The sequence below is a fragment of the Rhodococcus sp. P4_C10 genome (genome assembly GCF_056402135.1).
On sequence record NZ_JBFUHZ010000022.1, the window covers coordinates 1 to 52,023 of the forward strand.

A 52,023-nucleotide genomic window follows, 5' to 3' on the forward strand; every position below is an offset into this window, starting at 1 on the left:
ACGCTGATGCGCAGCGTGCTGCCGGTGAACACGATGGCCATCGCGATGGGCCTGCACCCGCGCTGCGGCAACGAGGACAACCTGTGGGCCCCGAACGGCGAGGTCAAGATCACCTCCGCCGAGCAGGTCCGCCAGCTGGTGCGCGTCGCAGGCGAGCTCGGTCGTGAGGTGGCCACCGCCAAGGAGGCCCGGGACATCTACCGCATCGGCGAGACCTACGCCGACGCCGACGAGACCCTGGCGAAGCTCGGTTACGCGCCGAACCGCAAGCCCGGCCAGACCGGATTCACGCAGCACGCATAAGGGCAGCTCCGCCCCGCGACACCCCCTGAAGTCTGCTCGAAACGAACCAAGGAATAGCAATGGTGCTGCAAGCTCAACCAATCGAGAGCCACGCCGAAGCCTCCACGCCCTCGCGTAAGCGACGGATCTACCCGTGGGTGGTCTTCGCCCTGGCATTCGGCCTGCTGCTCTCGGACTACATGTCCCGGCAGGTCCTCAGCGCGGTGTTCCCGATCCTCAAGGCCGAGTGGTCCCTGTCGGACTCCCACCTCGCCTCGCTGAGCAGCATCGTCGCGCTGATGGTCGGACTGCTGACCTTCCCCCTCTCGCTCCTTGCGGACCGCTGGGGCCGGGTCAAGAGCCTGATCCTGATGGCGGTGCTGTGGAGCGTCGCGACGTTGCTGTGCGCGATCGCCACCAGTTACGAGCAGATGCTCGGCGCCCGCTTCCTCGTCGGGGTCGGTGAGGCGGCCTACGGCAGCGTCGGTATCGCATTGGTGCTCAGCGTGTTTGCGCCCCGCGTCCATGCCGCACTGGCCGGCGCCTTCATGGCCGGCGGGTCGTTCGGGTCGGTGATCGGTGTCGCCATCGGCGGCTTCATCGCGGTCCAGTTCAGTTGGCGATGGTCGTTCGCGGCGATGGCGGTCTTCGGCCTCCTGCTGGTCGCGGTCTTCCGGGTGGTCGTCACCGAGGCGAGGTTGAAGCGGTACGCCGTCGAGGACGCCACTCCCGGTGCCGCACTCGAGGCCGACGGATTCCGAGCCCCCGTCTCGAGCCTGTTCACCAACCCCACGGTGTTGTTCGTCTACCTCGGTGGCGGACTGCAGATGTTCACCGCCGCGGTCCTGCTGGCCTGGATGCCGAGCTTCTTCAACCGGTACTACGGCCTGGCGCCGGACAAGGCCGGCGTGGCCGCCTCGGTGTTCGTCCTGCTGGTGGGTACGGGCATGATCGTGTGCGGCATGATCACCGACCGGGTGAGCCGCAACGACCCGGCCGCCAAGTGGACCTCGGCGATCGCCTACTGCCTGATCTCGCTGGTGTTCCTGACCGCGGGATTCAGCATCGGCACCGGCACCGCCCAGCTCGTCCTGCTCGGGATCGGCGCGTTCTTCTCCGCCGGGTGTTCCGGTCCGAGTGCCGCGATGGTCGCCAACCTCACGCACACCTCGATCCGAGCCTCCGCCATGGGAACCCTGACCGTGGCCAACAACCTCCTCGGACTGGCCCTCGGCCCCTTCGTCGTCGGGATCCTCGCCGATCACCTGGGCCTGCTCGACGCCATGCGGCTGGCACCGCTCGTCTACATCGCCGCGGCCGCGGCGCTGTTGCTGGGCAGGCGCTCCTACCCGGCCGGGTTGCGGCGGCTGGCGGAGTTGCGTGCGAACGCAGCCCCCGCCGCACCGGCCAACTGAGTCCGCTCGACCCTACGAAACACGGAGAGATCATGAGCGAGAACGAGAGCAGCTATCCCGTGGTGGACGCGATGAAGGCCGGTGGCGGCTGGAACTCGCTCTGGGACGAGTTGCACGAGATGGACCCGGAGTGGACCGAGCTGTACATGAAGATGGCGATGCAGCCGTACCAGAGCGGGGTGCTCTCGCCGAAGGTCATCCAGCTGCTGTGCATCGCCGTCGACGCCTCCGCCACCCACATGTACGCGCCCGGTACCCGGCGCCACATCCAGGCAGCCTTGGACATCGGGGTGACGCCCGAGGAGATCCTCGAGGTGCTCAAGCTCGCCACCGTCGTCGGCATCCACTCCTGCAACATGGGGGTGCCGATCCTCGTCGAGGAGATGGCGGCACACAAGGAACGGCAGGCGGCCGCCTAGGTACGGCTCCAACCCGATCGCGCCTGTGCGGCACCACGTTCTTCCGTGGTGCCGCACAGGGAGCGCGTACAGGCGTTCGTACTCTTCGGAGTCGGTGACATCGGTCGCCACAAATCCCTCGCCGCCGAAGTCGCATTCGGGGTGCGCGAGCAGGTTGCGATACCACTGCGGGTGTTTCGTTCCACCGAAATTCGAGGCGACCACGACCACGTCACGCCCATCGTGGAAGTAGGTGATCTGTACCGCACGGGGTAGACCCGACCTGGCGCCGGTGGTCTCGAGCGTCGCCGACGGAATCTGCCCCAACTCCCAGGTCAGGCGGCCGCCCGTAACCCGGTCCAGCCACGGGTCGCTGCGGACGACAACGCGGCGCGCGAAGGCCTGTCCTGCCCGCGTCCGCCCGAAACGCTCGAAGAGCCGGTACAGGCGCCCGTGGCTGTTCGTCGGATCGATGTAGCGCAACGGCACCCGGCGCACCGTGTGCCGTCGACGACCGCCCACCTCCACATCAGGCGCGTGGCGACGAGGGTCCGGCGCAGGAACGCGTGAAGACATGATCCAACGTTAGGAAGCCCGTCGTCCCGCCGCATCGGGCAATGGTTGTATCTTTCGCCGCAGGAACCGGCCGCAATGGGCAGTTCGACCCACCGGCGCCCGATCAGCGATGGTGTCACCGCTCGCCGCGTTCGGCCGGGCGACCTCTTGTGATCACGCGGCAGGCGGTGAAACGTCGTAGTCATGGTCGACGAACTCGCGCGCGGCCGTACCGCGTACCGAGAGCATGTCTGGGACGAGGCGTACGCCTCGCTGTGTCGCGCGGACGAGTCGGCGGCCCTGGATCCGGACGATCTCGAGGCGCTCGCCGAGTCTGCACACTTCACCGGCAGGACCGAGGAGAGCGTGCAGGCACACGGCCGGATCTACACCGACCGGCTGCGCGATGGCGACCACTGCGGCGCTGCGATGTGCGCGGTCCGGATCCACCTCGTGTTGATGCTGCGCGGTGACGTGCCTCCCGCCATGGGTTGGCTCGCCCGCGCACAGCGCCTCTTGCACGACGAGCCCGAGAGCGCGGTGCACGGCTACGTGTGCGTCGCCGAGGCCGAGGCAAATTTCCAGGGCGGAGACGTTGCGGGTTCGCTCGATCTGGCGCGCAACGCCACCCGGATCGGCACCCACTTCGCAGATCCCGACCTGGTGAACCTCGGCCTGCACCAGACGGGCCGGGCCCTCGTTGCGCTCGGTGACGTGTCGGGCGGAACGGCACTACTCGACGACGCGATGGTGGCGGTCACCACCCGGGAGGTGAATGCAACCAGCTCCTGGTGGATCTACTGCAGCTCGATCAACATGTGCGACTACATGTCGGACTTCGAGCGCGCCAGCGCGTGGACGTCCGCATTCGAGAAGTGGCTGCGCACGCAGCACGGCGGCACTGCATTCTCCGGCTCGTGCCGGATGCACCGATCCCGGATCATGCGCCTGCACGGAGCATGGTCGGACGCCGAACGCGAAGCGCGGCAGGCATGCACGGGGCAGAACGGCACCGTTGCCATGGACGCGGGACAGGCGTGGTACCAGATCGGCGAGATCCGACGGCTGACCGGTGACCTACCCGCCGCGGAGGTGGCGTTCGGGCGGGCCGGCAGCTACGGCTGGGACGTTCAGCCCGGGATGGCCCTGCTGCGGGCCGCGCAGGGCCGCGCCGACGCCGCCGCCGCCGGGCTCGCCCGCTCGCTGGCCGAACATCCCTCGGACCGCCTCGCCAGGGCGAAACTGCTCCCGGCGCAGGCAGAAATCGCGGCGGCCGCGGGGAACCTGGAACTCGCACGCGCGGCGGCCGACGAACTCGCCGCCATGGTCGACGCCCCGCCGGCCGTCCGGGCCTCAGCGGCACAGGTCGCCGGTGCCCTGCGTCTGACCGAAGGCGACCCGGCCGGTGCGTTGCCCGACCTACGAGCCGCCGCACGAACCTGGGCGGACCTCGACATGCCGTACGAGGCCGCGCGAAGCCACCAGCTGATCGGACTGGCCTGCCGTGCGATCGGCGACGAGGACACCGCGCGCCTCGAATGGGACACCTGTCGTGCGGTGTTCAGCCGCCTGGGCGCGTCACCCGACCTGACCCACATCGACGAACTACTCGGACGTGCACGGCAACCGATGCCACTCCCGGACGGGCTCAGCGTCCGGGAGGTCGAGGTGATGCGACTCGTCGCCGCCGGACTGACGAATCAGGAGGTCGCTGCGAGTCTGTCGCTGAGCAAGAAGACCGTCGCGCGGCATCTGAGCAACATCTTCGGCAAGATCGGCGTCACCACTCGCGCCGCAGCGACCGCCTATTCGTGCCGCCACGGCCTGGACTGATGCCGGTCGTCGTCCATGGTGGGTCGAAGTACCCACGAGAGCTGCTTCGGGCGGCGGGTGGATGCGACGACCGCCCGATGCGTCGACGACGACCGACGACCTACCGTCGGATCATGTCCATGGGACTCGAACCGCCACGCCGCCGCGGCGACCGAATGCCCGGCGTCCGAATGCCCGACGGCCGGATGCGAGTGGGACGTGAAACGAGTAGTCGACCGGGGGCCGTTGCGGTCCCACGCTCGTATCCCCTCCGCGCGGGCGAGGCGGCGAAATTCAACGATGTCACGGCGGGACGGGCCGAGCGCGAGCGCCTACGCGACCTGCTCTGCCGCCATGTCGGCCGCGATGTCGCCCACCGCGCACTCGAACACGACGCGCTGCCCGACCGCGACGGGTTGGCCGGCGGCGAGGTCACCCAGGCCGCGGTTCTCTTCATCGACATCGTCGGCTCCACGAACCTTGCGGCGACCCGGCCACCGGACGAGGTGGCGACCGTTCTCAACGCGTTCTTTCGGATCGTGGTCGCCACGGTCGAACGGCACCACGGTTTCGTCAACAAGTTCGAGGGCGATGCCGCCCTGGCGGTCTTCGGTGCCCCGCGGCCCGTCGCAGACCCAGCAGGATCCGCGCTCGCGACGGCCCGGGAACTGCGGCCCACTCTCCGCGCGCTGGACGCGATCGACTTCGGTGTAGGCGTCTCGTTCGGCGAGGTGTTCGCGGGGAACATCGGAGCCGAACAGCGGTACGAGTACACCGTCATCGGCGATCCCGTCAACGAGGCCGCCCGGCTCACCGAGGTCGCGAAGACCTGCGAGTGCCGCGCCCTCGCGTCGGGGCACGCCCTCACCGCCGCGGCCTGGGACGAATCGCAACGCTGGATGCCGGTCCGGAGCGTGACGCTGCGGGGGCGCACCGAGCCGACCCTCCTGGCCGAACCCGTACTCGAACTCGACCCTTCACGGAGTCGAGCTGCCGTGCGGGCGGCCGACTCGGGCTAGCCTCGACGGGCCTCGCGGGCAAGACCCCGCCCGGCGACGGGGTCACGCGGCGGGGAGGTTCGATGCGGCAGTGGTGGTCGGCGTTCTGGGACCGTCCTCCCGGTTGGGTGCTGCTGGCCGCCACGGTCGCGGTGTGCCTGGCAGGCCTGTGGGCGCTGAGCTACCCCACCCCCAACGGGTGGATCCTGGTGCTCGGGTGTTTCTGGCCGACCGTGGTGATCGCAGCCTGCTGGCTGACCCGGACCGCCGCGTTCCTGGTGCGGACCAAGACCTGGTCCGCCTGGCTGCTCGCGGTGCCGGCCGTCGCGGTGGTCAGCGCCGCACTGGCGGTGTTCGACGCGCCGCTGCAGGCGCGGTGGTCCCTCGCAGCGGGCGACTTCGCGGCCGCCGTCGACGAGGTCCGGGCCGGCACCGACTCCGGACGGGAGCGCCGGATCGGCAGCTACGACGTCGGTGGCGTACGCACGCACGGCGACAACTTCTACTTCGTCATCCCCGCCAGCGGCTTCCTGAACGACGACGGCGTGGCCTACCTGCCGAACGGGGAGCCCACCACGCCCGACCCGGTCGGCGAGGGCGTGCGGGTGTGGCACCTGCGCGGGCCCTGGTACTCCTTCAGCGCGGGCTGGTGACGCGGGCTGTTCACTCGCCGGCGAGGAACTCCGCGACCACGGCCTCGAACTGGTTCGGCCGGTCGCGGTGCACGCTGTGCCCCACCTCGATGGTCACCACCCGGCAGCTCGGGATGGCGGCGGCCGCCGCCGCCAGCCTGCCGGGATGCACCATGCCGGACGGTCCCCCGCAGACCACCAGCGTCGGCGCCGCGATCCGCGGCAGCCGGTCCCACCAGGTGGGGTTCGGCCGGTGGAACTGGGCCAGCGCGCTGCGGGTCATGGACCGGTCGAAGGCCAGCGCCGCCCGAGGATGACGCAGCAGGCTGGTGGTCGCGTGCCACAGTTCGACGGGTGTCGGCAGCCGGCCGGACATCGGCCCGACGGTCTCGCCCGGGCGCAGCGGCAGCGGCGTCTCCTCGAGCACCAGCCGCCGCACCAGCTCGGGACGCGACTGGGCGAGCAGGCTCGCGCAGTGCCCGCCGAGCGAGTGCCCGACCACGTCCACCTCGTCGAGTGCCAGGTGATCGCACAGCGTGAGCAGGTCGCCGCCGAACTCGTCGAACAGGTACGACGGCGCGTGCGCGCTGCGCCCGTGGCCGCGCAGGTCGACGGCGATCACGCGACGACCGCCCTGCGCCAGGGTCCTGGCGAACCGGTCCCAGGTGCGGCTGTCACCGCCCATGCCGTGCACCAGCAGCACCGGCACGGCGTCCGGGCCGCCGGAGTCCCGGTAGGAGATCTCGAGCCCGTCGACCATGGTGGCCACAGCCGTCGTCACCATCGGTTACCGCCCTTCGCGCCGTTCACTGGTCCTGCGGAGGCTACCGAGCGGGCGTGCCCAGGATCGCCTCGGGACGCAGGTCCAGCCGCCGGAGCAACTGGGCGTTGACCGCCACCACCACCGTCGACGCGGACATCAGCAGGGCACCGACCTCCATCGGGAGGGTGAAACCCCAGGGCGCCAGGACCCCCGCGGCGAGCGGCACCGCGATCACGTTGTATCCGGCCGCCCAGGTGAGGTTCTGGATCATCTTGCGGTAGGTGGCGCGGGAGAGTTCGATCACCGACAGCACCGAACGCGGGTCGTCGCTGGCCAGCACCACCCCGGCGGAGGCGATGGCCACGTCGGTGCCGGCGCCGATGGCGATCCCGACGTCCGCCTGGGCCAGCGCCGGGGCGTCGTTGACGCCGTCGCCGACCATGGCGACCTTGCGGCCGGCGGACTGCAACTCCTTGACCTTCGCGCCCTTGTCCTGCGGCAGCACCCCGGCGAACACCTCGTCCGCAACACTCCCCGTCGCTCCGCTCGCCACGATCCCCAACCGACGCGCCACCGACTGCGCCACCGCCTCGGCGTCGCCGGTGATCATCGCGACGTGCACGCCCCGCTGGTGCAGGGCATCGATGGCCTGCTCGGACTCCGGGCGGATCTCGTCGGCCAGCGCGACCGCCCCGACGACGACGCCGTCGCGGATCACGTGCAGCACCGTCGACCCCTGCGCCGCCCAGTCCCGGGTCTGGGGCAGTGCGTCCAGCCCGCGGTCGGCGAGCATCTTCGGTCCGCCGACGCCGACCTCCGCCCCGGCGACGGTGCCGGTGACGCCCACGCCGTTGTGCGCGCGGAACGCGTCGGCAACGGGCACGGTGAGTCCACGGTGTTCGGCGGCCGCCACGATGGCCCGGCCGAGCGGGTGCTCGCTGTCGCGCTCGACGGAGGCCGCCAGGGCGACCGCCTCGTCCTCGCCCACCGCGCCTGCACCGGCCGCGGCGACGAGGGCGGGGCTGCCCTTGGTGAGGGTGCCCGTCTTGTCGAAGAGCACCGCCTCGACGGTGCGCATCGACTCGAGCGCCCGACGGTCGGTGATCAGCACCCCGGCCCGGGCCGCCCGCTCGGTCGCGATGGACACCACCAGCGGGATGGCCAGCCCCAGCGCGTGCGGGCAGGCGATGACGAGGACCGTGATGGTGCGGGTGACCGCGTCCTCGGGGGCGCCGAGGATCAGCCAGACCGCCGCGGTGATCAGCGCGGCCCCGAGGGCGAACCAGAACAGCCAGGCCGCGGCGCGGTCGGCGAGCACCTGGGCGCGCGAGGAGGAGTTCTGGGCCTCGCTGACCAGGCGGCGGATGCCGGCGAGCGCGGTGTCGTCGCCGACCGCGGTGACGCGGACCCGCAGCGCCGAGTCGGTGCTGACGGTGCCGGCGACCACCCGGTCCCCCGCCTCGCGCCGCACCGCCAGCGACTCCCCCGTGATCATCGACTCGTCCACGTCGGCGGCGCCGTCGACGACGGTGCCGTCCGCGGGGATCCGGCCACCGGGCCGGACGACGACCAGGTCGCCCGCGGCCAGGTCCGCGGTCGACACGGTCACAGTCTCGTCGCCCTCGACCCGTTCGGCCTCGTCCGGCAGCAGGGCGGCGAGGGACTCGAGCGCGCTCGAGGCCTGGCCGAGGGATCGCATCTCGATCCAGTGCCCGAGCAGCATGATCACGATGAGAAGCGCGAGTTCCCACCAGAAGTCGAGGTCGTGGGCGAGCAGGCCGAGGCTGGCACCCCAGGAGGCGACGAACGCGACGGTGATGGCCAGCGCGATCAGCAGCATCATGCCGGGCTGGCGGGCCCGGATCTCGTCGACCGCGCCGGACAGGAACGGCCGGCCGCCCCACAGGTACATGACCGTGCCGAGCAGCGGCGAGACCCAGGTGATCGCCGAGCCGGCGGGCAGGGAGTAGCCGACCAGGTCCGCAAACATCGCGTTGGCCAGGACCACCGGCACCGCGAGCACCAGCATCACCCAGAACAGCCGCCGGAACTGGGCGACGTGGTCGCCGTGCCCGGCGCCGTGCTGGTCGTGACCGTCGTGTTGGTCGTGACCGGACGGGTGCACGCCGTGGTCCGTCCCCTCGGGGGCCTCGACGTCCGGGTGGTCCGTGTGCATCTCGCGCTCGGCGTCCATGCCCGCAAAGTTTACCCCCTAGGGGTATGGATCGCAGGGCGTGGAGCTGCGGGCGACGTCCTCACTCGTACACCCCCTCGACCGCCCAGCTCGCGCCGACGAAGATCAGCAGCAGCGCCTTCGGCTCGTCCAGCAGCACCTGCGCCCGGGCCGAGCGCCGCGACTGCGCCGGGTCCCACCACCGCTCGTCCAGCAGCCACGGGCCCGCCCAGCCCCGCAGCTGCCAGCTCCGCCTGCCCCACCGCAGCAACGTCGGCGACGCACTGAAGGCACCCCGCTCGGTGACCCACACCGCGTCGCCGGCCGCGTCCTCGAGCGTCACCGCCGGACTGCCCGCCAGCACCGCGGAGGGCGCGGGTTCGGGCAGCCGGCCGGGCCACGGCGCCGCGGGGTCCACCGCGGGCACCAGCTCGTCGCCCAGCGGCAGCAGGGTGACCCGTTCCCCCGGTCCCCGGCCGCCGCTGAGCACGCCCACCTGCACCGCGTCGCCGCCGAGCAGTCCCTGGACCCGGACCAGCGCGCGGCGGGCCCGCTCGTCCTGCGCACCGACCCCGCCCCACAACCCCAGCTGCAGCGCCCCGGCCTCCACCACCTCCACCGGCTCGAGCCGTAGCACCTCGATTCCCGCGGTCGGCCGGGACTCACTGCGGCCGGTGAGCCAGCCGTCCAGCTGCCAGCGCACGCGGTCCGCCGTGCCCTCCGGGGTCAGCGGCTCCGCGCAGCGCCAGGTTCGCGAAAGATGTTCTCCGTTACCGGTACTCGCGTGCACCAGCAGTCGGGTGCAGGCCACCCCCGCGGCGGCCAGCCGGGCGTGCAGCCGCTCCGCCAACGCCCGCGCCGCGAAGGCCGCCGCGTCCACCCGGTCGAGAGGTGGGTCCGGGCGGTGCTCGACCACGAGGTCCGGCGGCAGCGGCCGCGCCGAGGGCGGACGCTCCGGCTCCCCGCGGGCGCTGCGGTGGGCCAGCACGGCGTCGGCACCGAAACGGGACGCCACCGCCACCGGGGCCAGGGCCGCGAAGTCGCCGATGGTGCGCAGGCCCAGCCGGCGCAGCAGGTCCACCAGGTCCGCACGTTCGGGCGCGGACAGGGCGGGCTCGGCGGCCAACTCGGACACCGGCATCGGCGCCAGGAACCGGGCGCCGCCGCCGGGTGGGACCAGCACCGCCCGGCGGGCCGCGATCACGGCGGTGGAGAGCTCGTCCGCCACCCCCACCTGACACTCCACCCCGGCCGCCGCGGCCTCGTCGACCAGCCGTTCCGCGGCGGACTCCTCGGAACCGAAGTAGCGACTCACCCCGCGCGCGGCGAGCACCAGCAGCCCCGGGCGCAGCACCTCCACCCCGGGCGCCGCCGCGTCGACGGCCGCGGCCACCGGCTCGAACAGTCGGGCGKCGCGGCCGGGGTCCGCGGCGAACACGTGCAGCCGCGGGCAGCGCCCCTGCGCCTCGCGCCTGCGCAGCCCCCGTCGGACCCCCTCGGCGCGGGCCGGCGCCGAACACGCGATCACCCGGTTGCCCGACAGCACCGCGACCGGTTCGGTCGGAGCCAGGTCCGCCACCGCGGCGGCGGCGACCGCCGGCCAGTCCGGACACCACAACGCCAGCACCCGGGCCGGACTCGACACGATCCCGGCACTCATGCGACACCGCTTCCGAGTTCGCGCGGCCCTGTCCCGGCACGCGCCGCGACGGCGACCTCCTCTGGCACCCATTCCACCCGGCCGCGGACCGGACGCAGGTCCAGCCGGGCGGTGCGGGCCTGGAAGGCCCGGCCCTCCGCGGTGACCGCCAGCCGCAGCCCGTGCAGCCGCCCGCGACCCAACTCCCCCAGCCCCTGGTAGCCGCGCACCGCGGCCGCCAACCGCACCTCGGCGCCGCCCCAGTGCCCGTCCGTCACCACCAGCGTGGCGCCCTTGCTCCGGGCCCGGGCCACGATCGCCCGCGTCCGCGAGGGCGGCACCGCCAGCCCGCCGAGGCCCAGCACCACCAGGTCCATGCCGTCGAGGAGGACCGCCGCCACCTCGACCGGATCCGGCCCCGGGTCCGGGATCACCGCCAGCCGGCCCAGCTCGGCGCCCATCTCGACGGCGGACAGCAGGCCCAGCCGGGGCAGTCCGATCACCGCCGCATGCCCGCCCGACTCCGTCACCGCGGCCAGCAGGCCCGACAGCAGCGAACCCGCACCGGACACCGAGACCACCGAACCGCGCGCGAGCCCGCCGCCGGGCAACAGCCAGGCCAGCGCGGGCGGCACCGGCAGCACCGGTCGACCGCGGCCCTCGTCCGGCACGACCCGGGCATCGGATACGGCCCGGCCCGGTTGCCCGGCACCGCCCCAGGGCCGGGCCGGGCGGGCCACCGCCTCGCCACGTGCGGGCACCGCGGCGATCTGGCGTCGGAGCTGCTCGAGCCGCTCCGACCGGGACAGCCCCCCGACCGAGTCGACCCCAGCCGTCGGAACCGAATCCGTCGCAGCCAAATCCGTCGGCACCGAACCCGACAACACCGCGCCTGACTCCACCACCACAGCTCCCTCCGCCGACGTACGCCGGACGACACCCGCGGGGAAGACGCAGAAACCGAACACTCTTTCGATAAAACCCAGTAAAGCCCACTCCGTCCGTCGACGTCAAGGCAACCGAGCCGGTCCGCGTCGGCCACGAGACGCAGCTCACCGTTCGGACTGGCTGCACTGTCGGCAACGTCCACTACCCTCACGGTGTGGCGGAGCAGGAGCGGGAGCAGCGGATCGTCGGACCGGACTACCTGGTGGCCGGTCGGTACCGCCTGAGCGCCAAGCTCGGCGGCGGCGGGATGGGTTCGGTCTGGCTCGCCCGCGACACCCTGCTCGACCGCGAGGTCGCCATCAAGCAGGTCATCTCCACCGCCGGGCTCACCGAGGAAGCCGCCCGCGACGTCCGCGCCCGCGCCATGCGTGAGGGCCGGATCGCGGCCAGGCTCTCCCACGACCATTCCATCGCCATGTACGACGTGGCCCTCGAGGGCGGTGAGCCCTGGCTGGTCATGGAGTACCTGCCCTCGCGCAGCCTGGCGCAGGCCCTCAACGTGACCGAGGCCCTGCCGCCGCTGCAGGTCGCCCAGATCGGCGCCCAGGTGGCGGACGCGCTGTCCCAGGCCCACGCCGCCGGCATCGTGCACCGCGACATCAAGCCCGGCAACATCCTGATCGCCGACCGCGGCCGCGCCGCGGGCACCGTGAAGATCAGCGACTTCGGCATCTCCCGCGCGAAGGGCGACCCGCATGTGACCCAGACCGGGGTGATCACCGGCACCCCCGCCTACTTCGCACCGGAGGTCGCCCGCGGCGAGGACCCCACCGAGGCCTCCGACGTGTTCTCGCTCGGCGCCACGCTGTACACCGCCACCGAGGGGCAGCCCCCGTTCGGCATCGACGAGAACTCGATCGCCCTGCTGCACAAGGTCGCCAAGGCCGAGATCATGCGGCCGGTGCACAGCGGCGACCTCACCGACGCACTGCTGCTGATGCTCGAACCCGACCCGGCACGGCGCCCCACCATGGCGCAGACCCGGGACCTGTTGGCCCACATCGCCGCGGGCAGCGGCGGCAGCATCGGCTACGTCCTCGACGCGCCCCTGCTCGAACCGGACGGCACGGTGCCGTTCTGGGCGCGGCGGTCGGCGGCCAGCGGGCCGGTCCGGCGCGCGAACCGCCTGCCGTCGAGCACCGTCACCGGACTGCCCGCCGCGCACCAGAGCGTCCCGCTGGATCGGGTGCCCCGCCCCGGACCCCGGGTGCCCGAGGCCCCCGGCCACCTTCCGGTGGCGCCGGCCCCGGCGCCGGCCCACTCGGCCGTCCCGATGGCCGTCGCCATCGTGCTGCTGTGCGTCGCACTCGCCGTCGTCGCCGTGGTGATCCTCGCGCTGACCCGGATGTGACTCACCCCGGCACCACCTGGCGAATCGTCTTGGCCCGCCGCACCTGGTGAGGTCGCCGTCACTCGATCCGACGCCGGTGCGCCCACCGGGTGAGCGCATTCCGGTTGGACTGCTGGGTCTTTCGCAGCACGTTGGATGCGTGCGTCTCCACCGTCTTGATCGAGATCACCAGGGTCTCGGCGATCTCGCGGTAGGTGTAGCCACGCGCCAGCAGACGCAGCACCTCGAGTTCCCGCGGCGTGAGCGAGTCCAGTTCCGGGTCCAGCGGCGGCTCCGGCGCCGTCGACCGCCCGGTGAACGAGTCGAGTACGAAGCCGGCCAGCCTCGGGCCGAACACCGCGTCACCCCCGGCCACCCGGCGCACCCCGTCCGCGAGTTCCGCGCCCGAGATGGTCTTCGTGACGTACCCGCGCGCGCCCGCCCGGATCACCGCGATGACGTCCTCCGCGGCGTCGGACACGCTGAGCGCCAGGCACACCGGGCCCGGCGCGATCCCGCCGAGTACCGCGACCCCGCCGCCGTCCGGCATGTGCACGTCGAGGAGCACCACGTCCGGTGCGGACGCGTTGATCCCCGCGATCGCCTCCGCGACCGCGCCCGCCTCGCCGACCACCTCGATGTCCGACTCCGAGCCGAGTTCGGCGCGTACCCCGGACCGGAACACGGCATGGTCGTCGACAAGGAAGACGCGGTACACGGTTCCGGCGGATGTCACCTGGGCTGCTCCTCTGTGCTGGGGTGGGCGTGGACGGGATCGGCAGGGGGCCGCGTCGACTGTTGTGACCACTCTATGACGGTCGCGTCGTCCTCCTGGACCGGCTCTGCCGCGGCGCCCGTCCCGCTCCCGTTCCCGTTGCGGGGCATCCGAATCCGGATCTCCGTTCCGCGTCCGGGGGCCGAGTGCACCTCGACCTGCCCGCCCCGGCGCTCCACCCGTGCCCGGATCGACTTCGTCAAACCCTGTCGGTCCTCCGGCACCGCGGACGGGTCGAACCCGGTACCGCGGTCACGCACGAACACATTCACCTCGTCGGCCTCCGCCTCGGCGAACAGGTCGACATTGGTCTCGCCGGAGTGCTTGGCCGCGTTGACCAGCGCCTCGCGAGTGGCACCGAGCAGTGCGGTGAAACTCTCCTTGGACAGACCCGACTCGGCCTCGTCCACGTCGAGACGCACGTCCCCCACCGTCACCGGCCGCACCGTCATGCCGTGCTGGTCCTCGACCTCGCCCGCGATGGTGCGCAGCGCCTCGGCGAGGCTGGCGTGCGCGGCGTCCCCGCCGTCGAAGAGCCACTTGCGCAGCTCCCGTTCCTGACCGCGGGCCAACCGCATGACCTCCTGCGGCCGGTCCGCCTGCTTCTGGATCAACGCCAGTGTCTGCAGCACCGAGTCGTGCAGGTGCGAGGCGATCTCCTCGCGCTCCTCGTTCCGGATCCGGGCGCTGCGTTCCTCGCCCAGGGCCCGCCACATCCGCAGCCAGAGCGGCACGGTCAGCAGCCCGGCCCCGATCAACGTGACCACCACCGCCAGCAACGACGAGCGCAGCGACTCCAGGTCGACGCGCGCGAGCACCACCACGCCGAGCCCGAACACGATGAGGGTGGCGCCGCCGAGCACCCGCGCCCAGGTGAGCACCGTGGGCCGCTGCGGCAGCCCGATCGCCGACCGCGGCCCGTCGGAGTCGAACTCCCGCCACACGAACGCCGCGCCGATCGCGACCACGATCACCGGCGCGATCACCGAGGCGGCGGTGCCGCTCAGCAGCCAGGTCAGCCCCGCCGACAGGGCGAGGCCGATGACCGCCAGCCCCAACGCGCGCTGGCGCTCGGTGTGACTGGGCCGCTCGGTGTCCGTGCCCGCGGGGGTGAAGATCCACAGCAGTCCGTACGCGACGATGCCCGCACCGGCGAGCACACCCAGGAACACGAACGCCAGCCGAACCTTGAGGACGTCGACGCCGAGGTGGTCTGCGATCCCGCCCGCGACGCCGCCGACCACCCGGCCACCTGCCCGGCGCTCGAGCCGGGGAGTGAGGGCCGGGTCCGGTGGGTACGCACGGAAGAGGGGCTGCACACCGTCGATGGTGGCACGTGGCGACGCCCCGGCGCATCAGGGTGGACCCTGATCTCCCCCGGCCCTGTCGGCCCGCGGACGACGGCAAAGATCAGGGTTTGTCCCGATGCGCCGCCGGGCCCGGCCGGGCCACGATGGTCGCATGAGCAATCCGAGCTTCCCCGAACAACTGCAGGAGTTGTGGCGTACCCGGCCGGTGCGCCTGCCGAGCCGGGGCCCGATCGCCGGTGTCGCCGCCGGCATCGGCCACCGCTACGGAGTGGACCCGGTGCTGGTGCGGGTCGCGTTCGCGGTGTCCACGATCTTCGGCGGCGTCGGCATCGTCCTCTACCTCGCCTGCTGGCTGCTCCTGCCGCGGGCCGGCGACCAGGCCTCGGCCGCGGAGTCGCTGGTCGGCCGGGGTCACAGCTCGGAGTCCGGCACCCGGACGGTGGTGCTCGCGGTGGCACTGGTCATCGCGATGAGCACCCTCGGCCCGGTCGGCGTCGGCCTCGGCGGGTCCGGGCTGGTCAGCCTGGCGCTGATGCTCGGCGGGCTGTGGCTGCTGCACCAGCGCAGGCCGGTGCCGCCGCCGCTGCCGGCCGGGGTGGTCCCGGACGCCTTCGCGGCGCCGCCGGCCAGCGGCTACCCCGGCACCGGGTACCCGTCCTGGTTCGGCGGGTACACCGCCCCCGGGGCGTACGCGACGCTGCCCAAGACCTACGAGCCGACGCCCGGCTTCAAGGCCACGCCGCCCGCTCCGCCCGCGCCCGAGGCCGGCGCCCCTGCCGCGCCCGACCCCGCACCCCGCGTCGACGACGCGGCCGGGCACGGCGGCGCCGCGACGCCGGACGCGCCGTCCGCACCGGAGGCACCCTCCGCACCGCCGTCGCCGTTCGGTCCCGAACCGACGCCGCCGTCCTGGGACCCGCTCGGCGTCGCACCCTTCGCCTGGGACCTGCCCGAGCCGACGCCCCCACCGCCGCCGGCGGTACCGGCGCCGCCGAAGTCCCGGCTCACCTCCACCGTGCTCGGGATCGCCATCCTGGTCACCGTCGCCGCCTGGGCGGTCGGCGCCGCAACCGGCACCCAGTGGCTCTCCGCCGGCCAGCTCGGCGCGGTGGCGCTCGCGGTGATCGGTGTCGGCCTCGTCGTCGGCGCGTTCCTGCGCCGCGGCTACGGCCTGCTCGTGGTCACCGGGCCGTTGATCGGCTTCGTGGTGCTGGCATCGCTGATCGGCCCGGTCGACTGGAACAGCCAGAACGTGGGCACCCGGACGTGGCAGTTCACCTCCGCAGATCAGCTCGAGTCCCGGTACTCCGGACAGGTCGGCGACTTCACCCTCGACCTCGGCGGCGTCACCCTCACCGAGGACAGGACGGTCGACATCGACCTGGGCGTCGGCAGCTTCACCGTGCTGGTGCCCCCGAACATGGACGTCCGGAACCACTGCAGCATGGCGCTCGGGGACGTGATGTGCCTGCCCGAGGGCGTCGACGGCGGCGCCGACGGGATCGGCGGACCGGTACTGACCCTTAACCTGACCGGCAAGGTCGGAGATTTGACGGTGGATCGTGGCTGAGTACCAGAACGTAGACGACGACGCCCCCGAGGGCGGCAACACCAGGCAGGCGACCGGCCGACGCCCCGCCGCGGGACTGCTGCTCGCCGGACTGGTCGCGCTGCTGGTGAGCGCATGGTCGCTCATCGGGCCCGAGCACTTCCAGTCCCTCGGCGGCGCCCAGTTCCGCTGGATGATCGTGCTCGCGGCGGTCGCAGTCGGGCTGGTGCTGGTGTTCGCGCCGGGACGCCGGAAGAAGTAGTGCTCGCGATCCCCGACGGCTTCCGCACGAACCTGCGCAGCCACGCCGACGACGCCGACGACTGGCTGGGTCGCCTCCCGGGCCTCGCCGACCGCTACCTCGCCGCGTGGCGCCTGGTCAGGAACGGCAACCACGTCTGGCACGGTTACGTCGGGATCGTGATCCCGGTCCGCCTGCCCGACGGCACCGCCGCCGCGTTGAAGATCTCCTACCCGTCCCCCGAGTCGGCGCACGAGGCCGCGGCGCTGACCGTGTGGGCGGGCCGCGGCGCGGTAAGGGCGCTGCGGGCGGACCCGGCGCGCCAGGTGACCCTGCTCGAACGCCTGGACAACACCCGAACACTGCGGGAAGTGCCGGTCCCGCAGGCGATCCGGGGGTGGGGCGAGCTGGTCCGCGAGATGTCCGGTCCCGTATCCGCCGGACCGCATGCGTTCGACTCGCTGACCGAACTGGCGAGGCGCTGGCAGCGCGAGCTGCCCGAGCGGTGGGGCCGTCTCGGCCGGCCCGGCCCGTCCTGGCTGCTCGACGAGGCGCTGGCCGTGTGCCGGGAGGCGGCGTGCGGCGATCCTGTTTCAGCACAGAGCAACCCAGCTCTGATACACACCGACCTGCATTTCGAGAACATCCTCGCCACCCCCGACGGCACGCGGTGGCGGGCCATCGACCCCAAGCCCCTGCTCAGGGTCGCCGAGTTCGCGGTGGCGCCGATGCTCTGGAACCGCCTCGGCGAGCTGGGCGGCGGCGCCGAGTCGTTGCAGGCCCGCTGCGACGCGCTGTCCGAGGCGGCCGGGCTCGACCGGGACCTGGCCCGGCGCTGGTCGGTCGCGCGCGAGGTCGAGAACCACCTCGACTACCTCGAATCCGGCCTGCCCGGCGACGCGGCCCGCTCGCTGTGGGTGGCCACCGCACTCTGCGGGCGCGCGGATCCCGACGTCGACCCGGCCGGCCTGGCCACGCTCTGACCGGCACCCCGAGACCGCACCCTGAGACGCGGGCGGCAAAGATCCGGGTGCTTCCCGATGGCGCCGAGCGCCTCCCTGCGACGAGCATGGACGTCATGAGCGAGAACCAGATCCCCTTCACCGAATCCGGCCCCAGCAGCACGAAAAGCTCTTTCCTCCAGAATCTTCCGCAGCGGCTGCCCGCCGAGGGCATGGCCGCCGGCGTCTGCGCCGGCGTCGCCCGACGACTCGGTGTGGACGCGTGGGCGGTCCGGCTGGCGTCCCTCGCATCGCTGCTGCTCGCCGGCGCCGGCGTCCCGGTCTACCTGGCCGCCTGGCTGTTGATGCGAACCCCCGACGAGACCCGCTCGATGGGCGAGACCCTGCTCGGCGACGGCGCAGGCGGCGAGTCCAAGACCACCGCGCTAGTGCTGGCCACCGCGACCGTGATCACCGCGATCGCGTGTGCCGCACCGGTGGGCGCCGGACTGGTCGGCATGGCGCTGCTGGTCGGCGGCTACCTCTACCTCGACGGCCGCGGCCCCGCCGCGCACTGACCGTCACCGCGCGGCTCAACTGCCGAAGAGCCCGCCGAACGGCAGCGGCAAACCCTGGTTCCAGTTCCAGTTCTGATTCTGGTTGTTGTTCCAGTCCCGGTTCCAGCTGTTGTTCCAGTCACGGTTCCAACTGTTGTTCCAGTCACGGTTCCAACTGTTGTTCCAGTTGTTGTTCCAGTTCTGGTTGCCGTGCCCGTGCCCGTGCCCGTGCCCGTTCACCTGGACCACCGGCACCGGCGCGACCGGGGCCGCCGCGGCGGGGCCTGCCGCAGCCGTCATGGGGACCAGGACCATCACACCTGCGACCGCCAGGCCGGCGAGCAGCCGACGCGATCCACGCGTTCCGATCTTCTCGTTCATCGCCACACCCTTCTCGTGCGCTGCCGGGGAAGTGGCCGCGGGTGAGGAGTTTCGTCGTCTGCCTCGTGTACGAGGTGCGAGGTGCGGGGGCGAGCGCTCCGAGCCAGGGGTCACTTCACCGGCTTCGGCAATGTCTTTCGTCGCATGAACGGTCCGCGACGTTGTAATACCAGTCAACACCATTTTCGGCGTCGCCGACCTGGCAGTTGACTGTGAATCCGGGTTTCGGCCCCGGAAAGCCGGAAACCCGGCGGGCGCCTACGCGTCCCGCCGGGTCCCGAGGATCACTCCCACTCGATGGTTCCCGGCGGCTTGCTCGTCACGTCGAGCACGACGCGGTTGACGTCCGGTACCTCGTTGGTGATCCGGGTGGAGATGCGCTCGAGCACGTCGTAGGGCAGACGCGTCCAGTCCGCCGTCATGGCGTCCTCGCTGGAGACGGGACGCAGCACGATCGGGTGGCCGTAGGTGCGTCCGTCGCCCTGCACACCGACGCTGCGCACGTCGGCGAGCAGCACCACGGGGCACTGCCAGATCTGGCCGTCCAGGCCCGCCGCCGTGAGTTCCTCGCGGGCGATGGCGTCGGCCTGACGGAGCAGCGTGAGCCGCTCCTGGTTCACGCTGCCGACGATGCGGATCGCGAGACCCGGACCGGGGAACGGCTGACGCGACACGATCTCCTCGGGCAGTCCCAGCGCCCGGCCGACCGCGCGGACCTCGTCCTTGAACAGCAGGCGCAGCGGCTCGACCAGCTTGAACTGCAGGTCCTCCGGCAGGCCACCGACGTTGTGGTGGCTCTTGATGTTCGCGGTGCCGGTGCCGCCGCCGGACTCGACGACGTCCGGGTACAGGGTGCCCTGGACCAGGAAGTCGACGGTGTCGCCGTGCGCGGCGCTCTCGCCGAGCACCTCGGACACCGCGTCCTCGAAGCTGCGGATGAACTCGCGGCCGATGATCTTGCGCTTGGTCTCGGGGTCGGACACGCCGTCCAGCTCGCCGAGGAAGGTGTCGACCGCGTCGACGGTGATCAGCTTGGCGCCGGTGGCCGCGACGAAGTCCTGCTGGACCTGCTCGCGCTCACCCGCGCGCAGCAGCCCGTGGTCGACGAAAACGCAGGTGAGCTTGTCGCCGATCGCGCGCTGCACGAGGGCCGCGGCGACCGCGGAGTCGACGCCGCCGGACAGCCCGCAGATCGCCTGGCCGTCGCCGACCTGCTCGCGGACCCGCTCGATCAGGTCCTCGGCGATGTTGGCCGCGGTCCAGGTCGGTGCGATGCCCGCGATCTCGCGGAGGAAGCGGCTGAGCACGTGCTGCCCGTGCGGGGAGTGCAGCACCTCGGGGTGGTACTGGACGCCGGCCAGGCGCTTGGCCCGGTTCTCGAAGGCGGCGACGGGGGCGCCCGCGCTGGTCGCGGTCACCTCGAAGCCCTCCGGGGCGTCGGTCACGGCGTCGCCGTGGCTCATCCACACCGGCTGCAGCTCGGGCAGGCCCTCGTGGAGGAGGCCGCCGTCCACGCTCAGCTGGGTGCGGCCGTACTCACGGGTGCCGGTGTGGGTGACGGTGCCGCCGAGCGCACCGGCCATCGCCTGGAATCCGTAGCAGATGCCGAACACCGGGATGTCATGGTCAAACAGCCGGGCGTCGAGCTGCGGTGCGCCGTCGTCGTACACGCTGGACGGGCCGCCGGAAAGGATCACCGCCGCGGGACGACGGGCCACGATCTCCTCGACGGTCGCCGTATGCGGGACCACCTCCGAGTAGACGTTGGCCTCCCGTACCCGGCGAGCGATCAGCTGCGCGTACTGCGCCCCGAAATCGACGACGAGAACGGGATTCTGCTGGGAGGAGCCGGGGTGCTGGGTGTCTGCCACGCCGACCAGTCTAGTCAGCGCCCGGACTCCCCCGCCCACACCCCCGCGGAGCAGGCCCTCTGCCTCCCCGCGGCGGCCCCACTCAGGCCACGTCGGACGCCTTCGCGGCCTTGCCCGTGCGCACCTCGACGATCGGCAGCACCAGGGCCGCGGGTGAGGACGCGGGCACCACGGGGCTGTTCGGCGCCACCGGGCTGATCCGTCGGTAGGCCTCGCCCTGGGCGGGCCGGCTGTCCTGCTCGCCCTTGTTCGGCCACAGCGACGCGGCCCGCTCGGCCTGCGCGCTGATGGTCAGCGACGGGTTCACACCGAGGTTGGCCGACACCGAGGCCCCGTCCACCACGCTCAGCGTCGGGTAGCCGTACACCCGGTGGTACGGGTCGATGACGCCGCGGCTCGGGTCGGCACCGATCGCGCAGCCGCCGAGGAAGTGTGCGGTGAGCGGGATGTTGAAGATCTCGCCCCAGGTGCCGCCCGCGACGCCGTCGATCTTGTCCGCGATCCGCCGGGTGGCGTCGTTGCCGGCCGGGATCCACGTCGGGTTCGGCTCGCCGTGGCCCTGCCTGCTGGTGACCTTGCGCCCGAACACGCCGCGCTTGGTGTACGTGGTGATCGAGTTGTCCAGGTTCTGCATGACCAGGGCGATGATGGTGCGCTCGCTCCAGTTCCTCACCGTGAGCATGCGCAGCATCTGCATCGGGTTCTTCGCGACGACGCCGAGGAACTTCACCCAGCGCGGGGTGGTGCCGCCGCCGTCGGTCATCAGGGTCTGCAGCAGCCCCATCGCGTTGGAGCCCTTGCCGTAGCGGACCGGCTCGATGTGGGTGTCCGCGGTCGGGTGGAACGAGGAGGTGATCGCCACGCCCCGGGTCAGGTCCATGGCCGGGTCGACGTTGTGCCTGCCCGCGCCGACGATGGACTCGGAGTTGGTGCGGGTGAGTTCGCCGAGGTGGTCGGACAGCCTGGGCAGCGCACCGGTGTCCTTCATCTTGTGCAGCAGGTGCTGGGTGCCCCAGGTACCGGCGGCGACCACGACGTGCTGCGCGGTGTAGGTCTTGTTGTTCTTGCGCACCTTGGCGCCGGTGCGGCGGGTGGCCACGTCCCAGGTGCCGTCCGAGGCCTCGAACAGCCCGGTCACGGTGGTCATCGGGACGATCTGCGCGCCCGCCTTCTCGGCCAGGCCGAGGTAGTTCTTGAGCAGGGTGTTCTTGGCGCCGTGCCGGCAGCCGGTCATGCACTCGCCGCACTCGATGCAGCCGGTCCGCGCCGGGCCGACGCCGCCGAAGTACGGGTCCTCGACGGTCTTGCCGGGTTCGCCGAAGAACACGCCGACCGGGGTCTGGATGAACGTGTCGCCGACGCCCATGTCCTCGGCCACCGACTTGATCACCTCGTCCGCGGGCGTCATGTGCGGGTTGCGGACCACGCCGAGCATCTTCTGCGCCTGCTCGTAGTACGGGCTGAGCTCGTCGTGCCAGTCGGTGATGTCGCGCCACTGCGGGTCCTGGAAGAACGACGCGGGCGGCTTGTAGAGCGTGTTTGCGTAGTTCAGCGAGCCGCCGCCGACCCCCGCCCCGGCGAGGATCAGGACGTCGCGCAGCAGGTGCACGCGCTGGATTCCGTAGCAGCCCAGTGCCGGCGCCCACAGGAACCGCTTGAGATCCCAACTGGTCTTCGCGAAGTCGGCGTCGGCGTACCGCCGACCGGCCTCGAGGATGCCGACCCGGTACCCCTTCTCCACCAGCCGGAGCGCGGTGACACTGCCACCGAATCCGGAGCCGATGACCAGGACATCGAAGTCAGTCGCGCGCTTGCCCATGGAGACCTCCACCGTGAACCAAAGGTTGTTACTCGCCAGTATGCACCGACCCCCTGTGACCGGAGCCACAGGGGGTCGTCTAACTGTAACGCCAGGTATCGGTAACGGCCTGGAAAGCGCTCGGCGGAGCGGGTCAGGCGCGGACGGTCAGCCCGACCTTCTGGAACTCCTTGAGGTCGGAGTACCCGGACTTGGCCATCGAGCGACGCAGTCCGCCGACCAGGTTCAGCGACCCGTACGGGTCGTCGGACGGGCCGGTGAGCACCTGGTCCAGGCTGGGACGGTCGCCGAACGAGACCGGCAGCATGGCGCCGCGCGGCATCGAGGGGTGCGCGGCCGCGGACGGCCAGTACCAGCCGCCGCCCGGCGCCTCGGCGGCCACGGCCAGCGGCGCACCGAGCACCGCGGCGTCCGCGCCGCAGGCGATGGCCTTGGCCAGGTCCCCGGAGGTGCTGATGTCGCCGTCGGCGATCACGTGGACGTAGCGTCCGCCGGTCTCGTCGAGGTAGTCGCGGCGGGCGGCCGCGGCGTCGGCGATCGCCGTCGCCATCGGGACGCCGATGCCGAGCACCTCGCCGGTGGTGGTGGCGCCCGCGGTCGAGCCGTACCCGACGATGACGCCGGCCGCGCCGGTCCGCATCAGGTGCAGGGCGGTGCGGTGGTCGCTGACGCCGCCCGCGACAACCGGGACGTCCAGCTCGGCGATGAACGTCTTCAGGTTCAGCGGTTCGTCGCCGTTCGCGACGTGCTCGGCCGAGATGATCGTGCCGTGGATGACCAGCAGGTCGATGCCGGCCTTCACCAGTGCCGGGGTCAGCGCGCGCGCGTTCTGCGGGCTGACCCGGACCGCGACGGTCACGCCCGCGGCCCGCACCTGCGCGACCGCGGCGGCGAGCAGCTCCGGCTGGATCGGGGCGGCGTGCAGCTCCTGCAGCTTGGCGATCGGCGCGTCGGCATCGACGTCGGACTCGGCGATCTGCACCAGCTCGGCGATCTTGGCCTCGACGTCGGCGTGCCGACCCCACAGCCCCTCACCGTTGATCACGCCGAGGCCGCCGCGCTTGCCCAGCTCGATCGCGAACGCCGGCGAGACCAGCGCGTCGGTCGGGTGGGCGAGCACCGGGATGTCGAAGCGGTACGCGTCGAGCTGCCAGGCCGTCGACACCTCCTTGGACGAACGTGTCCGCCGGGAGGGGACGATGTCGATGTCGTCCAGCTCATAGGTGCGACGGGCCGTGCGGCCCATGCCGATCTCAACGAGGTCGCGCACGCGCGCCCCTTTCTTCGATGTGGCTGATGGTTGCCTGGATCAGGCGGGAACTTACGCGTCCGCGGTCAGCGCGCGACGTAGTTCGGCGCCTCGACCGTCATGGTGATGTCGTGCGGGTGGCTCTCCTTGAGTCCCGCCGCGGTGATCTGCACGAACTGCGCTTCCTGCAACTCCTCGATGGTGGACGCGCCGGCGTAACCCATGGCCGCACGCAGACCGCCGGTGAGCTGGTGGGTTACCTGCGACAGCGGGCCACGGAACGGCACCCGGCCCTCGATGCCCTCGGGCACCAGCTTGTCCTCGGAGAGCACGTCGTCCTGGAAGTAGCGGTCCTTGGAGTAGGACTTCGCCTGGCCGCGGCTCTGCATCGCGCCGACCGAGCCCATGCCGCGGTAGCTCTTGAACTGCTTGCCGCCGACCAGGATCAGCTCGCCCGGGGACTCCGCAGTACCCGCGAGCAGCGAGCCCAGCATGGCCGTCGACGCGCCGGCCGCGAGGGCCTTCGCGATGTCGCCGGAGAACTGCAGGCCACCGTCCGCGATGACCGGCACACCCAGCGGCTTGCACGCCGCGACGGCCTCGAGGATGGCGGTGATCTGCGGCGCACCGACACCGGCGATGACGCGGGTGGTGCAGATCGAGCCGGGCCCGACGCCCACCTTGACGGCGTCCGCGCCCGCCTCGACCAGCGCCAGAGCGCCGGCTCGGGTCGCGACGTTGCCGCCGATGAGCTGGACGCGATCGCCGATCTCGGCCTTGAGCTTCGCGATCATCTGCAGGATGTTGACCTGATGGCCGTGCGCGCTGTCGACGACAAGCACGTCGGCCCCGGCGTCGGTCAGCATCATCGCGCGGGTCCAGGAGTCGTCGCCGACGCCCACCGCCGCACCGACCAGCAGTCGGCCGTCGCGGTCCTTGGTGGCGTTCGGGTGCTGTTCGGTCTTGACGAAGTCCTTGACCGTGATCAGACCGGTCAGCTTGCCCTGGCCGTCGACGATCGGCAGCTTCTCGAGCTTGTGCCGGCGCAGCAGGCCGAGCGCGGCCTCCGCGGTGACGCCCTCGCGGGCGGTGATCAGGGGCGCCTTGGTCATGACCTCGGACACCGCGCGGTTCTGGTCCACCTCGAACCGCATGTCGCGGTTGGTGATGATGCCGACCAGCTGGCCGGCGTCGTCGGTGACCGGCAGTCCGGAGATCCGGAAGCGCGCGCACTGGGCGTCGACCTCGGCGATGGTGTCGGTCGGCTTGCAGGTGACCGGGTCGGTGATCATGCCCGCGTCGGAACGCTTGACCGTCTCGATCTGGCCGGCCTGGGCCTCGGCCGAGAGGTTGCGGTGCAGCACGCCCATGCCGCCGGCGCGCGCCATCGCGATCGCCATCCGGGCCTCGGTGACCGTGTCCATCGCGGAACTCACCAGCGGGACACGGAGGCGGATCTCGCGGGTCAGCTGGCTGGAGGTGTCGACCTGGCTCGGGATGACGTCCGACGCGGCGGGAAGCAGCAGCACGTCGTCGAACGTGAGGCCCAGCATCGCCACCTTGTCCGGGCGATCTCCGCCGGTGCGCACGTGTCCTCCGGATGTACTCATACGGCTCGGGACCTTTCCTGGAACTGTGGGGCGGCACCACATCGGGGGCTCGTGACCCTCGTGGGCGCGAATGCGGCGGGAGTGCTCGGACGAGGGGAAGAACGCTCGACTGGGGGCGGATTCTTCCCTCAGCCCGGACACCATGGTATCGGCTGCACTCACCTACGGGCGAACGTGGTGAGTGTGACGGGTGGCGCAGACCCACTCGGCCTGCGTACCGTGGTGCTGTGCGTGATCAACTGCCCCCCGGTCTGCCGCCGGATCCGTTTGCCGGTGACCCTGCAGACCCCTCCGCCGCGCTCGACGCGATCGAGCCCGGTCAGCCCCTCGACGCCCAGGAGCGACTGGCCGTCGAGGAGGACCTCGCCGACCTCGCCGTCTACGAGGCACTGCTCGGCCACCGCGGCATCCGCGGTCTGGTCGTGTGCTGCGACGACTGCCAGCAGGACCACTACCACGACTGGGACATGCTGCGAGCCAACCTGCTCCAGCTGCTGGTCGACGGCACGGTCCGCCCGCACGAGCCGGCCTACGACCCGGTCCCCGAGGCCTATGTCACCTGGGACTACTGCCGCGGCTACGCGGACGCGTCGATGAACGAGGCGCTGCACGGCGACGGCTTCGACCTCTAGACCGAACACAGACGAACGGCCCGACAAGTCATCTTGTCGGGCCGTTCGTCTGCGTTGAGCGCTGCCTGCGTTGAGTTGTGTCCGCGTTGAGTCGTGTCCGCGTTGAGTGCTGTCCGCGCCGGTGTTGCCGCGACCGCCGCCGGTGCGGCTAGCTGGTCGCGGGTGAAGTCAGATCCCTCGGCGTCTCGACCGTCGTCGAGGCGGGCGCCGGCGGGGTCGTCGTCGCGCTGGGCACCCCGGTCGGCGGTTCGCCCGGTCCCGGCTTGGGCGTCGGCGAGGGCGAAGGGGACGGCTGCGGGGACGGCGACGGGGACGGGGACGGCGCCGGTGTGGTCGGCTCCGACGTCACCGGCGGCACGCTCGGGACCACCGGCAGTTCGGTGGGTCCCGGCGGCACCGTGGTCGCCGGCCCGCCGGGCACCGTGGTGACGGGCGGAGCCGGCGCGGTGGTGGTGACGCCGGCCGCGGCACTCTCACCGGGAGTGGTGGTCACCGTGCTGGTCGGGGCGCCGCTCTTTGCGGCATCGGCCATCAGCTTGTCCATCCGGGCGGTCAGCGCGTCCCGCTTGTCGGACTCGTTGACATCCGTGACCCGCTTGCCCGCCGACTGCAGCAGTTGGACCGCCGCTGTCGAGTCGCCGGCCTTGATCAGCCGCTCGGCTTCCTCGAGATTCGTGGTGGTGTCGATGCTGGCGACGGTCGAGTTCGCGCGCTCGGTGAACACGACCTCCTTGACCTTCCACAGCGGATCACCGGGCACGGCGTTGTACGAGAAGACGGTGAGACCGGCCATCACGACGGCCACGGCGGCGGCCGCACCCGCGATCGGACGCAGCAACCGGAGGCCACGGCGACCGTGGCGACCCGCACCGGAGAGTTGGTCGTCGACTGCCGCGACCACCCGGCCGAGGGTCGGCTCGGCCGGCATCGCCGGCGCGAGGATCTCGGCCCGCCAGTCGGCCAGCAACGCCGCGAGCTCGCTCTCCTCGGGGCTGCCGGTGGCCACTGGTCGGCCGCCCGAGAGCGCGTCGAGCAGGGCGTCGTCGCGTTGGACTTCCGCCAGGTCGAACGGCGTCGATGCGTCGACGTCGGCCGGATCACCGGCGGTCGGCGTCGCGCCTCGGGCGAGATCGGCATCGGACGTGGAGTATTGATCCGCCCGCCGGTCGTCTTCGCCGTGCTTGCTCCCCCTAGCCATACATCTCACCCGCTTTCGCTACTTCGGTTTTGAGTTTCGTGAGCGCCCGGTGCTGGGCAACTCGGACGGCACCCGCGGTACTCCCCACCGCGGCGGCCGTTTCTTCGGCGGACAGCCCGACCACCAACCGGAGAATGATGATCTCCCGATGCTTCTCGGAGAGCGTCGCCAACAGCGTCTTCATCTGCCGGCCGGTCTCCGAGTCGAGCGCGAGCTTCTCCGGTCCTTCCTCGGTCGAGACGACGTCGGGCACCTCTGCCATCGACTCCGCCTTGTTACGTCCGGCGTTGCGATGCGCGTCGGCGACCTTGTGTGCGGCAATCCCGTACACGAAGGCCATGAAGGGCCTGCCCTGATCTCGGTACCGCGGAAGCGCGGTCATCACAGCCAGGCACACCTCCTGCGCCACGTCGTCCGCGGAAAGCTGTCCTCTTTCCGCGACTCCGACCCGTGACCGGCAGTAACGCACGACCATGGGTCGGACTGTCTCCAACACTCGAGCCAGGGCAACCCGGTCGCCCTGCGCTGCCGCAGCGACTGCCGAGTCCAATTCCTCGCTCGTAGTAGTCATCGTGAGAGATCGTCCTGGCGTTACAGGGACGCCCACACGGGGCGTTCCCACCTGGCGGTGGAATAGTCGAAGGATAGCGACAGACCCTCACGGGTTTCTGAATCGCCCACCCCAGTCACGGATCTGGCGTCGACACGCGTCCCGGACCGCGGCTGCCTCCGGACTCGGCTGCACGCCGTTGAGCAGCATCGCGGCCGCCCACCGCAGCGGAACCAGCCCGTGTTCGGCACAGCTGTCGACAATTTCCGCGGCGGGCGCGGCGGCCGCCGCGGGATCCGGCCCGGCGCTGACCGCGGCGGCCAGCAGCAGCTTCGACTTGACCTGGTGGCGCACCGAGTCCGTGTCCCGCGCCCGCTCGACGGCCAGCCCCGCGTGCCGGTGGCCGCGGTCGGGGTCACCGGACGCCAGGGACATCTCGGCGGTGACCCAGTTCAACCGGATCTGCTGGCGCCACAACCGCGGGTCACCGGCATCGAGGAGTTCGGCGCACCGCGCCAGCAACCGGAAACCGAGGTCCAACCGGCCGCAGCCGAGGGCGTCGGCTGCCAGTCCGGTCAGCGCGTCGGCGCGGGCCGCCCGGACGCGCACCCCGGCCGGGTCCGCGGCCGATCCGAGCACACCCAGCGCCCGGCCGTCGTACCCGGACGCGAGTCGGTGCCACCCCAGTTGACGCAGCAGCGACGCCTCGGTGCTCGATGCCAGCGACGACACCACGGGATCCGGCCGGCCGGCGGCAACCCGGTTCAGTTCGGTGTGCGCCGCGGCGTAACGACCCTGCCCGCCGAGGGCGACCGCCCGCAGCCAGTGCCCCTCGGCGGTCTCCGCCTGCGGCAGTTCCCGCGTCCCCGGCCTCGGGCCGAAGGCGACACCGGCCAGGAGGCCCACCGCCGGGTCGGCATCGGACTGGGTGACGTCGGACCGGTCGGCGTCGGACTGGTCGGCGAGGAGGGGAGGCACGGCGTAAGAGTAGGTCCCGCGGCCCGGTCCCCCACCACCCGCCGGCGGACAAGGCGTCCCGCGGCGGACGAGTAGGGCAATTCGCCGCCGCCGCTCTCACATACCCATTCACGCCGGACCTGTCTATAGTTTTCCTCTCATTTACATTCAGTACATTCAGCATACGGATTGCTGTTCAATGATCCGGATTCTCCGACCGCGGGGGCTGCGCCACGCCGTGCACGAATAGGACCTGACCACTATATTCACTTCCAGGCCCAGGCCGTCCGCGGCCAACCGTGGATCGAATCGCAGCCGCCTGAATCACAATTCGGTGTCGATGTCGATGAACGGAATGTTAATTTCGTGCTGCCGCGCTATGGAAATCGCCACTCACGAAAGTATTGACTCCATTTCCGTCACACCTCTAACGTTGCGAAGGGAATTGAATACGCGACCTTAGGAGATGACATGCCGCAGCCGAATCACCTCCCCGGCCCCAACGCCGATATCTGGGACTGGCAGATGCACGGACTCTGCCGCGGAGTCGACTCCTCGATGTTCTTCCACCCGGACGGGGAACGCGGCCGGGCCCGAGCGCAGCGCGAGACGCGAGCCAAGGAGATGTGCCACCGCTGCCCCGTGCTCGCGCAGTGCCGCAGCCACGCCCTCAGCGTCAGCGAGCCGTACGGGATCTGGGGCGGCATGTCGGAAGCCGAACGGGAGATGCACGCCCGTCGTGGCCGCCACCGCATCGCGGTGTGACGTGAGGACCGGCCGATGCGAAGGCCCCCGGACGAATTTCCGTCCGGGGGCCTTCGTGTGTGTCACGACAACGCGTGTGACGATCGAGCGTGCCTAGTGGCTGTGGCCGTGCCCGTGGTCCTCGACCGCGTCGACAGGCTTCTCCACGACGGCGCTCTCGGTGGTGAGCACCATCCGCGCGACGGAGACGGCGTTGACGACCGCGGAACGGGTCACCTTCACCGGGTCCACCACACCGTCGGCGAGCAGGTCGCCGTAGGTGAGGGTCGCGGCATTGAAGCCATGACCCTTGGGCGCCTCGGCGACCTTGCTGACCACGACGGACCCGTCGACGCCGGCGTTGGTGGCGATCCAGAACAGCGGCGTGCTCAGCGCGACCCGCAGGACCTCGACACCGGTCGCCTCGTCGCCGGTGAGCGACGCGGCAAGGGCGGTGAGGCCCTGACCGGCCTGCACCAGCGCGGAACCGCCGCCGGGGACGATGCCCTCCTCGACCGCGGCCTTGGCCGCGTTGACCGCGTCCTCGACCCGGAACTTGCGCTCCTTGAGGTCGGTCTCGGTGGCGGCGCCGACCTTGATCACCGCGACGCCGCCGGCCAGCTTGGCGAGGCGCTCCTCGAGCTTCTCGCGATCCCAGTCGGAGTCGGAGTTCTCGATCTCACGGCGCAGCTGGCCGACCCGGGTGGCGATGTCCGCCTCGGTGCCCGCACCGTCGACGATGGTGGTCTCGTCCTTGGTGACCACGACGCGGCGTGCGTTGCCCAGCAGCTCGAGGCCGGCTTCCTTGAGGGAAAGCCCGACGTCGGTGTTGATGACGGTGCCCGCGGTGACGACCGCGAGGTCGTCGAGGAACGCCTTGCGGCGGTCGCCGAAGAACGGCGCCTTGACCGCAACCGCCTTGATCGTCTTGCGGATGGCGTTGACCACCAGCGTGGAGAGCACCTCGCCCTCGACGTCCTCGGCGATGATCAGGAGCGGCTTGCCGGACTCGGCAACCTTCTCGAGCAGCGGCAGGACGTCGGGCAGGGAGCTGATCTTGTCGCGGACGAGCAGGATCAGCGCGTCCTCGAGGATCGCCTTCTGGGCGTCGACGTCGGTGACGAAGTAGGGCGAGAGGTAGCCCTTGTCGAACTGCACGCCCTCGGTGACGACGAGCTCGGTCTGCGTGGTCGAGGACTCCTCGATCGTGACGACGCCGTCGACGCCGACCCGGGTCATGGCCTCGCCGACCAGCTCGCCGATCTCCGCGTCACGCGAGGAGACGGTGGCGACCTGCGCGATGGCGGCCTTGCCCTCGACCGGGGTGGCGGCCGCGAGCAGTGCCTCGACGACCAGGTCGGCACCCTGGGCGATGCCCGCCCCGAGGGAGATCGGGTTGGCGCCTGCGGCGACGTTCTTCAGGCCGCCGCGGACCAGGCCCTGCGCGAGCACGGTGGCGGTGGTGGTGCCGTCGCCGGCGACGTCGTTGGTCTTGGTGGCGACGCTCTTGACGAGCTGGGCGCCGAGGTTCTCGAAGGGATCCTCGAGCTCGATCTCACGGGCGATGGAGACGCCGTCGTTGGTGACGGTCGGGCCGCCGAAGGCCTTGGCGAGGACGACGTGCCGGCCGCGGGGGCCGAGGGTCACCTTGACCGCGTCGGCCAGCTGGTCGACGCCGCGCTCGAGCGCACGACGCGCCTTCTCGTTGAACTCAATCTGCTTGGACATAGTACGTAGCTGCTCCTGGCTCGGGAGGGTCCGTCAACGCGATCCGCCCCGGGGTCACCGAGAAGAGGGGACACCGGGGCGGACTGCGAGTGGGCTTACTTGGAGATGACAGCCAGCACGTCGCGTGCCGACAGGATCAGGTACTCCTGACCGGCGTACTTGATCTCGGTTCCGCCGTACTTGCTGTAGATGACGGTGTCGCCTTCCTTGACATCGACCGGGATGCGGTTGCCCTTGTCGGTCACGCGGCCTTCGCCAACGGCGACGACGGTGCCCTCCTGGGGCTTCTCCTTGGCCGTGTCGGGGATGACCAGGCCTGAGGCAGTCGTCGTCTCGGCCTCGTTGGCCTGGACGAGGATCTTGTCCTCGAGCGGCTTGATGTTCACGCTCGCCACGATGAGCCCTCCACTTTCAGGGGTACTTGCGCCCGGGGCTGTTCCCCAGGCGTGTCGGTTTTGTTCTTCACGCAAGCGGCCCCTCACCGAGCCCCGTCGTCGCGGGTGCCGAGGCTGGGTCAGCGCCAACTAGCACTCTATACATGCGAGTGCCAGCGCTCAAGGGCAGGCGGCGCCACCGGACCGCAGCGCCACGATCAGCCAGTCACCCGTAGAAACCGTGGGTGACGAGAAGGTGACCTAGAGTCGTCGCCGTGGCAAACATCAGCAGACGTGGATTTCTCGGGCTCGCCGGGCTGGGCGCCGCAGGCGCCGTCGGCCTCGGAACGTTCGGCCGGGCGCCGTGGGGAACCTGGTACGCGGCCGCCGACGCGCTCCCCGAGTACCTGGCAGGCACGACCCTCGAGGCCGTGGCCACCCCGCTCGGCGGATCCGGCTACCGCGCCCTGACCGCGGGTCCGGGGTGGCCGATGATCGTGCGCGGCGAACTGGCCGGCGCACAGTCCGGACGCGAGGAGCGCCGCCGGGTGCTGGCCTCCTTCGTCCAGCTGACCGACCTGCACATCCTCGACGCCCAGTCGCCGATGCGGTTCGAGTACGTGCACCCGTTCACCGGGTCGGCGTTCCGCCCGCACGAGACGCTCACCACCCAGGGACTGGTGTCCCTGGTGTCCCGGATCAACTCCTTGCGGGGCGGCCCGCACACCGGGCGCCCGTTCGACGCGGTCGTGACCACCGGCGACAACACCGACAACAAGGAGCACGCCGAACTCGGCTGGCTGCTCACCGCGCTCAACGGCGGCACCTTCATCCCCAACACCGGTGCCGCGGACCGTTACGAGGGCGTGCAGAACTCCGGCGCGGACCTGTACTGGAACCCCGAGTCGCCGATCCAGGACATGTACAAGAAGGCCGGATTCCCGGAGATGCCCGGACTGCTCGGCGCGGCCCTGCGACCGGTCACCAGCCCGGGCCTGCGCACCCCCTGGTACAGCGTGTTCGGGAACCACGACGACGCGATCTCCGGCACCCTCCCCAACGGGATTCCGCTGCTCGAGAACATGTACACGGGGTCCCTCAAGATCGAGGCACCGAACTCCGAGCAGGCTCGTGCCATCGGCAGTGCCGCCAGTTCCGATCCGTCCGCCATCCCGGCCCTGCTCAGCGCGCTCACCACCCCGCCCCGCGTGGTCACCCCGGACGCCAGCCGCGCGCCGTTCACGCCCCGGCAGTACATCGCGGCCCACCTCGACCCGGCCAACACCGGCCCCGGCCCGGTCGGCCACGGCTTCGCCCCCGACGCCGGCGAGTCCGGCATCGGCTACTACTCCTTCGAGATCGCGCCCGGCGTCGTCGGCATCAGCATGGACTCCACCAACCACGCCGGAGCCGTCGACGGCTCGCTCGGCGAGGCCCAGTTCCGCTGGATCGAACAGACCCTGCAGGCAGGCAGCAGCCGCTACTTCGACGACGGCGGCCGGCCGGTCACCCAGTCCCGCACGGACACCTACTTCCTGCTCTTCAGCCACCACACCAGCGACACGATGGACGACGTCACGCCCGACCCGGAGAACCCGGGCGAGCGCCGGTACAAGGGCGCCCAGGTGGTCGAGCTGCTCAACCGCTTCCCGAACGTGCTGGCCTGGGTCAACGGCCACACCCACGAGAACCGGATCCACCCGCGACCCGGTCTGACGCCGGCGCAGGGCTTCTGGGAGATCAACACCGCCTCGCACATCGACTTCCCGCAGCACGCCCGGATCATCGAGGTGGTCGACAACGGCGACGGGACCGTCTCGCTGCTCACCACGCTGATCGAGTCGGACGCCCCGTACTCGGTCCCGCACGGCGACTTCTCGGCAACCGGGCTGGCGTCGCTCTACCGTGAGCTGTCCTTCAACGACATCCACATGGAGCCGGAGGAGATGGGCGTCTCGGGCGACCACAACACCGAACTGGTGCTGCCGTCACCGCGCGCCTGACCAGTACAGACGCCGAAATGCCCGCCGATTGCGCGGGTATTTCGCGTTCGGTACGGTCGGTGCCGTGCAGCTGACGCGATTCACCGATCTCGGGCTGCGAGTCGTGATGCGGCTCGCCGTCGCCCCCGGCGGCGGCGGGCTGACCACCAGCCAGGTGGCGGACGAACTGTCCATCCCCTACACCCACACCGCGAAAGTGGTCGCGCGGCTGAGCGAACTCGGCATGGTCGAGGCCCGCCGCGGTCGCGGCGGCGGACTGTCCATCACCGACGCCGCCCGTCGCACCTCGGTCGGCTGGCTGACCCGGGCGCTCGAGGGCGACGGCGAGGTCGTCACCTGTGAGGGCGACACCCCCTGCCCGCTGCGGAACGCGTGCCGCCTGCGTACCGCGCTGCGGCGCGCCCAGGACGCGTTCTACGACTCGCTCGACGGCATCACCGTCGCGGAGCTGACGTCGCCGCCGACGTCACAGACCCTGCTCACCCTCTCCCCGACCGTGGTGGCGGGGCCGGTGGCAACCTAGCCGCCCGCCTGCCGACGGCGGCGTCAGTCGCTCCCCTGCTGCAAGCGGGCCTGACCGCGGCGGACCGCGGCGGTGAGGATGCGGACACCGACCGCGATCAGGATCAGGTTTCCCACGATCTGCACCGACACGACGGCCCGGGCGACCTCACTCTTGGCGGCGATGTCCCCGAAGCCCACGGTCGAGAAGCACACCAGCGTGAAGTACAGCGAGTCGATCCTCGACAACGGTTCGTTGAAGTCGCCGGGCGCCTGCACCGACATCAGGTGGTACAGCGTGGCGAAGGACAGCAGGTACACGGGCAGGGTCAGCGCGAGGGCCTCGACGCCCTGCAGGGCGGGATACTGCGCCCGCACGATCTTCCGGATCTGCCAGACGCACAGCACCGTCACCGCCGTCAGACCGAACACCAGTCCGGCGAAAGCCGACGCCGACTGCAGGTCTGTCATCGGCACCGCGAAGTACGCCACCAACAGCAACACCGCGGTGCCCGCCGGACGCACGACCGCCCGGCGGATCAGCCTGCGGCGCTCCGCCTTCGACAGGGCCTCGAAGCGCTCAGTTTGCATCGCCCCGGTCCCGCGACTGGCTCACCGTCACGGACAGTCCGGGGTCGGTGGCGACGTTCAACGGGGACGGGCGTGCGCCCCCGGCGATCACGTGGGCACCCAGTGCGGCAATCATCACCCCATTGTCGGTGCACAGCCGCGGCTTCGGGATGCGAAGCGTCAAACCGGCCGCCGCGCAGCGCTCCTCCGCCATCGAGCGGATCCGCGAGTTGGCCGTCGCACCGCCGCCGAGGACCAGGGTGTCCACCCCGACGTCGGTGGCCGCGCGGACCGCCTTCATGGTGAGCACGTCGGCCACCGCCTCCTGGAAGCTCGCGGCGATGTCGGGGATGGACAGCGGTTCGCCGGCCCGCTCGCGGGACTCGACGTACCGCGCGACCGCCGTCTTGAGACCCGAGAACGAGAAGTCGTTGCGGGCGTCGCGCGGGCCAGTCATCCCGCGGGGGAAGGCGATCGCCTTCGGGTCCCCCGTCTGTGCCGCCGCATCCAGGGCCGGACCACCGGGGAAGCCGAGGCCGAGCAGGCGGGCCACCTTGTCGAAGGCCTCCCCCGCCGCGTCGTCCACCGTGGTGCCGAGTTCGGTGATCGGCTTGGCCAGGTCCTCCACGTGCAGCAGGTGGGTGTGCCCGCCGGAGACGAGCAGCGCCACGCACGGCGGCATCGGCCCGTGTTCGAGGGTGTCCACGGCGACATGGCCGCCGAGGTGGTTGAGCGCGTAGAAGGGCACGTCCCACGCCGCCGCGTACGCCTTCGCCGCGGCCGCACCGACGAGCAGCGCGCCGGCGAGCCCGGGGCCGATGGTGACGGCCAGGGCGTCGGGCTTGGCAATGCCGGCCTGCGCCAGGGCACGACGCATGGTCGGCACGATCGCCTCGAGGTGCGCGCGCGAGGCCACCTCGGGCACCACGCCGCCGTACCGCGCGTGCTGGTCGACGCTGGAGGCCACCTCGTCCGCGAGCAGCTCGCAGGTGCCGTCCGGGCGCCAGCGGACGATGCCGACTCCCGTTTCGTCGCAGGAACTCTCGATGCCCATCACGATCATGCTCGTTCGCCCTCCGGCTGTCCGTCCACAGTGACATCCCCCGTCGCTTCGCTCGCCACAGTGACATCCCCCGTCGCTTCGCTCGCCACAGTGACATCCCCCGTCGCTTCGCTCGCCACAGTGACATCCCCCGTCGCTTCGCTCGCCCCGGCCCGGCGCATGGTGTACGCGTCGGCGCCGCTGGGCTGGTAGTAGTTTCGGCGGATCCCGACGCTCTCGAAGCCCTCGCGCCGGTACAGCCCGATCGCGGGTTCGTTGTCGGTACGCACCTCGAGGAACACCGGTCCGCCGTGCGCGTCGGCCTCCCGCAGCAACGCCGCGAGCAGCAGCGAGCCGATCCCGTGGCCCTGGCCGGCGGGGTCGACGCCGATGGTGTGCACCTCTGCCTCCGGGTCAGACGCGGTACCCAGCAACGCGATTCCGGCGTACCCGAGTGTCGTGCCCGCGTCGTCGCGCGCCACGAAGTAGCGGTTGTGGGGCTGGGCCAGTTCGGCGCGGAACGCGTCGGCGCTCCACGGTCCGTCGCCGGGGAAGAGCGCCTCCTCCAGCTCGGCGCACCGCGCGGCGTCGGCCACCGTCATCGCGACAATGCGCGCGCTCATTTCTTGCGATCCGCCATCTCAACCGCGTCGGGACGACGAAGGTAAAGCGGCACAAGAGGTTCCGGCTCTGCGTCGGAGTTCAACGCGGCCGCGGCGACGCGAACGAGAGCGGCGGGCGACGGCGTCTCCACCGGCTCGACGGGCAGGTCGAACAGGTCCACGTGCCGGGCGGACCCGGCCACGGCCGCCGACGGCATCGGGTCGAGGTCGGCGGGCTTGTTCACCGCAGGACCCTCCACCCGCGCGCCCGCGGAGTACCGGGCCCAGTACACCTCGCGACGCCGGGCGTCGGTGACCACCAACAGGTCCCGGCCGAGCGCGGCTTCCGAGGCGATGGCGTCGAGGCTGCAGACCCCGTGCACGGGGATGCCCAGCGCGTCGGCGAAGGCGGCCGCGGTGGCCATCCCCACCCGCAGCCCGGTGAACGGGCCGGGCCCGGCACCGACGACCACGGCGTCGAGGTCCGCGGGGACGTGACCGGCCTCGGCCAGACACTCCAGGATGTGCGGCGTCAACACCTCCGCGTGCGCACGGGCGTTGACCGTGATTCGGGTGGCCAGCGTGCGCGGGGTGTCGCCGTCGAGGCGAACCACCCCCGCGGTCACGGCCGGGGTAGAGGTATCGACGGCGAGTACGAGCACGATTACCGAGGATACCCGCACGTCAGAACAGGTCTCGACGCTGCCCGTCGAGCTAGGACACCCAGCCCCACTCCGCGGTGCGCACATCGGACTCCGGTTCACGCCGCAGACGGACCAGCAGATGCCGGTCAGCGAGGTGCTCGACCACGCCCTCGCCCCACTCCACCACCACGACCGCACCGGCCAGGTCGGTGTCGAGGTCCAGCGCGTCGAGTTCGTCGAAGGTCTGGGCGCCGCCACCGGAGCCGGCCTCGCCGGCGAGACCGAGCCGGTAGGCGTCCACGTGCACCATGGCCACCGGCTCGCCGCCGCCGGGGCGCTCACCCGCCCGATGCTCGCGGGCGATGATGAACGTCGGCGAGCTCACCCGACCCTGCACCCCGAGCCCGGCCGCGATGCCGCGCGCCAACGCCGTCTTGCCCGCACCGAGTGGACCGTCGAGCACCACCAGGTCCCCGGCTGCGAGCTCGACCGCCAGCCGACGGCCGAAGGCCTCGGTGTCCTCGGCGGTGGGCAGCGCAATGCCGGTCTGCGTACGGTCAGCCACTGACGACGCTCCTTTCGGTCTGGTCCTGCTGCCGCATCGCCCGCGCGAACAGCCGGTCGATCGCGTCGGTGACTCGCATCGGGAACTCCAGCTGCACCAGGTGCCCGGCCGAGGCCACCCGCACCAGCTCACAGTCCAGCAACGCGTCGGCCATCGCCTCGGACTGCGCGAACGGGATGACCATGTCGGCGTCGCCGCAGAGCACCAATGCGGGTAGTGGCGCGACCACCGGCAGCGCCTCCGACTCGTCGTGCAGCTCGAGCGACTCGAGGAAGTTCACGATGGTGGTCACCGAGGTGTCGTTGAGCATGCCCTCCGAGAACCGCACCAGGCTCGGGCTGACGTCGGTGCCGTACGAGGCCGCGCGCATGATCGGCGAAATCACCGCGCGGGCCGCGCCCCGGCCGAACTGGACCAGTCCGGGCGACGTACGGACCGCCAACCGGAACGCGTCGATCACGGGGTTGCGCAGGTTGCGGCTCAGCCCTGTCTTGTTCAGGCCCGCGGCGGCGGTGGAGATCAGCCCCACCCCGATCACCCGTTCGTCGAACAGCTCCGGTCGCTGCCGGGCCAGGGCCAGGATCGTCATTCCGCCCATCGAGTGCCCGACCAGCAGCACCGGGCCGTCGGGCGCGACCGCGCGCAACACCGCGTCGAGGTCCCGGCCGAGCTGGCCGATGGTACAGCTCGCGACGCTCGAGGTGCCGGAACGGCCGTGCCCGCGCTGGTCGTAGAAGACCATCCGCACCGCGGCGCCCCAACGACGTTCGAGCTGACGGCGCTGGAAGTGCCAGGACTCCATGCGCAGGCAGTAGCCGTGCACGAAGACCACGGTGACCGGCGCATCGGCCGGCCCGACCTCGCGCACCGCGAGCGGGGTGCCGTCGTCGGCCGCCACGACGCAGCCCCGGTCGGCCTCCATCATCCCGAAGTCCTCGCGGGCGTACCGGTCGCGGAACCCCCGACGGCCCCGCGCCGGGCGACGGGCGACGCTGACGCCGGCCAGCGCACCGAGCCCTGCCGCCGTCACCGCGCCGCCCGCCAGCCCGGCCCGCTTCAACGGATTCACCTGGCCGCCCCGGCACCGCCGCGGCGGTAACTGCGCACCACGCGGCCACGGACGCCGGTCACCACTTCGTAGTGAATGGTGTCGAGCGCGTCCGCCCAGTCCTGGGCGACCGGACCGCCGCCGTCACCGGGCCCGAACAGGATCGCCTCGTCGCCCTCGGCCACCCGACCGGGGTCGGCGCCGAGGTCGATGACGACCTGATCCATGCACACCCTGCCGATCTGCGGGTAGCGCCGGTCGCCGATCTGCACCTCGAAACGCCCGCTGATCGCGCGCGGGATGCCGTCGGCGTACCCGACCGGCAGCAGCGCGACCGTGGTGTCCTGGTCCGCCACCCACGTGTGCCCGTAGGAGACCCCGGAACCGGCCGCAACCTTCTTGACCAGGGCCACCCGGGCCCGCAACGTCATCACCGGACGCAGCCCGAACTCGCCGAGATCGGGTACCGGGGACAGCCCGTACAGCGCAATGCCGGGCCGCACCATGTCGAAGGACAGGTCCGGCCGGGTCAGCACCGCCGCGGAGTTCGACATGTGCACCCGCTCGGCGCGCAGCCCGAGCGCGGCCGCCTGCGAAACGGCGTGACGCAGCGCCGCGACCTGGGTGTCGATCACCGGGTGGTGCGGCTGGTCGGCGTGGGCGAAGTGCGAGAAAACTCCACGGAACCGGGTCGCGCCCTCGGCCTCGGCCCGGGCCAGCCCGTCGAGCAGGTCTGCGAGCTCGGTCGGCGAGACGCCGTTGCGGTTGAGTCCCGTGTCCACCTTCATGGAGACGGCGGCGGTGGTGCCGACTGCGCGGGCCGCAGCCACCACCGCGTCCAGGTGCCGCGGCGAGGACACCGCGAGTTCGACGCCCGCGGCAATGGCGGGGGCGAAGTCGGCGTCGGGGGTGTGCAACCAGGACAACACCGGCGCATCGATGCCGCCGGCGCGCAACTCCAGCGCCTCGTCGAGTGTGGTGACACCGAGTTCGGCCGCACCCGCCGCCAACGCGGCCTTCGCGACCCGGACGGCGCCGTGGTTGTAGCCGTCGGCCTTGACCACCGCCATCAGCGCGGCGTCCCCGGCGTGTTCTCGCAGTACCCGCACGTTGTGTGCAAGGGCGTCGAGATCGATCAGTGCTTCCGCCTGCGGCGCGGGCTGTGCCTGCGGGTCACCCCGCTCCCCTGACTGGGTGGAGAATTCGGCACCCGCCGCGTGGACGTATGCCGCGACACTGGGCTTCGCGGGGATAATCATGGTCCGTCGATCCTGCCATTTTCGACCGAATCCCCAAATAGTTTCACATCCTCATGAGGTCACGGTTTGGGCACCTGTTGGGCGCGAAGAATCCGCACAGCCGCCCTGACCTGGGACAACAGTGCTCCGGCGGAAATCGGGGCCGCAGTGACCGATCTCTCACCCGCCGCCAGATTCGCGGCCAGCGAATGCGCCCGCGCCCCCATCGCCGCCGCCGTTGCCAGGTCCAGGCCCGACGCCGCCAGTGCGCCGACCATGCCGGCCAGCACGTCACCCGAACCGGGTGTGGCAGCAGCCGAACCGGCCGCGTCGTTGAGCAGCACCTGCCCGTCCGGACGCGCGATCACCGTGCACCGCCCCTTGAGCAGCACCGTGACGCCCCAGTCCGCGGCCAGCCGCCGGGTGTGCCCCACCCGGTCCGCCGCCGGATCGACGCCGGCGAGCCTCGCGAACTCCCCCGCATGCGGCGTGAGCAGGGTCGGCGCGGACCGCCCGGCCACCAGCCCCGGATCGGCCGCCAGGAGTGTGAGGCCGTCGGCATCCACCAGCACCGGCAGGTCGGTGCCGAGGACGGCCCGCAGCTGCGCCGCGGCGGACTCGCCGGTGCCCGCGCCCGGACCCACCACCCACGCCTGGACCCGGCCGGCATCCTCGACGCAATCGGCCGCAACCACCTCTGGCCACCTCGAAAGCACTTGCGCGGCAGCAGTTCCCGCATACCGCACCATCCCGGAGGTGGCGGTCACCGCGGCCCCCGCACAGAGCACCCCGGCGCCGGGATAGCGGGCGCTGCCCGCCACCACGCCGACGACGCCTTGCGTGTACTTGTCGTCGCTCGCGCCCGGCACCGGCCAGCGCGCGCCGACCTCGGATGCGGTCAACGCCCGCAGGGAGGCCTCCCCGGGCGCCAGTCCGATGTCGACAAGTTCGACCCGGCCGCAGTGTGCGGCGGCCAGCGCGTGCACCGGCTTGAGCGCGCCGAAGGCGACCGTGACCTGTGCCGTCACCGCCGGCCCGGGAGCCTCCCCGGTATCCGGGTCCACCCCGCTCGGCAGGTCGACCGCCACGATGGGCGCCGCCACCCGCCGGACCAGCGCCGCGGCGGGCGGGCGCAACGGCCCCCGCCCCGAGAGTCCCACGATGCCGTCGAGCACCAGGTCGGGATCGCCGAGGTCGGCCTCCGACCCCCGTGCCACCCGGCCGCCCGCGGCGCGCAGGGCGGCCAGCCCCGCCGCGTGTGCCCGGTCCGGGTCCAGCAGCACGGCGCGGACCGCCACACCGCGGCGGCGCAGCATCGCCCCGGCCCACAGGGCGTCGCCGCCGTTGTCGCCGGAACCGACCAGCAGGGTCACCCTGCGGCCCGCCACTCCCCCTGTGCGGGAACGCAGTTCGGAGGCCACCACCAGTTCGAGACCGTGCGCGGCGCGCCACATCAACGTGCCCTCGGGCAGTGCCGCCAGCAGCGGAGCCTCAGCCGCACGCACCTGCTCGGCCGGGTAGTAGTCCCGCATCGATGACCTCCTCGAGAAGATGGCGTCCGCCCCGTCGACCGTATCGGCTCCCGCTGCTCGACGGTTCCCACGGCGACGTCCGGGGTCTAGCCTGAAGCTATGCGTGCACCGTCGATTCACGCGCTCGGAGTCGTCTTGGCGTCCGGTCTGTTGCTCACGTCAGTGCTCACGGGATGCGCCACCACCGAGTCACCGGAAGTCTCGCTGACCGCGGGCGGATCCGCGACCGTGACGATCTCCAACATGCGGTTCAACCCGTCGATCCTGCGAATCCGGGCCGGCGACACGGTGACGTGGGTTTTCGCCGACCAGGGCACCGAGCACGGCGTGGTCTCGAACGCCAACGCCCAGGAGTACTTCGCGAGCGGCGTCCAGAGCGGCGGAACCTACAGCCACAAATTCATCCGGGTCGGCATGAGCCGGTACTTCTGCTCCGAGCACGCCAGCATGGGCGGCACCATCACCGTGCGCTGACGGGTCCAGCCTCGCTGACGGGTCTAACCTGGGGCGATGCGTGCACACTGGATGCGCGGACTCGGGTCCGCCACGGCAATCGGACTCCTGCTGGCCTCGGCCGTGGTCGGCTGCGCCGACACGAGCAAACCCGACGTCGGCCAGGCGGCACCGACCTCGTCCGCCTCGAACGCAGACCCGACCGTGGTCGTCTCCGGGATGAGCTTCCAGCCGTCCACCGTGACGATCAGGGTGGGACAGACGGTGACCTGGAAGTTCGACGACCGTGGCATCGCGCACAACGTGACCTCCGCCGCGGGCGCCCCCGCGCAGTTCGCGAGCACCATCATGACCGGCGGAAGTTACAGCCACACCTTCGACCAGCCGGGCACCTACCCGTACACCTGCACCCTGCACTCGGGGATGGCGGGCACCGTCGTCGTGCAGTGACCGCGCGGTTCGGTGACCTGCCGGTCACCKAACCTGCCCGGGTCTACTCGACGGTGACGGACTTCGCCAGGTTGCGCGGCTTGTCGACGTCGTAGCCCCGCACCTTCGCCACCTCGGCCGCGAACACCTGCAGCGGAACCGTGGACAGCAGCGGCTGCAGCAGGGTCGGCGCCGCCGGGATCTCGATCAGGTGGTCGGCGTGCGCCCGGACCGTCTCGTCGCCCTCCTCGGCGATGACGATCGTCCGCGCGCCCCGGGCCTTGATCTCCTGGATGTTCGAGACCAGCTTCGAGTGCAGCACCGCGCGCCCCTTGGGCGAGGGCATGACGACGATGACCGGCAGGCCCTCCTCGATCAGCGCGATCGGCCCGTGCTTGAGTTCGCCGGCGGCAAAGCCCTCGGCGTGCATGTACGCCAACTCCTTGAGCTTGAGCGCACCCTCGAGTGCCACCGGGTACCCGACGTGCCTACCCAGGAACAGCACGGTCCGGGCGTCGGCAAACTCACGGGCCAGGGCCCGAACCGGCTCGGCCGTCTCCAGGACGCGGGCCACCAGCGCGGGCATGGCCTCGAGATCCGCGTACTCCCGGGCCACCTCGTCCGGGTACTTGGTGCCACGAGCCTGCGCCAGCGCCAGGCCCACGAGGTAGTTCGCGGTCACCTGCGCCAGGAACGCCTTGGTCGACGCGACCGCGATCTCCGGACCGGCCCGGGTGTAGAGGACGGCGTCGGCCTCGCGGGGGATCTGCGCGCCGTTGGTGTTGCAGATGGCCAGCACCCGCGCCTTCTGGTCCTTGGCGTGCTTGACCGCCTCGAGCGTGTCCGCGGTCTCGCCGGACTGGGAGATCGCCACCACCAGCGTCGAGCGGTCGAGCACCGGGTCGCGGTAACGGAACTCGCTGGCGAGCTCCACCTCGACGGGCAGCCGGGTCCAGTGTTCGATCGCGTACTTGGCGAGCAGTCCGGAGTGGTACGCGCTGCCGCAGGCGACGACGAAGACCTTGTCCACGTCGCGCAGCTCCTGGTCGGACAGGCGCTGCTCGTCGAGGACGATCTTGCCGTCCGCGAAGTGGCCGAGGAGGGTGTCGGCCACCGCGGTCGGCTGCTCTTCGATCTCCTTGAGCATGAAGTAGTCGTGGCCGCCCTTCTCGGCGGCGGCGAGGTCCCAGTCGATGCGGAACGGGCGGCCCTGCGCCTCGTTGCCGGCGAAGTCGCTGATCGTGTAGCCGTCGGCGGTGATCACCACCACCTGGTCCTGACCGAGCTCGATGGCGTCGCGCGTGTGCTCGATGAACGCCGCGACGTCCGAGCCGAGGAACATCTCGCCCTCGCCGACGCCCACCACCAACGGGGTGGAGCGACGGGCGGCGACGATCGTCTCGGGGTGGTCGGCGTGCGTGAAGACCAGGGTGAAGGCGCCCTCGAGCCGACGCACGACCTGCTGCGCACTGGCGATGAAGTCGCCGGCCGTCGGCCCCTCCGCGTAGGCCCGGGCGACGAGGTGCACGGTGACCTCGGAGTCGGTGTCCGACGCGAAGTCGATGCCGGCCTGCTCGAGCTCGGCGCGCAGCGGCGCGAAGTTCTCGATGATGCCGTTGTGGACGACCGCGACCTTGCCGGTCGCGTCGAGGTGCGGGTGCGCGTTGCGGTCGGTCGGCCGGCCGTGGGTGGCCCACCGGGTGTGCCCGATGCCCGTGCTGCCGACAAAGCGCTCGGTGCCGGTCTCGGCGAGCTCCGCCTCGAGGTTGGCGAGCTTGCCGGCCTTGCGTTCGACGGCAAGTCCGCCGGCGCCGTCCAGCACCGCGATCCCGGCCGAGTCGTAGCCGCGGTACTCCATTCGGCGCAGCGCCTCCACCACGACGCCCAGCGCCTGGCGGTGGCCGACGTATCCCACGATTCCGCACATGGTTACCCAGCGTACTGGGGCTGCGAGCCCACGCCGACCGGCAGGTCCGGCCACCAGGACTTGCCGCCGATCCGTCGGGCGATCCGTCAGTCCGGGTCGCCCTCGGCGAGGAAGTCGGCAAATGCCGGCCACATGGTCTCCCGCGCCGCCCGACCTGTGAGCACACCGAGATGCCCACCCGGAAACGCCCCGTAGCGAACTCTCGGTGAACCGTCCAACAGTTCCGTGAGGTGGCGCACCGCGGGCTCCGGCGCCAGAACGTCGCCGCTGCCCGCGACCACCATCACCGGCACGTCGATGTCGCCGAGGCTCACCCGCCGGCCGGCGATCTGCATGTGCCCGGTCGCGAACTCGTTCGAGCGCATCACCACGTGGTAGAGCTGCCCGAAGGTCCGCCCCGGGTAGGCGTACATGTTGTCCATGAACCGGTCGACGGCCTCGATCTGCTCGAGGTGGTCCCGGTCGTCGAGGTTCGCCAGGACGGCAAACGGCCGGGTGAGGTACTTGTCGATGCTGGCCGCCTTGAAACCGAGGCTGGTCAGCGGCGCCGGAATGGTGCCGAGCAACCGGTAGAACGGCGCGACGGTGTACGGGCCGAACACCCGGTCCAGCGGGCGCAGCGTCGCGAACAACGGCACCCGCCGAAGATCGAAGGGGCTGGCGATCGGCGTCAACGACTGCAGCGGCAACTCGGGGTGCGCGGCCGCGGCGTAGACCGCGAAGATCCCGCCGAGCGACCATCCGGCCAGGTGCACACTGCGACCGCCGGCGTCGGCGCTGACCACCCGCACCGCGTCCGGCACCACGTCGTCGACCCAGTGCTCGAATCCACGGGCACGGTCGGCGAAGTTCACCGGCCCGTAGTCCACCACGTAGACGTCGCGGCCGGTCTCCTGCAGGTACTCGACGACGCTGCACCCGCGGCGCAGGTCGAAGGCCATCGCGGGGGCCGCCAGCGGGGTCACGAGCAGCACCGGCGCGCCGGTGGCCGCCCTGCGGGTCGAGCGGAAGCGGCGCACCGTGCGGTCGGGGTTGGCGTCGACCACCTCCGACGGCGTCGGCCGCAGGTCGGCCAGCCCGTCCGAGGTGATTCGCGCGCGGACGTTCTCGACCGCGCGTGCCACGCTCCGGGACGTCGGTACCGCAATGCCGAACACTGTTCGTTCCCCCTGCTCTGCTGACGACTCGACCTCGGCCGCCCGAAGTTGCTTCGAGAATCGGCTGTGGGATCGGATACGGTCATCACCGTGGCGCCGACTCCGAAGACCCTGGCCTCCCGTCTATCTAAGCGCGGTCCGCACCGGGTGCTGCGCGGCGACCTCTCGTTGGCCGGTCAACCCGGCGTGGTGTTCACGCCCGCATCGGGGTTCTCGATGCCGGCGGTGGCCTTCGCCCACGGCTGGATGACCGGCGTCGACCGGTACCAGGAGACGCTCACGCACCTGGCTTCCTGGGGCCTCGTCGTCGCCGCCCCGGACACCCAGCGTTCGCCGGTCCCCTCTCACGTCGCGCTCGCCTCGGACCTGCGCACCGCGATCGACATCTGTGTCGGTGTGCGACTGGGCCCGGGGAAGATCAGCGTCGACCCCACCAAGATCGCCTTCGCCGGTCACGGGATGGGTGCCGGTGCCGCGGTGCTCGCCGCCGCGACACACGGCCCGGCCGCCGCGGTGGCCGCACTGTTCCCGGCACCGACCGCCCCGCCCGCCGAACGGTCCGCGGCCAAGATCGCCGCGCCCGGCCTGATCGTCGCGGGCGCCGACGACCTCGAGTCGATGAACTGCAACGCGAAGTCCCTGGCGACCGCCTGGGACGGGCAGGCCATCCTGCGCACCGTGGACGGCGCGTCCGCGAGCGGACTGGCCGAGGGCCGGCGCCTGTTCGGCGCGCTGGGGCTCGGCGGTTCCGAACGCAAGACGCAGAAGACGACCCGTGCCCTGCTCACCGGCTACCTGCTCTACCACCTGCTCGGCGAGACGGAGTACGAGCCGTACGCACTGCCCGGCGCGCAGCTGCCCGGCACCCACGCCGTGGACCCGACCGCCGCGACGGATCACACCAGCCAGCTCTTCACCCGGTAGGCCTCGACGCGGTCCGGCTCGGGTTCGGGTGCACCGGGAGTCGCCGCCGCGGCGTCGGTCCGGTCCCGCTCGCGGGACTCGTCGGCGCGCCGGAGCACTCGTCCCGCCGACGGACCGGCCCGTACGAATGGCGGTTCCACTGGTGTCCCACAACGCAATTGGTGTGCACGCAGCGCCGCCGCGCGGTCTGCCGCGGCAATCCTGGACCGGACGTCGTCCAGCGCGACGGCATGCTCGGCCAGCAGCCGGTCCGCCGCGTGCCGGCTCGTCACAGCGGCCCGGCTTCGGCCAGGTCGGCACCCGAGTCACCGCCGGCCGGCGCCGGTTCCGCGGCCAACGGCCGAGCGGCGGACTCGGTGTCGGGCAGCGGCGATTCCGGGTCGAGACCGGACCGAACGGGTCCGGGTCCAGGCTGCACCTGCGCCTGCTCTGACCCCTGTTCCTGCTCCGAGCCCGACGCCTGCTCCGGCGGTTCCGGCTCGGGTCCAGCCGACGCGGGTTCGGCCACCCGGGTGTCGAGCACCCCGCCCCCTGCGTCCTCCCCGCCCTCGGTGTCCTCCCCGCCCCCGTGAGTGTCCGCCGGCCCGCTCGCCGGGGGGTCGATTGCCGGTTCCACACCGACGTCGGCGGCGACGGGGTCGGCATCGATCCGGTCCAGCGCATCCGTGAGCAGGTGCCGTGCCCCCTCGACCGCCCGCGTCGTCGCGTCGCAGAGCGCGAGGAACGCGGCGGCCTGCGACTGCACGTGTGGGACAAGAACTTCGCGCAGCCACGATGCGCCTGCGTCGGCCGTGCGAGTGATCATCAGGTCCACCTCGGCCGGGGTGTGCCCGGCGACAAGGGGTGCGTCGAAGCCGGCGGCAACCTCGGACGCGGCGTCGAGTGCGGTCCGGGCGACGCGGACCGCGTCCGTCATCGCCTCGTGCACGACGGCAACCCGTGCGCATTCCTCCCGGGCCCGGCCCAAGTGCGCGCCGATCCGCTCGCGGGCCGCGTCGGCGGCTTCGCCCGCCCAGCCGTCCGCGAGGTGACGGACCAGGTCCTCCTGTCTCGTGCATTCCGCACGGAGCACCTGGAGGGCGGCGCCGACCGCGTCCGCGTCCGCCTCTCGGTCCGCGAGGTCCGTGCCCCACCCGGACGCCCGCGCCCGCAACTGATCGCAGGTGACGCCCGCCTCCGCACGCGGGAGGAATTCCGCGAAGTACCCGTCGCCGCGGACCCAGGAACCGGCCCCGTTGGTCACCGGCGTTCCCCGCCCAGCGAGGTCCCGCCGTCGAGGAGTCGGGCGTTCTCGGCGTCCTGACGGACGTAGCGGTCCACGGTCACGGCCAGCCGACGCGCGTCCTCCGACGTCGCGTCCGCGAGGGCCTGAATGCGTCGGGCCAGGCCGTCGAGGCCGCGGCCTCTGATCGCCGTCGCCGCCGCACTCACGGCCGTGGCAGACTCCCGCAACCCGTTGGCCACGGTTCGCAGCCCCGCCGCGTCCAACTCGAGGCGCTCGCCCACCCCGCTGTCGTCCTCACCCACTGAGCCCCCTCGCGGAATGCACCCGTCACTGGGTCAGACGCGGCGGCGGCTCAATCGGTTCCGGCGCACTGTGGACGCGGGTGAGAGCGCGAGAATCGGTCGGGAACTGACGAGGGTCAGACCGACGCGACGTGGCCCGCGAGGTCGTCGGCGAGCTTGCGCGCCACCTCGATCTCGGCCGCCTCCACCATCACCCGCACCAGCTGCTCGGTGCCCGACGGCCGCAACAGCACCCGGCCCGCCTCGCCGAGGATCTGCTCCGCCTCGGCGACCGCCGCCAGCACGGTGGGCGCGGTGGCGACCGCGGCCTTGTCGCTGACCTTCACGTTCACCAGCACCTGCGGGAGGGTGACCATCGCCGCGGCCAGTTCGGCCAGAGTCTTGGAGGTCTGCGCCATCCGGCCCATCAGCCGCAGGCCGGTGAGCACGCCGTCGCCGGTGGTGCCGAAACCGGGCAGCACGACGTGTCCGGACTGCTCGCCTCCGAGGCTGTAGGAGCCGTTGCGCAGTTCCTCGAGCACGTACCGGTCGCCGACCGCGGTGGTGCGGACCTCGATGCCCGCCTCGCGCATCGCGATGTGCAGGCCCAGGTTGCTCATCACCGTGGCGACGAGGGTGTTGTCGACCAGCTCGCCGGAGTCCCGCATCGCCAGCGCCAGGACGGTCATGATCGCGTCACCGTCGACGATCGCGCCGGTGGCGTCGACCGCGAGGCATCGATCCGCGTCGCCGTCGTGCGCGAGCCCGAGGTCGGCGCCGTGCTCGACGACCGCGGCCTGCAGGACGTCGAGGTGCGTCGAACCGCAGCCGTCGTTGATGTTCAGTCCGTCGGGGTCTGCGTAGATCTCGATCACCGTGGCTCCGGCGGCCCGGTAGGCCTGCGGTCCGACTACCGACGCGGCCCCGTTGGCACAGTCCACCACCACGGTGAGTCCGTCCAGCCGATGGCTGTTGCCGCGGGCCAGCTGGGCGAGGTAACGCTCGGCGGCGTCGTCGGCGACCCGGACCCGGCCGATGCCGGCGCCGGTGGGCCGGGGAATCAGGTCGTGGTCGGCGATGGCCGCCTCGATCCGGTCCTCCGACTCGTCGTCGAGCTTGTGCCCACCCGCCGCGAAGATCTTGATGCCGTTGTCCGGCATGGGGTTGTGCGAGGCGGAGATCATCACGCCGAGCGAGGCCTCGTAGGCGCCGGTGAGGTAGGCGACGGCGGGGGTCGGCAGCACGCCGACACTGACCACGTCGACTCCCGCGGCGGTGAGGCCCGCGGTGACCGCGGCCTCGAGCATCTCGCCGCTGGCCCTGGGGTCTCGGCCGACGACGGCGGTCGGTCTCGGCACGCCGCGCTCCGAGAGCGCCAGCACCGACGCGGCAGCGCCCGCAATACGAAGTGCGAGCTCGACGCTCAGCTCCGCGTTGGCAAGACCGCGAACGCCGTCCGTCCCGAACAACCGACCCATGAATCAGACCCCTTTGAGTACCTACGACAAGAGCAGGCGTCCGGTACTGCTGGACGCCTGCTCTTGTTGGTGAACAGGTGCCGGCACCAACCCCGGAGGGCGGCGCCGGCGACACATCAGCGCTTGGAGTACTGAGATGCCTTACGGGCCTTCTTCAGGCCGTACTTCTTGCGCTCGACGGCGCGGGCGTCACGGGTGAGGAAGCCGGCGCTCTTGAGAGCGGGGCGGTCCTCGGGCGTGACCTCGATCAGGGCCCGGGCGATGGCCAGACGCAGGGCGCCTGCCTGTCCGGACGGTCCGCCGCCGTGCAGCAGGGCGACGATGTCGAAGGACTCGGCGCGCTCAACGGTGACGAGCGGAGCCTTGATCAGCTGCTGGTGCACCTTGTTGGGGAAGTAATCCTCCATGGTGCGGCCGTTCAGCTTGAACTCGCCGGTGCCGGGGGTGAGGCGGACGCGGACGACAGCCTCCTTACGACGGCCGACGGTCTGCACGGGACGGTCGATGTAGATCGGGGCGGGCGCGACGGCCTCGACCTCGAACTCCTCGACGATCTCGGGCTGGTCCGCGGAGGCGAACTCCTCCACGACGGTCTCCTCGACGATGACCTCGTCGTTCGACACGTTCTGCTCTTCCGGCGCGGTCACTGGGCCACCTGCTTGATCTCGAACGGAACCGGCTGCTGCGCGGTGTGGGGGTGGGTCGGGCCTGCGTAGACCTTCAGCTTGCCGGCGATGGCGCGGCCCAGCTTGTTCTTGGGGAGCATGCCGGTGACGGCCTTCTCCACGAGACGGTCCGGGGTCCGCTCCAGAACCTCTCCGACGGTCCGCGACTTCAGACCACCGGGGTAACCGGAGTGGTTGTACAGGAGCTTGCCGTCGCGCTTGTTACCGCTGATGGCAACCTTGTCCGCATTGATGATGACGACGAAGTCGCCGCCGTCGATGTGCGGTGCAAAGGTGGGCTTGTGCTTGCCGCGCAGCAGATTCGCTGCCTGGACGGCAAGGCGGCCGAGCACCACGTCAGTGGCGTCGATGACGTGCCACGTGCGGGTCACATCTCCGGCCTTCGGGGTGTACGTAGACACAGAACTTCCTCGTCATATCGTGTAGCTGCTGGCCAACGCGCACGGTGCGGATGTTCCCGGCGGCCAGTGGAGACCCAGGAACCCGTGATACGGGCGGCACGTGAATGCCCCGCCGTAACGCACGCCGACTGCGTACCTTACCGCCCAGGTCAGGGCCTGGTCAAAAGCTGGCTCCGGGGACACCGCACCGACGGCGCCGCCCGGGCCCGCACCGCTCCCCGCGCAAGCACCCCCACGGCGTCGGGGCCGGCGACGAAGGCGGTCACCACCGACGCGACCGCGTCAGCTCAGCGCATCTGCCAGTTGCGCTACCGCCCAGGTGATCTCGTCACGCTCGACCACGAGCGGCGGCGCCAGCCTGATCGTCCCCTCGTGCGCGTCCTTGGCCAGGATCCGGCGAGCCAGCAGGCGTTCGCAGATCACCCGGGCGGGCGGCTGCCCCGCGGCCAGTTGCACCCCCGCCCACAGTCCCCGACCGCGCACCGCCGTCACCCGGTCGGACGGCAGCGCCCCGAGCAGGGTGTGCAGGTGCGCACCGAGTTCGCGGCTGCGGCCCTGGTACTCGCCCGTCCCGAGCATCCGGACCACTTCCACGGCCACGGCGCAGGCCAGCGGGTTGCCGCCGAAGGTGCTGCCGTGCTGACCCGGCCCGATGACACGCAGCACCGGCCAGTCGGCCACCACCGCGGAGACCGGGACCAGACCGCCGCCGAGCGCCTTGCCCAGGATGTACACGTCGGGCACGACGTCCTCGTGATCGCAGGCGAAGGTTTCTCCGGTCCGACCGAGGCCGCTCTGGATCTCGTCGGCCAGCATCAGCATCGAGTGCTCGTCGCACAGTTCCCGGACCGCGCGGAGGTAGCCGTCCGGCGGGACCAGCACCCCGGCCTCGCCCTGGATCGGCTCGACCAGCACCGCCACGGTGTTCGGTGTGACCGCCGCCGCCATCGCCGCCGCGTCCCCGTACTCGACGGTGCGGAAACCCGGCGGGTACGGCCCGAATCCGTCGTGTGCGTCCGGGTCGGTGGAGAACCCGACGATGGCGATGGTCCGGCCGTGGAAGTTGCCGGCGCAGGTGATGATCTCCGCCTGGTCCGGCGGCACACCCTTCACGTCGTATCCCCAGCGCCGGGCCAGTTTCAACGCGGTCTCGACGGCCTCCGCGCCGGTGTTCATCGGCAGCACCGCCTCCTTTCCGCACAGCCCGCTGACGGCCTCACAGAAATCGGCGAACACCGAATGCTGAAAGGCCCGGCTCGTGAGTGCGAGGCGACCGAGTTGAGAACGTGCGACCTCGACAAGACGGGGGTGTGCATGGCCGAAGTTGAGCGCGGAGTAGCCGGCGAGCAGGTCCAGGTAGTCGACGCCGTCGATGCCGCGCGCCCACACGCCCTGCGCAGACTCCAGCACCACCGGCAGCGGGTCGTAGTTGTGCGCACTGTGCGCCGCCGCTCGCGCGAGTTCGGCCTCCGTCTGCGCCGTCACCGGCACCAGCGGTTCGCTGGGCGGAAGTTCGGAGTCTCTGGGATCGGTACTCATGTCCACTCCCCCTGTTCGAGGTAGCCACGAGAGCCACGTCTGCGACCCCGCCGCGGCGGCTGTCGTCAGTATCCGCGCACCACCGCGGCGCCGCCACCGAACCAGGCCGGCCGCGGTCCCTGCCACGGTCGGCCGAGGATGCACCCGCCGGGACGAACCCCGGGAAGGGCCGCCGGCAACCGCACACCCGACAGCCGGCGCCCGGCCCCGGAAACGCGAAATGCCCCGCACCACAACCCCTATAAGGAGTCGTGATGCGAGGCATTCGCAAAATATGTACGGCGGTGACCTACTCTCCCACACCCTGTCGAGTGCAGTACCATCGGCGCTGGAGGGCTTAGCTTCCG

General features: G+C 71.4%; 49 protein-coding genes, 1 rRNA gene and 3 pseudogenes. 18 read left to right on the forward strand and 35 right to left on the reverse strand.

Annotated features, from left to right (window positions below; translation table 11 throughout):
- From AC1DWC_RS16040 to AC1DWC_RS16050, 3 genes are all read left to right on the forward strand, one after another.
- Positions 1–303 (forward strand): 3-keto-5-aminohexanoate cleavage protein (locus AC1DWC_RS16040; protein ID WP_477909582.1); only part of this gene is annotated, 303 nt, incomplete at its 5' end.
- Positions 304–362: 59 nt separating this feature from the next.
- Positions 363–1,697 carry an MFS transporter gene (locus AC1DWC_RS16045; protein WP_477909584.1) on the forward strand — a complete coding sequence of 445 codons (1,335 nt, stop codon included), beginning with the start codon at positions 363–365 and terminating at the stop codon, positions 1,695–1,697.
- A gap of 32 nt (positions 1,698–1,729) precedes the next feature.
- Positions 1,730–2,116, forward strand: a complete 387-nt coding sequence (locus AC1DWC_RS16050; RefSeq protein WP_477909586.1) for a carboxymuconolactone decarboxylase family protein — start codon at positions 1,730–1,732, stop codon at positions 2,114–2,116.
- Positions 2,117–2,155: 39 nt separating this feature from the next.
- Here the strand turns inward: AC1DWC_RS16050 and AC1DWC_RS16055 are convergent.
- Positions 2,156–2,671: pseudogene (locus AC1DWC_RS16055) on the reverse strand (nitroreductase family deazaflavin-dependent oxidoreductase); the annotation flags it as partial.
- 183 nt (positions 2,672–2,854) lie between these two features.
- Here AC1DWC_RS16055 and AC1DWC_RS16060 point away from each other — a divergent pair.
- The 3 genes and pseudogenes from AC1DWC_RS16060 to AC1DWC_RS16070 all read left to right on the forward strand — a co-directional run bounded on the left by AC1DWC_RS16060 (position 2,855) and on the right by AC1DWC_RS16070 (position 6,113).
- Entirely contained in the window at positions 2,855–4,483 is a 1,629-nt protein-coding gene (locus tag AC1DWC_RS16060; protein WP_477909588.1) for a LuxR C-terminal-related transcriptional regulator, read from the forward strand.
- 272 nt (positions 4,484–4,755) lie between these two features.
- Positions 4,756–5,481, forward strand: a pseudogene (locus tag AC1DWC_RS16065) (adenylate/guanylate cyclase domain-containing protein); the annotation flags it as partial.
- A gap of 62 nt (positions 5,482–5,543) precedes the next feature.
- Positions 5,544–6,113 carry a hypothetical protein gene (locus tag AC1DWC_RS16070; protein WP_477909589.1) on the forward strand — a complete coding sequence of 190 codons (570 nt, stop codon included), beginning with the start codon at positions 5,544–5,546 and terminating at the stop codon, positions 6,111–6,113.
- Positions 6,114–6,123: 10 nt separating this feature from the next.
- On the opposite strand, the gene AC1DWC_RS16075 is transcribed toward AC1DWC_RS16070, so the two are convergent.
- The 4 genes from AC1DWC_RS16075 to AC1DWC_RS16090 all read right to left on the reverse strand — a co-directional run bounded on the left by AC1DWC_RS16075 (position 6,124) and on the right by AC1DWC_RS16090 (position 11,527).
- On the reverse strand, positions 6,124–6,876 hold the full coding sequence (locus AC1DWC_RS16075) for an alpha/beta fold hydrolase (protein WP_477909590.1): 753 nt from the start codon (positions 6,874–6,876) through the stop codon (positions 6,124–6,126).
- 40 nt (positions 6,877–6,916) lie between these two features.
- Positions 6,917–9,031, reverse strand: a complete 2,115-nt coding sequence (locus tag AC1DWC_RS16080) for a copper-translocating P-type ATPase (protein WP_477909652.1) — start codon at positions 9,029–9,031, stop codon at positions 6,917–6,919.
- A gap of 79 nt (positions 9,032–9,110) precedes the next feature.
- Positions 9,111–10,688, reverse strand: a complete 1,578-nt coding sequence (locus tag AC1DWC_RS16085; protein WP_477909592.1) for a DNA polymerase Y family protein — start codon at positions 10,686–10,688, stop codon at positions 9,111–9,113.
- Entirely contained in the window at positions 10,685–11,527 is an 843-nt protein-coding gene (locus tag AC1DWC_RS16090) for a hypothetical protein (RefSeq protein WP_477909654.1), read from the reverse strand. Before AC1DWC_RS16090 ends, AC1DWC_RS16085 begins: the two co-directional genes overlap by 4 nt.
- A gap of 242 nt (positions 11,528–11,769) precedes the next feature.
- On the opposite strand from AC1DWC_RS16090, the gene AC1DWC_RS16095 reads away from it, so the two are divergent.
- The gene (locus AC1DWC_RS16095) at positions 11,770–12,966 is read left to right on the forward strand and encodes a serine/threonine-protein kinase (protein WP_477909594.1); all 1,197 of its coding nucleotides are present in this window, start codon (positions 11,770–11,772) and stop codon (positions 12,964–12,966) included.
- 58 nt (positions 12,967–13,024) lie between these two features.
- On the opposite strand, the gene AC1DWC_RS16100 is transcribed toward AC1DWC_RS16095, so the two are convergent.
- Both AC1DWC_RS16100 and AC1DWC_RS16105 read right to left on the reverse strand, forming a co-directional pair.
- On the reverse strand, positions 13,025–13,681 hold the full coding sequence (locus AC1DWC_RS16100) for a response regulator (protein WP_072843749.1): 657 nt from the start codon (positions 13,679–13,681) through the stop codon (positions 13,025–13,027).
- Positions 13,678–15,039 (reverse strand): ATP-binding protein, encoded by a 1,362-nt coding sequence (locus AC1DWC_RS16105; protein ID WP_477844353.1) that lies wholly within the window; start codon positions 15,037–15,039, stop codon positions 13,678–13,680. Before AC1DWC_RS16105 ends, AC1DWC_RS16100 begins: the two co-directional genes overlap by 4 nt.
- 142 nt (positions 15,040–15,181) lie before the next feature.
- Between AC1DWC_RS16105 and AC1DWC_RS16110 the strand changes: the two genes are divergently transcribed.
- From AC1DWC_RS16110 to AC1DWC_RS16125, 4 genes are all read left to right on the forward strand, one after another.
- Positions 15,182–16,600 (forward strand): PspC domain-containing protein, encoded by a 1,419-nt coding sequence (locus AC1DWC_RS16110; RefSeq protein WP_477909596.1) that lies wholly within the window; start codon positions 15,182–15,184, stop codon positions 16,598–16,600.
- A complete protein-coding gene (locus tag AC1DWC_RS16115; protein ID WP_477909598.1) occupies positions 16,593–16,841 on the forward strand; it encodes a hypothetical protein in 249 nt (82 codons plus the stop codon). The genes AC1DWC_RS16110 and AC1DWC_RS16115 overlap by 8 nt, the downstream gene beginning before the upstream one ends.
- Entirely contained in the window at positions 16,841–17,803 is a 963-nt protein-coding gene (locus AC1DWC_RS16120; RefSeq protein WP_477909600.1) for an aminoglycoside phosphotransferase family protein, read from the forward strand. Before AC1DWC_RS16115 ends, AC1DWC_RS16120 begins: the two co-directional genes overlap by 1 nt.
- A 95-nt stretch (positions 17,804–17,898) precedes the next feature.
- The gene (locus tag AC1DWC_RS16125) at positions 17,899–18,339 is read left to right on the forward strand and encodes a PspC domain-containing protein (protein ID WP_477909602.1); all 441 of its coding nucleotides are present in this window, start codon (positions 17,899–17,901) and stop codon (positions 18,337–18,339) included.
- A 15-nt stretch (positions 18,340–18,354) separates the two neighbouring features.
- On the opposite strand, the gene AC1DWC_RS16130 is transcribed toward AC1DWC_RS16125, so the two are convergent.
- The 5 genes from AC1DWC_RS16130 to guaB all read right to left on the reverse strand — a co-directional run bounded on the left by AC1DWC_RS16130 (position 18,355) and on the right by guaB (position 25,248).
- On the reverse strand, positions 18,355–18,699 hold the full coding sequence (locus AC1DWC_RS16130) for a hypothetical protein (RefSeq protein WP_477909604.1): 345 nt from the start codon (positions 18,697–18,699) through the stop codon (positions 18,355–18,357).
- Positions 18,700–18,983: 284 nt separating this feature from the next.
- Positions 18,984–20,570, reverse strand: a complete 1,587-nt coding sequence (guaA, locus tag AC1DWC_RS16135; RefSeq protein WP_477909606.1) for a glutamine-hydrolyzing GMP synthase — start codon at positions 20,568–20,570, stop codon at positions 18,984–18,986.
- A gap of 82 nt (positions 20,571–20,652) precedes the next feature.
- The gene (locus AC1DWC_RS16140; protein WP_477909608.1) at positions 20,653–22,389 is read right to left on the reverse strand and encodes an FAD-dependent oxidoreductase; all 1,737 of its coding nucleotides are present in this window, start codon (positions 22,387–22,389) and stop codon (positions 20,653–20,655) included.
- Positions 22,390–22,522: 133 nt separating this feature from the next.
- Positions 22,523–23,659 carry a GuaB3 family IMP dehydrogenase-related protein gene (locus tag AC1DWC_RS16145; protein WP_072843757.1) on the reverse strand — a complete coding sequence of 379 codons (1,137 nt, stop codon included), beginning with the start codon at positions 23,657–23,659 and terminating at the stop codon, positions 22,523–22,525.
- Positions 23,660–23,724: 65 nt separating this feature from the next.
- Positions 23,725–25,248 (reverse strand): IMP dehydrogenase, encoded by a 1,524-nt coding sequence (guaB, locus tag AC1DWC_RS16150; protein ID WP_477909610.1) that lies wholly within the window; start codon positions 25,246–25,248, stop codon positions 23,725–23,727.
- Positions 25,249–25,475: 227 nt separating this feature from the next.
- On the opposite strand from guaB, the gene AC1DWC_RS16155 reads away from it, so the two are divergent.
- Positions 25,476–25,880, forward strand: coding sequence for a DUF5319 domain-containing protein (locus AC1DWC_RS16155; protein ID WP_072843759.1), 405 nt, complete (start codon positions 25,476–25,478; stop codon positions 25,878–25,880).
- Between the two features lie 148 nt (positions 25,881–26,028).
- On the opposite strand, the gene AC1DWC_RS16160 is transcribed toward AC1DWC_RS16155, so the two are convergent.
- From AC1DWC_RS16160 to AC1DWC_RS16170, 3 genes are all read right to left on the reverse strand, one after another.
- Positions 26,029–27,078 carry an anti-sigma-D factor RsdA gene (locus AC1DWC_RS16160; RefSeq protein WP_477909612.1) on the reverse strand — a complete coding sequence of 350 codons (1,050 nt, stop codon included), beginning with the start codon at positions 27,076–27,078 and terminating at the stop codon, positions 26,029–26,031.
- Positions 27,071–27,649, reverse strand: coding sequence for a sigma-70 family RNA polymerase sigma factor (locus AC1DWC_RS16165; protein WP_072843760.1), 579 nt, complete (start codon positions 27,647–27,649; stop codon positions 27,071–27,073). The genes AC1DWC_RS16160 and AC1DWC_RS16165 overlap by 8 nt, the downstream gene beginning before the upstream one ends.
- Positions 27,650–27,736: 87 nt before the next feature.
- Positions 27,737–28,606, reverse strand: coding sequence for a hypothetical protein (locus AC1DWC_RS16170; RefSeq protein WP_477909614.1), 870 nt, complete (start codon positions 28,604–28,606; stop codon positions 27,737–27,739).
- Between the two features lie 450 nt (positions 28,607–29,056).
- Between AC1DWC_RS16170 and AC1DWC_RS16175 the strand changes: the two genes are divergently transcribed.
- Positions 29,057–29,350 carry a WhiB family transcriptional regulator gene (locus AC1DWC_RS16175; RefSeq protein WP_072843761.1) on the forward strand — a complete coding sequence of 98 codons (294 nt, stop codon included), beginning with the start codon at positions 29,057–29,059 and terminating at the stop codon, positions 29,348–29,350.
- A 93-nt stretch (positions 29,351–29,443) separates the two neighbouring features.
- On the opposite strand, the gene groL is transcribed toward AC1DWC_RS16175, so the two are convergent.
- Together groL and groES are read right to left on the reverse strand one after the other, a co-directional pair.
- Entirely contained in the window at positions 29,444–31,057 is a 1,614-nt protein-coding gene (gene groL, locus AC1DWC_RS16180; RefSeq protein ID WP_477909616.1) for a chaperonin GroEL, read from the reverse strand.
- A gap of 95 nt (positions 31,058–31,152) precedes the next feature.
- A complete protein-coding gene (gene groES, locus AC1DWC_RS16185) occupies positions 31,153–31,452 on the reverse strand; it encodes a co-chaperone GroES (RefSeq protein WP_027501788.1) in 300 nt (99 codons plus the stop codon).
- Positions 31,453–31,706: 254 nt separating this feature from the next.
- Here groES and AC1DWC_RS16190 point away from each other — a divergent pair, with 254 nt between their 5' ends.
- Both AC1DWC_RS16190 and AC1DWC_RS16195 read left to right on the forward strand, forming a co-directional pair.
- Positions 31,707–33,434, forward strand: coding sequence for a TIGR03767 family metallophosphoesterase (locus tag AC1DWC_RS16190; protein ID WP_477909618.1), 1,728 nt, complete (start codon positions 31,707–31,709; stop codon positions 33,432–33,434).
- 64 nt (positions 33,435–33,498) lie between these two features.
- Positions 33,499–33,957 carry an RrF2 family transcriptional regulator gene (locus AC1DWC_RS16195; RefSeq protein ID WP_072843824.1) on the forward strand — a complete coding sequence of 153 codons (459 nt, stop codon included), beginning with the start codon at positions 33,499–33,501 and terminating at the stop codon, positions 33,955–33,957.
- A gap of 23 nt (positions 33,958–33,980) precedes the next feature.
- Here the strand turns inward: AC1DWC_RS16195 and AC1DWC_RS16200 are convergent, their stop codons facing one another.
- The 8 genes and pseudogenes from AC1DWC_RS16200 to AC1DWC_RS16235 all read right to left on the reverse strand — a co-directional run bounded on the left by AC1DWC_RS16200 (position 33,981) and on the right by AC1DWC_RS16235 (position 41,176).
- Positions 33,981–34,526: a potassium channel family protein gene (locus AC1DWC_RS16200; protein WP_477909620.1), complete on the reverse strand. Its 546-nt coding sequence runs from the start codon at positions 34,524–34,526 to the stop codon at positions 33,981–33,983.
- Entirely contained in the window at positions 34,516–35,568 is a 1,053-nt protein-coding gene (gene tsaD / locus AC1DWC_RS16205) for a tRNA (adenosine(37)-N6)-threonylcarbamoyltransferase complex transferase subunit TsaD (RefSeq protein ID WP_477909622.1), read from the reverse strand. The genes AC1DWC_RS16200 and tsaD overlap by 11 nt, the downstream gene beginning before the upstream one ends.
- A gap of 137 nt (positions 35,569–35,705) precedes the next feature.
- Positions 35,706–36,170, reverse strand: a pseudogene (rimI, locus tag AC1DWC_RS16210) (ribosomal protein S18-alanine N-acetyltransferase); the annotation flags it as partial.
- Positions 36,167–36,811, reverse strand: coding sequence for a tRNA (adenosine(37)-N6)-threonylcarbamoyltransferase complex dimerization subunit type 1 TsaB (gene tsaB / locus AC1DWC_RS16215; RefSeq protein WP_477909624.1), 645 nt, complete (start codon positions 36,809–36,811; stop codon positions 36,167–36,169). The gene tsaB and the pseudogene rimI, both read right to left, overlap by 4 nt.
- 52 nt (positions 36,812–36,863) lie before the next feature.
- Positions 36,864–37,358 (reverse strand): tRNA (adenosine(37)-N6)-threonylcarbamoyltransferase complex ATPase subunit type 1 TsaE, encoded by a 495-nt coding sequence (tsaE, locus tag AC1DWC_RS16220; RefSeq protein ID WP_477909626.1) that lies wholly within the window; start codon positions 37,356–37,358, stop codon positions 36,864–36,866.
- A complete protein-coding gene (locus AC1DWC_RS16225; protein WP_477909628.1) occupies positions 37,351–38,427 on the reverse strand; it encodes an alpha/beta fold hydrolase in 1,077 nt (358 codons plus the stop codon). The genes tsaE and AC1DWC_RS16225 overlap by 8 nt, the downstream gene beginning before the upstream one ends.
- Entirely contained in the window at positions 38,424–39,665 is a 1,242-nt protein-coding gene (alr, locus tag AC1DWC_RS16230) for an alanine racemase (RefSeq protein ID WP_477909630.1), read from the reverse strand. Before alr ends, AC1DWC_RS16225 begins: the two co-directional genes overlap by 4 nt.
- A 59-nt stretch (positions 39,666–39,724) precedes the next feature.
- A complete protein-coding gene (locus AC1DWC_RS16235; protein ID WP_477909632.1) occupies positions 39,725–41,176 on the reverse strand; it encodes an NAD(P)H-hydrate dehydratase in 1,452 nt (483 codons plus the stop codon).
- 99 nt (positions 41,177–41,275) lie between these two features.
- On the opposite strand from AC1DWC_RS16235, the gene AC1DWC_RS16240 reads away from it, so the two are divergent.
- Together AC1DWC_RS16240 and AC1DWC_RS16245 are read left to right on the forward strand one after the other, a co-directional pair.
- Entirely contained in the window at positions 41,276–41,650 is a 375-nt protein-coding gene (locus AC1DWC_RS16240; protein ID WP_477909634.1) for a cupredoxin domain-containing protein, read from the forward strand.
- 36 nt (positions 41,651–41,686) lie between these two features.
- A complete protein-coding gene (locus AC1DWC_RS16245; protein WP_477909636.1) occupies positions 41,687–42,079 on the forward strand; it encodes a cupredoxin domain-containing protein in 393 nt (130 codons plus the stop codon).
- A 43-nt stretch (positions 42,080–42,122) separates the two neighbouring features.
- On the opposite strand, the gene glmS is transcribed toward AC1DWC_RS16245, so the two are convergent.
- Positions 42,123–43,985 (reverse strand): glutamine--fructose-6-phosphate transaminase (isomerizing), encoded by a 1,863-nt coding sequence (glmS, locus tag AC1DWC_RS16250; protein ID WP_477841972.1) that lies wholly within the window; start codon positions 43,983–43,985, stop codon positions 42,123–42,125.
- Positions 43,986–44,071: 86 nt separating this feature from the next.
- Positions 44,072–45,109: an alpha/beta fold hydrolase gene (locus AC1DWC_RS16255; protein ID WP_477909638.1), complete on the reverse strand. Its 1,038-nt coding sequence runs from the start codon at positions 45,107–45,109 to the stop codon at positions 44,072–44,074.
- 123 nt (positions 45,110–45,232) lie between these two features.
- Between AC1DWC_RS16255 and AC1DWC_RS16260 the strand changes: the two genes are divergently transcribed.
- Complete coding sequence (locus tag AC1DWC_RS16260; protein ID WP_477909640.1) at positions 45,233–46,066, forward strand: poly(ethylene terephthalate) hydrolase family protein; 834 nt, start codon at positions 45,233–45,235, stop codon at positions 46,064–46,066.
- Here the strand turns inward: AC1DWC_RS16260 and AC1DWC_RS16265 are convergent.
- From AC1DWC_RS16265 to rrf, 8 genes are all read right to left on the reverse strand, one after another.
- A complete protein-coding gene (locus tag AC1DWC_RS16265; protein ID WP_477909642.1) occupies positions 46,039–46,338 on the reverse strand; it encodes a hypothetical protein in 300 nt (99 codons plus the stop codon). The two genes, AC1DWC_RS16260 and AC1DWC_RS16265, sit on opposite strands and share 28 nt — an antisense overlap.
- On the reverse strand, positions 46,335–47,309 hold the full coding sequence (locus tag AC1DWC_RS16270) for a hypothetical protein (protein ID WP_477909644.1): 975 nt from the start codon (positions 47,307–47,309) through the stop codon (positions 46,335–46,337). Before AC1DWC_RS16270 ends, AC1DWC_RS16265 begins: the two co-directional genes overlap by 4 nt.
- Positions 47,306–47,593 carry a hypothetical protein gene (locus AC1DWC_RS16275; protein ID WP_477909646.1) on the reverse strand — a complete coding sequence of 96 codons (288 nt, stop codon included), beginning with the start codon at positions 47,591–47,593 and terminating at the stop codon, positions 47,306–47,308. Before AC1DWC_RS16275 ends, AC1DWC_RS16270 begins: the two co-directional genes overlap by 4 nt.
- 116 nt (positions 47,594–47,709) lie before the next feature.
- On the reverse strand, positions 47,710–49,050 hold the full coding sequence (glmM, locus tag AC1DWC_RS16280) for a phosphoglucosamine mutase (protein WP_477909648.1): 1,341 nt from the start codon (positions 49,048–49,050) through the stop codon (positions 47,710–47,712).
- 116 nt (positions 49,051–49,166) lie between these two features.
- Positions 49,167–49,697 carry a 30S ribosomal protein S9 gene (rpsI, locus tag AC1DWC_RS16285; protein ID WP_072843777.1) on the reverse strand — a complete coding sequence of 177 codons (531 nt, stop codon included), beginning with the start codon at positions 49,695–49,697 and terminating at the stop codon, positions 49,167–49,169.
- Entirely contained in the window at positions 49,694–50,137 is a 444-nt protein-coding gene (rplM, locus tag AC1DWC_RS16290) for a 50S ribosomal protein L13 (protein ID WP_072843778.1), read from the reverse strand. The genes rpsI and rplM overlap by 4 nt, the downstream gene beginning before the upstream one ends.
- 282 nt (positions 50,138–50,419) lie before the next feature.
- Entirely contained in the window at positions 50,420–51,676 is a 1,257-nt protein-coding gene (rocD, locus tag AC1DWC_RS16295; protein ID WP_477909650.1) for an ornithine--oxo-acid transaminase, read from the reverse strand.
- A 276-nt stretch (positions 51,677–51,952) separates the two neighbouring features.
- Positions 51,953–52,023, reverse strand: a 5S ribosomal RNA gene (rrf, locus tag AC1DWC_RS16300); the annotation flags it as partial.

What these genes read in the sequence shown, in the direction of transcription:
- AC1DWC_RS16045 (WP_477909584.1), top strand. Translation starts at nt 363, where the DNA reads ATGGTGCTGCAAGCTCAACCAATCGAGAGCCACGCCGAAGCCTCCACG.
- AC1DWC_RS16050 (WP_477909586.1), top strand. Translation starts at nt 1,730, where the DNA reads ATGAGCGAGAACGAGAGCAGCTATCCCGTGGTGGACGCGATGAAGGCC.
- AC1DWC_RS16060 (WP_477909588.1), top strand. Translation starts at nt 2,855, where the DNA reads ATGGTCGACGAACTCGCGCGCGGCCGTACCGCGTACCGAGAGCATGTC.
- AC1DWC_RS16070 (WP_477909589.1), top strand. Translation starts at nt 5,544, where the DNA reads ATGCGGCAGTGGTGGTCGGCGTTCTGGGACCGTCCTCCCGGTTGGGTG.
- AC1DWC_RS16075 (WP_477909590.1), bottom strand. Translation starts at nt 6,876, where the DNA reads ATGGTGACGACGGCTGTGGCCACCATGGTCGACGGGCTCGAGATCTCC.
- AC1DWC_RS16080 (WP_477909652.1), bottom strand. Translation starts at nt 9,031, where the DNA reads ATGCACACGGACCACCCGGACGTCGAGGCCCCCGAGGGGACGGACCAC.
- AC1DWC_RS16110 (WP_477909596.1), top strand. Translation starts at nt 15,182, where the DNA reads ATGAGCAATCCGAGCTTCCCCGAACAACTGCAGGAGTTGTGGCGTACC.
- AC1DWC_RS16125 (WP_477909602.1), top strand. Translation starts at nt 17,899, where the DNA reads ATGAGCGAGAACCAGATCCCCTTCACCGAATCCGGCCCCAGCAGCACG.
- AC1DWC_RS16130 (WP_477909604.1), bottom strand. Translation starts at nt 18,699, where the DNA reads ATGAACGAGAAGATCGGAACGCGTGGATCGCGTCGGCTGCTCGCCGGC.
- AC1DWC_RS16140 (WP_477909608.1), bottom strand. Translation starts at nt 22,389, where the DNA reads ATGGGCAAGCGCGCGACTGACTTCGATGTCCTGGTCATCGGCTCCGGA.
- guaB (WP_477909610.1), bottom strand. Translation starts at nt 25,248, where the DNA reads ATGAGTACATCCGGAGGACACGTGCGCACCGGCGGAGATCGCCCGGAC.
- AC1DWC_RS16160 (WP_477909612.1), bottom strand. Translation starts at nt 27,078, where the DNA reads ATGGCTAGGGGGAGCAAGCACGGCGAAGACGACCGGCGGGCGGATCAA.
- AC1DWC_RS16165 (WP_072843760.1), bottom strand. Translation starts at nt 27,649, where the DNA reads ATGACTACTACGAGCGAGGAATTGGACTCGGCAGTCGCTGCGGCAGCG.
- AC1DWC_RS16175 (WP_072843761.1), top strand. Translation starts at nt 29,057, where the DNA reads ATGCCGCAGCCGAATCACCTCCCCGGCCCCAACGCCGATATCTGGGAC.
- groL (WP_477909616.1), bottom strand. Translation starts at nt 31,057, where the DNA reads ATGTCCAAGCAGATTGAGTTCAACGAGAAGGCGCGTCGTGCGCTCGAG.
- AC1DWC_RS16200 (WP_477909620.1), bottom strand. Translation starts at nt 34,526, where the DNA reads ATGCAAACTGAGCGCTTCGAGGCCCTGTCGAAGGCGGAGCGCCGCAGG.
- tsaD (WP_477909622.1), bottom strand. Translation starts at nt 35,568, where the DNA reads ATGATCGTGATGGGCATCGAGAGTTCCTGCGACGAAACGGGAGTCGGC.
- alr (WP_477909630.1), bottom strand. Translation starts at nt 39,665, where the DNA reads ATGATTATCCCCGCGAAGCCCAGTGTCGCGGCATACGTCCACGCGGCG.
- AC1DWC_RS16235 (WP_477909632.1), bottom strand. Translation starts at nt 41,176, where the DNA reads ATGCGGGACTACTACCCGGCCGAGCAGGTGCGTGCGGCTGAGGCTCCG.
- AC1DWC_RS16240 (WP_477909634.1), top strand. Translation starts at nt 41,276, where the DNA reads ATGCGTGCACCGTCGATTCACGCGCTCGGAGTCGTCTTGGCGTCCGGT.
- AC1DWC_RS16245 (WP_477909636.1), top strand. Translation starts at nt 41,687, where the DNA reads ATGCGTGCACACTGGATGCGCGGACTCGGGTCCGCCACGGCAATCGGA.
- glmS (WP_477841972.1), bottom strand. Translation starts at nt 43,985, where the DNA reads ATGTGCGGAATCGTGGGATACGTCGGCCACCGCCAGGCGCTGGGCGTC.
- glmM (WP_477909648.1), bottom strand. Translation starts at nt 49,050, where the DNA reads ATGGGTCGGTTGTTCGGGACGGACGGCGTTCGCGGTCTTGCCAACGCG.
- rocD (WP_477909650.1), bottom strand. Translation starts at nt 51,676, where the DNA reads ATGAGTACCGATCCCAGAGACTCCGAACTTCCGCCCAGCGAACCGCTG.